The organism is Alteromonas sp. G4i35, assembly GCF_054960375.1.
The window spans coordinates 1-57,671 of the sequence record NZ_JBHNZD010000026.1 but is presented as its reverse complement, the minus strand read 5'-3'; the positions used below and the strand labels follow the sequence as shown (position 1 = coordinate 57,671).

The following is a 57,671-nucleotide window of genomic DNA, read 5'->3' as shown; positions in this document are numbered from 1 at the left end:
ACTCAGTGGGCAATTATCTACGCGGACTGGTATAACAGCGTTAATGATAACTGGGTATTTGAAAAATGACGGACAAGCGCCAATTTCAACGGGTGTCACTGAATGTAAATGGCACACTAGCACACAATGACATTAGTATTGATGTGGTAGTCAGCGACGTATCGCTTCAAGGCATTAAACTTCAAGCTACCGAAACGGCGTTGTCACACTTACCCTTCGACAGTCACGACCCTTACACTGCTACCTTCCAAGCAAATGAAGACAGTCCTGTAATAACCCTTTCTATATCGCAGTTGTATCGTCATGCCGACAGTAGAAAAGAACGGGTTTCATTGGGCTGTAAAGTTGAGCGAATGGATGTAGACAGCATTAGCGCTCTTCGCCGTTTAATTACCTTAAACAGCGACGACGCCAGTATTGAAGAGAAAGACCTGAATGCATTAGTTAATGCGGTTTATCAGACGCCACATTAACCTCTAAAAAACGCATTTCACTCGTTTAATGCAGGAAAGGCCCATTTAATAGGCCTTTCAATTTAACAGGCACTGTCAACACTTTGCGTAAATGTTGAGCCTTTCGCATTACTCAAGCGCGTCTAACGCCTCAGATAAGCGCGCTACCGGTACCACTTTCATACCATTAATGGCTTGCTTAGGCGCATTGGCTTTTGGCACGATCGCCCGCTTAAAACCATGTTTCGCTGCTTCGATAATGCGTTCCGTTCCGTTAGGAACCGGGCGAATCTCGCCGGCTAGCCCGACTTCGCCGAATACAATTAAATCTCTGGGCAGCGAGCGATTTCTAAAGCTTGAAATCATGGCCAATAATAAGGCTAAGTCTGCACTGGTCTCTGATACTCTTACACCACCTACCACGTTGACAAAAACGTCTTGATCGTTCATTTGCACATTGCCATGGCGATGCAAAACCGCGAGCAGCATAGACAAACGGTTCTGATCCAACCCTACAGCGATTCGCCTTGGGTTCGACATCTGCGAATAGTCTACCAACGCCTGTATTTCTACAAGTAACGGGCGGGTGCCCTCCCAAATAACCATAACGCTAGACCCTGGCGTTTCATTGTCACCTCGACTTAAGAATATGGCCGATGGGTTGCTTACTTCTTTAAGGCCTTTTTCTGTCATGGCAAACACGCCGAGCTCATTTACCGCACCAAAGCGGTTTTTATGACTTCGAAGCGTACGGTAGCGACCATCACTTTCTCCTTCCAGCATCATAGAGCTGTCGATACAGTGCTCAAGAACTTTCGGACCCGCCAAGTTACCGTCTTTCGTTACATGGCCAACAATGAACATGGCAATATGATTTTGCTTGGCAAAGCGCGTTAAATAGGCCGCGCTTTCTCGTACTTGCGACACACTGCCTGGCGCAGACTGAACGTCTGACACGTGCATCACCTGAATAGAGTCGATAACCATAATTTTAGGCTTTTTCGTAAGGGCTAAATCGCAGATAGTTTCCACGTTTGTTTCGGCTAACATCATCAGCTTATCGTCAGGTAGATTTAAGCGCTTTGCTCGCATGGCGACTTGCTGAAGCGACTCTTCCCCCGTGACATAAAGCGCGGTTTCACTTTTTGCCATCTGGCACATTACTTGAAGTAGAAGCGTACTCTTGCCTGCACCTGGCGAGCCACCAATTAACATAGCTGCCCCAGGGACTATTCCGCCCCCTAACACTCTATCTAGCTCTTTAAATGTTGACGAGAAACGCGGTAGTGATTCGAGATCTATTGCATTTAACGTCTCAATTTTGGCAGCGGTTTGCCCTGCATAGCCTGACGTGGTTTGGCGTGCGACACTTTTGGCACTTGCAACCACAAACTCACTTATCGTATTCCACGCTTTACACTCCGAACATTGACCTTGCCAGCGAGGGAACTCTGCACCGCAGTCAGAACACACATAAGCAGTTTTACGTTTTGCCATATTCCAGTTTTATCCATTGCTTAAAAAGAGTATTCTAACACTTAACAACGGTGAAATAAGCACAAACCTAAGGTCAGTTCTCCTCCAGTAAAACGGTACAAAAGTATAACGACTTTACGGGTTAATGAGTTTTGCTGATTTGCCGATAACAACTAAAATAATGATACTAAACAACAAAGTTGCGCATTCATGAGTCAAGATTTAAAGCAATATGCTGATATTATTGAACAGCTAAAGCCCATGGTTAATGAGCCTGAGTTTAACCAGGTATTGCTTCAAACTGCATCTGATGTGCCGAAAGAAAAGCGCTTCCTCATCAAAATGGAAGTGAAACGCCTAGCCAAACCCTGTATGCGCACCATAGACTTGCGTGGTCATGTTGACGGAAAGTGCAATAAATATGTACACGAAGGACGTAGCCATTACATGGATGACGTCGCTGTTGACAAGTTTGAAGAGCAGTTGAGGGTATTTGGCCGATATACTTACGGTGTTTACGAAGCGGTACAAAACACCGAAAACAACTTTCGCTTAATGCGCGAAAAAGAACTCGCACAAGAACGCGCTGATAAAGAAAATCCTGAACTCAAAAAGCGCTCAGCAGTATTGGAGCAGTTTAAAGTTCCTACCGTAAACTTGCTTGATTACAGACAGCGCAACGCTGAACGCATGAACTTCGCTGTGGCGGTAGAATTATTCAATAGCGCCAATCAATCAATGCGCGGTTTGAGTGTTGATATATCTCTTGAAGGCTTGCAGGTAAAACTCTCTAAAGACGCGTTTTTCAAAAAAGGAGAAACGCTGTTTATATTCTTTAGGGGCTTAGAGAATGAATTTGCCATGGACAAAAAGAATGGCATTGCATATAAGCTCGTAAAGATAATAACTAAAAACGATGTTAACTATCTTGCCTTGCAGCGCGATAAAGAAAAGCCAAGCCCCGCATTCGACAAATTCTTAGAAAGCTTTATACACGGCAATAAACGCCGATATAAAGTTAATATGAGCAATACGATTGAGGCGATTACCAGTAAAATTTGTGAGCAGTACTTTTCGCCGCGTAGCCCCACGTTGCCGGTGTATATAGACGTCATTAATAAAACGCTGGTTCCCCGGTTTGCTATGGTTAACGAAGTGAACCGCGAAACCGTACAGTATTGGCAAGACGAAGACGATAACTGTCGATTAAACTTCTTACTCACCCAGGAAAGGCTTATGCGCTTATTGCAGAAGTCAGAAGAAGTAAGAGAGATTTTCGTATTTAGTTTTACTCATTTGCAGAACGACAAGGTCTACTTTTACTCAGCGTCTTACGAGGAACTCTTGCAAAAAGACGTACTAACCCGAGTATTTTTAGGGTTTGGCTCTAAAAAAGCGAGTTGGCGGGTATTTAAAATAACCTTAACAGAGGTTGACCCTGAGCAAGCCCATATCCCGCTTTCCATTCCGGATTCTGTCGGTAATAAAGTTAAAAAACTGAACACTCCGCCATCGGCTCGACTAATGTCAAAGCTGAAAAACCTGCGATTCTTGGCACACGTAACCGATATAACCTCAGTAACAGGGCAAGAGACCTACAACGAATTTAAGTTTAATCGAGAAAACCTCTCTCATCTGCGAAATTTTGGGCATCCGCGCAATCGCGCTCCTTCGAATGTTCAGGTTGTCAGGTTTAAATATGAAGAGCAACGCATTGAAAGTCGCTATCAGCTGAGAACCCAAATTGAAGCTCGCTTCAATAATGAAGAACTGGTGCACAAAGGGATCAGCGAAGATATTTCGGTGCATGGACTTGGACTTCGTATAGAGTTGAGCAAAGAATATAAAGGTAATTTAGAGGGCAAAGTAGAAGTCGCCTTCCCTCGTCTGCAAGAAATTGCCAGTTCCTTTGATGTCATGCATTTGCAATACGAAATCATTTATCACAACGTCGACAAGAACATTCTTCATTTAAAAACTATGCCGGGCGACGAAGGCAAAAGTGCTAGAAACTTCTTTGAAGAACTGATTAAAAAGAACAAAGGCAGCCTTAAAGTAGAGAACGACGAAGAAGAAGTACCAGGCATGGGACAGGCGCTTCGTTGTATTAATGCGCGAAACGCTACTTCCCTATCCTTCTTAATGAGTAAGGAAGGTGTTCGCTACACTCCACAGGCTTGTATTGTCGGAAAGCAGGACGAACGCATAACCACGCTAACCACTCAATACGCCGAACGTGGGCAAGTGAATTTAGAGTTTCTCTTTAGAGACAGAAAACAAGATATACCTTTTGTACAAAGTGGCATTAAGGCCGTTAAGCTTGAAAATATGCCGTTGCGACAGGAATTATTTATCTCATTCGATGCATCACAAAAAGAGCCGCGAATGGCGATCATTCCTCGCTATTCCGATAAATTCGAAAATAACGAGCAGCGCCGAGCGTTTATTAGAGAAGCTATGGTTCGCGGCCAGTTCGTAGCTATTCATGTCATGCTAACCACAACCGGCAAGCCAGACATGAGCATGCTGCAAACGGAAATCAATTACGTCACCATGTACGCCATGCACCGGGCCCGTGAGCTTGAGAAGAAAATGTGGAGTATTGCAGCGTGCTCTCACCTAGTCGATGTCACAGATGAAGTACTTATAAGATACGGCTTTACAGTGGAAGACATCACGGCAAATAAAACGTTAAAAAGTGCGGTTCAACCTAAAGCTATTGCGCGCAACGCGTAGTGAAATAGCAAAGCCTATCAATTTAAATGAGCCCGTAGGTTAAGACCCATCACGGGAGGATTTTAATCACAAGATTTTGGAAACTTGTGGCTGGTGAAAGGTAACCGATAAAGTGTGAAGCGCTAGTTTTATTGCCCCAAAACTAACGCTTGTATTACAGACTCTCGCTAACTACTTGTCTAGAAAATACAGAAGGCTATGTAAACTGCCAATGCGGATTGCCACATCCGCCTTTTCATTAACCAGTGGCTTACCGTGACACGCCACGCCTAGCGCTGATTCAGCCATCATTACCAAATCGTTAGCTCCATCACCCATAGCAACGGTTTGTTTGGCTGAAATTTGCCACTTCTCGGCAAGGGCGTTTACGGTTCGCGCCTTAACGTCTGCATTGACAATTTCACCCTCTACTTTTCCAGTCAGCTGCTCGTTTTTCACCGCAAGCGTGTTAGAAATGGCAAAATCGAGTCCAAGCCTTGCTTTTAGGTGGTCAGCGAAAAAGGTGAATCCACCTGAGGCGATCGCTAATTTCCAATTATGCTGTTTCAAGTGAGTAAGCAAGGCTTGAATGCCGGGCATGATAGGTATGCTGTCACGAATTTGATTAAGGTGACTAACTGGCACGCCTTCCAAGCAGGCCACTCTATGCGTTAAGCTATCATTAAACGCAATTTCTCCACGCATTGCTTTAGCGGTAACTTCTGCCACCTGCTCACCAACACCCGCCAATTTAGCTATTTCATCGATACATTCAATCGCGATGACAGTGCTATCCATGTCCATGACCAGTAGTCCTGGCTCAGACAATGAGGGGCGAGAGCCCTGCAAACCAACATCAACATTATATGCCTTGGATACGTCGCCCAGCAGTGGCTTAATCTGCTCAAGTTCAGTGTTTTGCAAAGCACCTCTAATTTCTATTACATCATCCCCCATTTGCTTGTGTAAATGATGGAAAGCAGCGCTAGAGGGAGTAAACACATCGTTGAGTTTAATTAAAACGCTGTGCAGTAGATAAGGTGTTACAGCTTGACCAATAACGGTTAACGTATGTGAATACGCACTGTCGTTGTGACTATTGCTAACTACATGAGACAAAAAAGAAGCTAAATGGATATCGTCATTATCGATATTATTAAGAAGAGTGTCTTTCATAACGCACACAGAAACTGCGGTGATTGGCAAATGGTGCTCTAATGCTAACCAATTAGGCTAACTAATAAAATATCTCCTTTTAAATTATTTCGAATTATCCTACTGTTAGGCAACCCTCGTGACTTTATGGAAAAGCGAATTGGTAGACGGGCTAAGCAAAGCAGCTTCACAAACAAAGAATAACTCGCATTCGTTGTACACAGTTCTAAAGCGATTGTTCCACACAATAGTAGTGAGTGCGGTGTTTGCTTTGATAGTGGTATTGCTTCTGTTATTCCAACAATACCAAAACGACTGGCTTACCGTTCAAACTCGCTTCTCTGGTGAGAGCATAGCAAGGCAATATGCAAAACTGCTACAACCTGCCTTTATCGCTGACGCACTTTCGAATCAGGAAACTGAGAACAATGTAGATTCCGCGCTATCTGATACTCTCACTCAACGGGAGTATATTGAAAGTGTCGCCTCTATTTTGGTCGACGAGCCACACATTCTTGCCTTGTCTGTGTTTGATAAGGACGGGAGGTATATTGCTCCTTTGCCTCAAATTGCCAGTGTGGTGTCGATGAGTCAGTCGCAAAGTGTAACGCCGCTAACCTATGTTGGCGTTATCACTGACGATAATGAAAATTTACTAGGTTATGTGAATATTCACATGAACACGCAGGCTGTCCTCGAGAGTCCACTGACATTGCGTTACCAGCTTGCTCTTATTGCGTGTATTCTCGTCTTTTTAGCGCTCATGCTAGGTATTTACCTAACCCGGGCCTTTTATAAATCTCGTCCATGGTTTATTCAGGTAATCGAATCAAAAAGAAATAAAGAGAAGCGCTAGATAGCTAATTTGGAAGTCTATGCTTCACTTCCAGCATCAATATTAAATAGTCGAGTGTAGTTCGCTGTGGTGGTGGACACTATTTCTTTATGTGACATGCCATAGCGGTCGCTTATAACATCAACGACATCTGATAAATAACGAGGTTCGTTTGCCTCTCCTTGTCTACCGCACATGGGCATATCAGGGGCATCCGTTTCTAAAAGCAATTTATCAAAATGGTGTTCTAACAAAAACCCAAGGGTGTTTCGTGTTTTTTGAGCACGTTCATAGGTAATCGTACCGCCTATACCTAGGTAAAACCCTCTCTCAATATACCCTTTGGCCGCTTCAATACTTCCTGAAAAAGCATGCACAACGCCTATACCTTGGTATTTGGTTTGCTTCAATGCTTCAACTAGCAAGTGATGACTTTTTCTGTGATGTAAAATTACTGGTAACGATACTTTATCGGCAAGTTTCAAATGGTTATGTAGCGCTTCCTTTTGAAGCGCGAATGGCACGCTTATATGCCCATCGAAACCTGTTTCCCCCAAGGCTTTTACCGAAGGGTGCAACTTAGCCGTAGCGTCTTCAAGTTGACGAAGACTCTCCTTGAGTGTTTGCTCTGGCTTTTCAAGCTCGCTGCCAGTCAAAAAATAAGGGTGAAGCCCAAGCGCAGTATCTATAGATAAAAGACTTTCGTAGCGTTCACTGAGCGCTTGTAACGCCTGCCAAGATTCGGGATTAATGCTAGGCGCCATGATGCGGGTAAGCCCTGCTGCTTTGGCACTCTCTAACGCTACTCGAAGATCTTTCTTTTGTGCAAGTAAGTCGAGATGGCAATGACTATCAATCACGGCTTAGATGCCTCCTTGTTACCTATCTCGCCGCACGCTATCTACAAGCTCAATAGTTAAGCGGGCTCACATTCTAGAGAAGTACTTTAGCGGGAACGAAAGGTGAACTTATTCCCTACGGCATAAGGCGCTGTGTTACCCACCCGCCATCTTCAGTTTTGTTGTATTCAAAGCGGTCATGTAGCCTATCTTCTCCACCTTGCCAAAACTCAATTTGATGAGGCACGATCCTGAAACCGCCCCAAAAGTCCGGCACGGGAAGCTCTTTGTTAGCAAACTTATCTTTTAATTGCTTAAACTGGGTCAGTAGTAGCTCCCTGCTGCCAATAGGTTTGCTTTGTTTTGACGCGTACGCTGCTAGCTGACTGTCTTTCGGTCGCGAAAAGAAATAAGCAGCATTCTCAGAAACAGAAAGCTTTTCAACGCTGCCACATACGCGAACCTGACGCTCCATAAAAAACCAGGGAAAGTGGCACGACACTTTAGGGTTTACCGCTAACTCTTGTGCCTTACGGCTGCCTAAGTTTGTGAAAAACACAAAGCCCTTTTCACTGACATCTTTTAACAAAACGATACGCTGAGAGGGTTGGCCGCTGGCATCGACGGTGGCAACCGTCATTGCAGTAGGATCAGGAATTCCGGCGTCTATGGCGTCTTTTAACCATTTATCGAACATGATAAATGGACTTGAAGTAATATCTGACTCACTCAAACTGCCCTTTGAGTACTGCCTGCGCATATCTGAAATTGCCATATACCGCTCCTAAAAAGAAGTTGTTGTGCCTGCTAGAGGTGTTGAAACCGAGCAAATAAACCACCGTGTAAATGCCCACATAAGCGCATCTAACTGAGGTAGTTGTCCACAAGCCATCAGCTACACCACTTGGCGAAAATGCTGACTCACTATCTTTGCTAATATAACGTGCTAATATAACGCCAGTTACAGCTAACTAGCGTTATAAAGATAATATTAGCGTGAACTAGAAGTTACTGTCGTCACCGTAACCTAGAGAGCGCAGAGCACGTTCATCGTCTGCCCAGCCTTGTTTCACTTTCACCCAAAGTTCTAGAAATACTTTGTTGTCGAACAAGTTTTCCATATCTTTACGCGCTTGCTCACCAATGGTTTTCAAATGCTTTCCGCCTTTGCCGATGATCATGCGTTTTTGGGTTTCACGCTCTACCAAAATCAGACCGCTGATACGATAAACACCATTGTCTGCCATTTTGAATTGCTCAATTTCCACAGTAGTAGAGTAAGGCAGTTCATCGCCGGTAAAGCGCATAAGCTTTTCGCGAATGATTTCAGCAGCCATAAAGCGGCTTGAGCGGTCAGTAATGTAATCTTCCGGGAAGAAAAACTCACTTTTAGGTAGCGACTTGGCCACTAACTCTCTAATTTCGTCAACCATTCGGCCCTGTTTAGCACTGATAGGGATCATGTGCTCAAACGGGTGCTTTTCGCCAAGCTTTTTAAGGTGAACCATAAAGTTTTCTTTATCTTCAACCTTATCCATCTTGTTTACGATGAGATAGCAAGGAAGGTTTGCTTGTTTAACCTTACTTAATACCATTTCATCTTCGGCGTTGAATCGATCGCCTTCAACAACGAAAAGCACAAGACCAACCTCAGCCAAAGAGCTTGATGCCGCGCGGTTCATGTAGCGATTAATCGCGCGCTTTTCGTCTTGGTGAAGCCCAGGGGTATCAACGTAAATCGCTTGATAATTACCGTCGGTGTCTATACCAAGAATACGGTGGCGAGTAGTTTGCGGCTTACGCGACGTAATACTTACTTTTTGACCTAGCAAGCGATTGAGCAAGGTCGATTTACCCACATTAGGGCGACCTACTATGGCAACTAGACCACAGCGAGTTTGAATATCGGGCATTTCAGGCAAATTCGATTCATCATGCGTTGTCATCAAGCTTCTCCAATGTTAAACGAGCAGCTTCTTGTTCTGCTTTTCGGCGGCTATTGCCAGATGCCACTACGGCTTCTGGTAAGCTTTCTACCTTGCAGCTAACTTCAAATGTTTGTGCGTGATCTTTCCCTGAAATAGACAACACCTCATAGGTTGGCAGCGCTTGTTTACGACCTTGTAAAAACTCTTGAAGACGAGTTTTGCTGTCTTTAGGGTGGGCATTAGGGTCTAGTTTGTTTATGCGGGTTTCCCATAAACGGTCTATAACACCGCGTACCTCATCCATACCGGAATCGAGGTAAATAGCCCCTAAAATAGCTTCAACTGCATCGGCTAAAATCGAACTTCTACGATGACCACCGCTTTTGAGCTCACCGGGCCCTAAGTTAAGTAGTTCACCCACACTGGCTTCCTTTGCAAGTTCTGCCAGTGTGTCTCCTTTAACCAAAGTAGAGCGCATTCGTGTGAGTTTGCCTTCTGGCACAGTTGGGAATCGCTTAAACAGCGTTTCCCCAACAATCATGCCTAAAATAGCGTCACCTAAAAATTCTAGTCGCTCATTGTGCTGTTTAGCCGCACTGCGATGAGTAAGTGCTTGTTCCAATAAAGCTTCATTGGTAAATGTGTAGCCTATCGCCTTGTACAGACGACGATATTTATCAATTCCCTGCATTAATGAATGCCACCTGCTCGCTCAAATCGAACACCTGTTGGTACCCAAGTTGGAAGGAAGTCTGACGGACTGCGCTCAAATTCAAATGAAATCCAAATCGCCACCGCTTTTCCAACCAAGTTTGCATCTGGCACAAAACCCCAAAAACGGCTGTCGCGGCTGTTGTCACGGTTATCGCCTAGCACGAAATACTGACCTTCTGGCACAATCCACTCATTGCTGCGCGTTCCAGGCTGGGTATAAAAATTAACCGGCGATATCTCGCGTACTGGGTGGCGCAAAATGTCGTGCTCTACTGTGCCTAAATCTTCGGTGTAACGCATAAGCTGCGCCATGTCCTGTACGAACTCACCACGCTCTTGGAACGTAAGCGGTACGGCTTTCAATTTAGGACAGTTGTTGCCAGTCTCACACTTCGGTTTGATATAAACCTGTTTGTTTTGATAAACCACAGTATCGCCCGGTAAACCGATCACGCGCTTAATGTAGTCTATTGAAGGCTCTTCAGGGTACTTGAAAACCACCACATCACCACGCTCTGGAACGCCAGTTTCAATAAGCTTACTTCTGAAAACCGGGTCTTTCACGCCATAGGCAAACTTTTCAACCAAAATGAAGTCACCCACTAACAGAGTGGGCATCATTGAGCCTGAAGGAATTTGAAATGGTTCATATAAAAACGAACGCAATACCAATACGAAAGCAATAACAGGAAAAATCTGTTGCGAAGTATCAACAAGGTACGGCAGTTGAGGATCTTCTCCATAGCCCGCTCCTTCTGCGGTTGCCGCAGCCTGTAAACGTGCTTTTCGCTTTGGTGCAAACACTAGGCTATCCACTAGCCAGATTAATCCTGTTATTAAGGTGAGCGCCACCAAAATCAAGGAGAAGTAATTCGCCATTATTTGCCCACCTTCAATACTGCAAGGAACGCATCTTGTGGCAATTCAACATTACCCACTTGCTTCATTCGCTTTTTACCTTCTTTCTGCTTTTGAAGTAGTTTCTTCTTACGGCTTACGTCACCGCCGTAACACTTCGCGATTACGTTTTTACGTAGCTGTTTAACTGTACTTCTTGCAACAATATGGTTACCGATAGCCGCCTGAATAGCGATATCGAACATTTGTCGTGGAATAAGCTCGCGAAGCTTTTCGACCAGCTCACGACCACGGCCTTGAGAGTTTTCTCTGTGCGTAATTACTGCTAACGCGTCTACACGTTCACCGTTAATTAGAATATCAACACGCACCATGTCTGAGGCCTGGAAACGCTTAAAGTTGTAATCAAGCGATGCAAAACCACGGCTCGTAGATTTCAAACGGTCAAAGAAATCGAGCACCACTTCTGCCATTGGCAGCTCATAAGTTACCGCCACTTGCTTACCGTGGTATGTCATGTTGGTTTGCATACCGCGCTTTTCAACGCAAAGTGTAATTACGTTGCCTAGATACTCTTGTGGCACAAGAATATTGGCTTCAACCATAGGCTCACGAATTTCCGCAATATCGTTTACCGGAGGTAGCTTAGCTGGGCTATCTACGGTAAGGGTTTCGCCCTTGGTCGTTTCTACTTCGTAAATTACCGTTGGCGCAGTGGTGATAAGACCCAAGTCATATTCACGCTCTAAACGCTCTTGAATGATTTCCATGTGCAGCATGCCAAGGAAACCAATACGGAATCCAAAACCTAGCGCGGCAGAGCTTTCTGGCTCATAGAATAGTGAAGCGTCGTTCAGGCTTAATTTCGCCAGAGCGTCACGAAAGTCTTCGTAGTCATCAGAGCTTATTGGGAAAATACCGGCATAAACCTGAGGTTTAACCTTTTTAAAGCCCGGTAGCATTGCGTCAGCAGGCTCACGTGCCAAGGTAATGGTGTCGCCCACAGGCGCGCCTTGGATATCTTTAATCCCTGCAATGATAAAGCCTACTTCACCGGCTCTTAATGTGCCTGTATCGAGTGGCTTAGGCGTAAATACACCAATTTTGTCAACCTGATGCGTTTGACCGTTTGACATAATTTGAATTTTGTCTTTCTTGGTCAACTGGCCTTCGACAATACGTACCAGTGAAACAACGCCTTGATAGTTGTCAAACCAAGAATCGATAATCAACGCCTTAAGTGGCGCTTCGCGGTCACCTTCTGGCGGCGGAATTTTATTTACAATAACTTCAAGTACATCTTCAATACCGATACCGGTTTTTGCTGAGCAGCGCACAGCGTCCAGTGCATCGATACCAACAATATCTTCAATTTCTTCTGCAACGCGGTCTGGCTCAGCCTGAGGCAGGTCGATTTTATTTAGTACAGGCACCACTTCCATATCCATCTCGATGGCGGTATAGCAGTTTGCCAATGTCTGTGCTTCTACGCCCTGACCTGCATCAACAACCAAAAGCGCACCTTCACAGGCAGCAAGAGAACGAGATACTTCATAGGTAAAGTCAACGTGTCCGGGAGTGTCGATGAAGTTAAGCTGATAAGTTTCACCGTCGCGCGCTTCGTAGTTCAGCGTTACGCTTTGCGCTTTGATAGTAATACCGCGCTCTTTTTCCAGGTCCATTGAGTCGAGAACCTGTTCAGCCATTTCACGGTCTGTTAGCCCTCCACAATGCTGGATTAGACGGTCTGACAGCGTAGACTTACCGTGGTCGATGTGGGCGATAATACTGAAGTTACGAATGTGCGATTGTTGCATAATGCTGGAAATTACCTGCAGAAAAATTCATTAAACAAAAAATGCTGCTTGCCTTGCTTAAAGGGTTATACGCAGCGCGTGCGGATTTTACCCATTTCTTGCGCGAAAAGCGAATTGGCGTGGTGGAAAATTTATTACTTTCAAGAAACATAACGAATGGAAGTGGCAACCTGACGTGACTTCCTCGGCCTATCTCAAAACTTGGCTACATTGATGAGCGTGAGTTAACACTATAATCTCGTATAAATTGGCCTCGTATAAAACGGCCTCGTATGGAGCAGTCCTGTATTAAACCATTGAGCAGCGTAAAGCCCTTCAAAAAATCAATGTTCTACTGCACTGTGCTCTTGTTGACCCAATAGGACAGGTTGATATTTCGTACGTTCTACACGACGCAACTTGTAAGCAATTAGCTTATAGGTAAAGAAGGTTGCTAACCCACTTGGCAGCATGGCCCATAACTCGTGAGTAAATCCGTTACTACTAAGTAATGATATCGACACCGAATATGCCCCGATAAACGCTATAAGCGGTAGCAAATACAACCAAGCCGATGCACTTAAAATACCTGCTTCCGGTATGCCTACAGTCACTTCTTGGCCAACCCGCACAGGCATGGGAGTACGCAGCGTCAACTGCTGCGTTTTCGGTGCAAGCGCACGAGAAATAACGCCGGTACCACAATCACTTTGTGCTTGGCATGCGTTACAGGTCGATTTAATCGCTGCTTCTACGGTGACCGTATCACCATTAACGGCAACTACGGTGGCGGTTTCTCTAATCATTGTTACTCAATTGCGCGGTTATTCACTTACACTACTGACAGGGCGTAAAGACGTAGCGATAGCGTTAGCGGTTTGCAAAGGTATTTCCCCCACCACTGTCACCTGGGCCTTGCCGTCTGTTAACGTTAAGAACGTACTCACTTCATTGCGCAGCGCCAGCGTTTCACCTAACGCATCTTCCGCAGGCTGAACGTACACAGATACGTCAACCAATCCATCTGAAAAGAGTTTATATTCTACAATTTGCCCTGTTAAGGCCAATCGTCTTGTATCTTGCTTTATTTCTCGCATGCCAGCCGGCAAATAGGTGACATCCCATTTGTGTGCACGATTTGGCGTGTTGCTCAGCGCCATGGGCGCGGGTAACGACGCAGAATTAATTCGTGAGAAATAATCTGCAGGCTCTGGCGATATCGCAAAGGCCGTGACCTGAATCTGCTCTAATAGCGCCCCTTGCAAATCAAGCATGTTCAGTTTGAGCAACATACCAGACGACTCATCCAGCCACAGTTGATAACCAAATCGCGTGTTATCTCGGCTGACTATTCGAATTTGTTGCGCTGAACGTCCTGCCACCCGCGCTCTTCCCACAGCGACGAACTCATAGGCTTCGGCAAGCTGTTCAGGATGATACAATAATACACTTGGTATTGGGCCGTTGATATGCTTTGAACGCAAGCTATAGGGTTGTACATCTGGCTCAAATACACTCACCACATCGTTCACACGAATAAGCTCGCGGCCTGGTCCATTTTGAAGATTTAACTGCTCTAATTCAGAGCCATCTTCCATAATCCCGTGGCGCCATAAATATGGAACGGTTTCCTTTCCTGCAATAGTTTGCACAAAAGACACTTGGAAATTGGCATTGGTTATAATGTTTTGAAGTTCAGCTAACCACTGGTTGGCCGATTGAGGCTCTCGTGTGCGAGAAGCAGATGTATTTTGCTCGCTTCGACTTTTTTCAAGTTGCTCTTGAATCACGTCGTCTCGCACTGCTTCTTTTTGATCAGCTTCATCTAGTCGGCCAGCTCTCGTGTTTGATTCTGAGTTAGCGTCTAATTCAACGTCGCCATCATTCACGTTTTGGACTGGAGCAATAGGAGCTTTCGTTTCTTCGCTCAGCGAAGTAGTTTGGGCAATAGTGGGCTGAATAGCCGCGCCCGAAATGAAAAAAAGTGCAAGGATAGAACTACAGCGCATTTTTTCCCGCCTTAAAACAAACATACCAGCAGTATATGCTGGTATGATTAAAATATGAAACGTATGTCAGTCGCAATTTACTTGCGAAAGCACATTCCAACTAATGTTGACTGGCTGCGATAACTTATGGGCGCTCTGGTCCACTTGTTTCGCTTTCACCCTCGTCCTCTTGCGCTTGCTTAAGCTTTATTTGCTGCTCATGATCAGCAATCAATGCATTAATTTTGCGCTTTTTCTCAAGCATTTCATTCATGTCGTTACGTGGTAACGTTCTGGTTTGTTCCAAACTCACTGGAGACAATCCACCTTGAGGAGCAATCGTTGGCGCTGTCATAAATGGCTCGGTAGGCGCTTCCTGATTAGTGTATTGAACACCAAAGATAACTGCCACTGCCACCGACGCGGCTACTGCAAACTGGCCTGACTGCTTCGCAAAAGGAACAACATTGCCAATCAATGGTATCGACTGCCAGCGCGAGCGTTTAGGTGCGACTATAGCTGGCTCGTTTTCAAGCGCAGCTGCTACGCTTGCGGTGATGTCCAACTGTGGAGCAACACTTGCTTCTTTTCGCATTGCACCGCGATACACATGGTAACGTTGCCATTTGGCCTGAAGCGCTTCATCTTGCTTAATCGCATCGATGATGTCATTGCCTTCTATCTCACCATCCATGAATGCGGACAATTTTTCTTGCTGTTGCGTCATATATTCATTTCCAGATCAAAGTGATCGTTAACTACCCTAACACAGCTGTTAGTCATCGTGGAAAAAAGAAAGTTCATCTTTTTTTGATTTTATTTCTTTTTAATTTTCTAACAACGGTTGAATAACTTTATCAATCGCCTCGCGAGCCCTAAAAATACGGGATCTCACCGTACCCACAGGACACGACATTACGTTCGCGATTTCTTCATAGCTCAACCCTTCAATTTCACGCAGCGTTATCGCCATACGTAAATCGTCCGGCAGCTTCTCAACTACCTTAAACAGGGTTTCTTCAATTTCCTCAGATAACAGGCTTCGCTCGGGTGTAGATTGCTCTTTTAATGCATCACTACCCTCGTAGAAATCTGCTTCGTCAGCATCGACATCGCTTGCAGGCGGCTTGCGACCTTGAGATACAAGATAGTTCTTGGCACTGTTTACCGCAATGCGATAAAGCCAAGTATAAAATGCACTGTCGCCACGAAAATTAGGTAAGGCACGGTATGCTTTGATAAACGCTTCTTGCGTTACATCAGCAACGTCACCGGTATTTTTCACATAGCGAGAAACGAGATGCATCACTTTATGTTGATAACGAGTTACCAACAAGTTGAACGCATTTTTATCGCCACGCTGTACTTTTTCGACCAGTTGTTGGTCGGTTATCTGCTCGCTCATTCGAGCCATTACTCCCTACTTCAACTACACAATAGCTCTAACAAGCATGTGTATAGACGCGTTCTTTTTACAAAAGTTCTGTAAAAGCATTAAATATTTTAAAAAATGCTTAGGCCAGGGGGCAAGAATGATTGTGTTTTGCTACTCATCCTTTAGACTTGCCGAACCTTTGCTCGTTTGAATTGATATAAAAATACATGAAATCTGTATCGTCTTCACTAACTTCCACATCAAATGCAATAGAACACCGTTGTGACGTATTGATTATTGGGAGTGGCGCGGCAGGATTGAGCTTAGCGCTTAAGCTTGCCGACCATTGTCAGGTTATTGTACTTAGTAAAAGTGACCGCAATGAAGGCTCTACCCGCTATGCACAAGGTGGTATTGCCGCAGTATTCGATGAACAAGACTCCATAGACGCACACGTAAAAGACACGCTTGCTGCAGGTGCTGGGCTTTGCGAAGAGCCAGCCGTAAGATTTACTGCAGAACGAGCAAAGGCGTCACTTGAGTGGCTTATCAGTTACGGTGTACCGTTTGATACAGAAAAAAGTGAATCTGGTGAGGAGCGCTTTCACCTTACCCGTGAGGGCGGACACAGCCACCGGCGAATTCTTCACGCTGCAGATGCTACAGGCGAAGCGCTTCAAATTACATTAAACGACGCGGTATCGACCCATCCAAACATTCACATATTTGAGCGCTATAACGCCATTGATCTCATTCCTTCAAAGGAAGAAAAGAACAGCGTGGTGGGTGCTTATGTCTGGAATAGACAACAAGAGCACGTTGAAGTAATTCGCGCCCCTTTCGTTGCGCTAGCGACTGGCGGTGGTAGCAAGGTATACCAGTATACATCGAACCCCGATGTGTCGAGCGGTGACGGCATTGCCATGGCATGGCGAGCGGGTTGTCGCGTGGCCAATATGGAATTCAATCAATTTCATCCGACTTGCTTATTCCACCCGCAGGCACGTAACTTTTTGATTACAGAAGCGCTGCGCGGCGAAGGCGCAAACCTCTGCCACGCCGACGGTACCCGCTTTATGCACAAATTTGATGAGCGTGGCGATCTTGCGCCGCGCGACGTAGTCGCTCGCGCAATCGACTATGAAATGAAGCGATTGGGCGCTGACTGCATGTATCTGGATATCAGTCATAAGCCTGCTGACTTTATCGTTAAGCACTTCCCTAATATATATCGAAAGTGCCGCTCGCTTGGTATCGATATAACCCGTGAACCTATCCCAGTTGTGCCCGCTGCGCACTACAGCTGTGGCGGAGTGATGACCGACTTTAATGCCAAAACCGACTTGAATAATGTATACGCAATCGGTGAAGTGGCCTACACAGGTCTGCATGGCGCCAACCGCATGGCATCTAACTCTTTACTTGAGTGTGTGGTTTTTGCCAGCGCTGCAGCGGAAGATATTATTAAAAATCTTCCCAGTGCAGACTGTGAAGAGTCTATTGCGCCTTGGGATGAGAGCCAAGTGTCTAACTCTGACGAAGAAGTCATCATTCAACATAACTGGCACGAACTTAGGCTGTTTATGTGGGATTACGTAGGTATTGTACGCACTGATAAGCGCCTTGAACGGGCCATGCGCCGCATTAAGCTATTAGAGCAAGAGATTACTGAGTATTACTCACACTTCAGGGTAAGTAACAACCTGCTAGAGCTTCGAAACCTTGTTACGGTTGCAGAACTCATTGTGCGATGCGCGATGGAGCGAAAGGAAAGCAGAGGGTTACACTTTAATTTGGACTACCCTGAACAGTTAGACAACCCCGTTCCTACAATACTTATTCCCAGAAAACAGCTGTCAGGCGCCGACGTTGGCTCGCTAATTACTCAAGACAGCTTCGCCGATGCCGACTAGTGCATAAAGTAAGATTTGTATCAGTCTAAAGAAGGCGCTAATGTTAATGCGCCTTCTTTAATAACTGGACAATACATTCACACAGCATCATTTAGCGCTCAATAAAACACGTCAAACAAAAAGAGAGCATCACAGCATGCTCTCTTTTCACCGTCCACAGTATTATACCAGTCTGTTCCCTTTCAAGTTCAGACGCTTTACTAGGAAACTTGCCAGCGCCTTCTGAGTGAGCAATGATCTATGCAGATTGGTATTAACTTTAGGTTATCTCCCGCTTATCTTTTGCTAATCTGCACCTGATTAAACATTAATTCAGGCCTGATTAAACACTAAACTAGCCGATAAGTGCACAAGGCTGTCATTACTATCGGTAACGTCTATTAGCACACTATTATCTGTTTTACAGTGTTGTTGAATATGAATGTCACAGGGCAAAAACACGGGTTTTCTAAAGCGGCAATTTACTTCTTTTACGCTCATAGATTGTCTGAAGTCTTGATGACTTACAAACGCCGACACAGCGCGTGACAATGTCCACATGCCGTGCGCTATAGGCTGTTTAAACCCAAATGCTTTGGCAGATATTGCAGACAAGTGGATTGGGTTATAATCGCCAGAAAGCTTTGCATAGCGGCGACCTGTATTAGCCGAAGCACTAATTTCGCCAATGAGCGCCCTATTCTCTAATTCACAATCGTCATGTAAGTCATTTTTTGCACCAAGTGGAGCTACATGAACGGCTTTCACCTTCACTAAGTAACTACTTATCGCCCTGTAAACCAGGTTCCCTGCCTGCAGCGCCTCTAACATTACATCTACTTCCCAACCTCGGTTATGCGGTCTCACATCGTGAAAGCGCACGCGACATTCAAAGGGTTCGCTTAAATCGCAATGGTCTATTACCGATACTTTGTTAGCGGCGTGGATAAGGCCAAGCAATGGAAATGGGCTTTGTTTGTCCAGCAAACACTGCATTTGCAATGGTAAGGAAAGCATCTGCAAATAAAGTGGATGGACATGCTCATTTGCCGGCCAGTCAACTTCCTGACAAAAAGAAGCGTAGTGCACATTGTCGACATTGAGCGTTTTGGTATAGATGCGCTGAGGCAACGTAGGCGGTTTAAACTGCATAAGCTGCCTGGCGTCAACGCGTTTAAATAACGCTTTGGTATACTCACGAAACATCTTTTTAATTCCTTTAAGGCGTTGCTTTTCGGGCCAAGATAATGGCTCTAGCCAACCGGCGATAGTCTGCTTCGCAGCACTCACCTTTTAAGATCCAAGCGAGATGGCTATGATCTTTTTCAAACCATCTGCGTTTTTGGCGCAGCACATTGATACACAGCCCCCAAGTAAAGAGCTGGGAAGAATGATGAATGTTCATTGATGTGCCGTCGACCTGAGCATCAACTAACAAGCTACCTTTTGGCATGCTTTGCAAATCCAGTGGGAGCGTGCTGTCGTCAACAACCCGGATAATACCATCGCTGGTCAAAGAGAGAGCGTATTGAGTAGCAGAAATTTTGTTACTAAACGCGTCATAAAGACGCCAGAAAATAACTAACGTGGTTGCAACAGCAACAAGCGCTATCAATTTTGAGAAGCTCAGCCAAGACCACAAGTATTGAGGAAGGCTGCACAATGCTGCGAAAAGACAAACAGCAACGCATACTTCCCCAAATAACCTTCTAAACCTATTGTGCGTAATGCAAATTCTATACTTTGACACGGTTGACGATAGTCGCCACCATGGCGGCTAGTTCAGGGTCTTCGCACTTTTGGTGTCCCATGATCCATGCAAACAAATCAGGGTCATCACTGGTAAGTAAACGTTCAAATGTTTCTTGATCTTCATAACTTAAAGAATCGAAGGCTTCTTCCACGAAAGGAAGTAAAAGTACGTCTAATTCTAGCATGCCTCTGCGACACGCCCACTTTAATCGCGCTAATCTTTTTGGTTCAAACATATGTCTTTCATACCGTTTTTTATTCGTTAACAATAATACCATGCCCTATGCGTGGGGATCACTGCTCTTTTGGTCAGATAGGCAAACTAAATAGAACTTAATCTGCGCACATTCCCATGTATTGCCCTTGAATATTGATGGTTTTACCATACCTTGAGTACATACAGCGAATTTTACAGTGGTGAATATGACATCTATCGCATCATTACAAAGTCTTCCAAGTGAATTTGTGGTCGAGCTTTCAAATGCCATGATAATTTCTTTGGAAGGAGAACAGGCCGACAGTTACCTGCAAGGGCAAATTACGGTCAACATTAATAAGCTAACCGAGAATACTGCCAGGCATTTCGCCCATTGTGATAATAAAGGCAAAACGTGGTCTACCGGGTACGTAACTCGCCACCAAAACAAATTATTGTTGGTTACCAATGAAGATGCGGGTAGTCATTCATTAGCACAGCTTAATAAGTATGGTGTGTTCTCTAAGGTTGATATTCTCGACGACACACAAACATACAGCGCTTATTTTATTTCGCTTGATGCAGTGAAAACTAACGAAGTAAGGGCAGCGTTAAGCCAGCTTTTCTCCGAAAACGAAGTGGAACGCCTTCTTGAGAGCGATACTCCTGACAATGGTTCTCTTGAAAAGGTCGAGAGCGAACACGGCGTCGCCTATTTTGCCAATACTAGCTGCAAAGGAATTATTGTTCTTTTAGATGATAATGGCACAAAGCAAATAAATTCGTTAATAGAGGCGCAAACCCTTTCTTGCTATCCCCAAACCGTGTTTGACGCTATACAAATTCAAAGCGTACACGCTTTAGTGCAAGGCGACGCAGTGGCGGAATACGTGCCCCAGATGATTAATGTGCAGGCGCTCAACGGTATCGACTTTGATAAAGGCTGCTATATGGGGCAAGAGGTGGTTGCGCGAACCCGCTTTCTGGGTAAAAACAAACGCGCCGCCTACAGCTTTAAGCTTGAAGGTAACGTAAATATTAAACCTGGCGATGCATTAGAAAAGCAGTTGGGCGAAAATTGGCGTATAGCGGGCAAAATACTCAATGTTGCATCGCTTGATAATGAAACCTGGTTTATCGCAGTGCTCAACAACGATACCACCAGCGAAGATTTACACAGATTGGCTGATAATAACGCCATTACCTGTTACCCTAATACTTTGCCGTACAGTATTGAGCAGAAAGCTAGCAATATTGTGAAAAAACGTCGATAAGCAGTTTTTACTGCATTACATTTATTGCCCTTTATTAAAGGGCCAAGATAGGATTTGTTATGACAATTACTTCTGACAGCGTTGTAACGCTACACTACACCGTATCTACCGAAGACGGCACAACGCTAGACTCTTCAGAAGGGAAATCGCCACTAGTAGTACTACTAGGCCGTCGCTTCTTAATTGAAGGACTAGAAGATGCACTTATTGGTAAATCGAAGGAAGATAGCTTCAACGTTTCAGTAAACCCTGAAAAAGCATACGGTGAACGTGCTGACGAACTTGTACAAACTGTACCACGCTCAATGTTTGACGGTATGGATGTTGAAGTGGGTATGTCTTTCCGCGCAACTACGCCACAAGGTGAGCAATCGGTCATTATCATTGAAACAACTGACGAAGAGGTTGTTGTTGACGGTAACCACCCTCTTGCCGGTATTCCGCTAACTTTTGACGTGACTGTTGTTGACGTACGAGAAGCAACGAAAGAAGAGCTTGAGCACGGTCATGTGCACAGTGAAGGCGGTTGTGGTCACGACCACTAAGTCACGTTGCTATTAAGCTTTAATAAATACTTAATATATTAAAAAAGGAGCCATTGGCTCCTTTTTTTAATAAACACCATTTAATTAAATCGCGTCTTCGTTTTGTTCACCGGTACGAATTCGTACGGCGGTCTCAACGTTGTAAACGAAGATTTTCCCGTCGCCAATTTTGCCTGTCTTAGCTGACGTTTGAATAGCTTCAACCGCTTGCTCAACGCGGTCATCGTCCAATACAAGCTCAATTTTGATCTTGGGTAGGAAGTCAACTTGGTACTCAGCACCGCGATAAAGTTCAGTATGGCCTTTTTGACGACCAAACCCTTTCACTTCTGACACTGTCATCCCTGCGATACCGACTTCAGCTAGCGCTTCCCTAACATCGTCCATTTTGAACGGTTTAATGATAGCTTCAATTTTTTTCATGACTACAACTCATCGTAAATTGTTGGAATTGGCACACGTTTATGCTGTGTACGCTCATAAATATAGAGCAATTTCTCTTCCACTTCCGCAGAAACTGGCTTTCCTTCCAAAAAGTCATCAATTTGGTCGTAAGACATGCCCAATGCTTGCTCATCGGCTTTTTGCGGAGACAGGCTTTCCAAGTCAGCAGTTGGCACTTTAGTGATGACGTTATGTGGTGCACCCAAATGGGCTGCCACTGCACGTACTTGGCGCTTACTGAGACCAAACAACGGCGCAAGGTCACATGCACCATCACCATACTTGGTATAAAACCCTGTAATATTTTCAGCCGAATGATCGGTACCCAAAACGAGGCCATCAACCATCCCAGCAATTTCATACTGGATAACCATACGGGTACGTGCTTTAACATTTCCTTTCACAAAGTCTTGTTTCGCTTCATTGTCGGGAAGAAGGTTAGCACTGGCAAGCGCTTGTGAAGTAGACGCATGAATAGCATCTGCGCCAGGTTTTACATTCACTGCAAGAGAATGAGAGGGCTGGATAAAGTCGATAGATTTCTGTGCATCGTCTTCATCGGCTTGGGTATCATAAGGTAAACGAACCGCGATAAATTGGTATTTTTCGTGGTGCTCATCGTTTAATTCATTTACTGCTAATTGAGCTAACCGACCCAATGTGCATGAATCAATGCCGCCACTAATACCCAGTACCAGCGAATTTAAACCAGAAGTAAGTAACTGCTTTTTTATGAACGAGACTCGACGTGCGACTTCGTACTCTACGTCAATTTCAGGCAGCACTTTCATTTCATCAATAACTGCTTGTTTTTGCATCATTATATCCACGTATTTTTGGGGCGTCCTGGAACTTGATTCTACGACAATCTGACCGCAGATGTTAGTGGTATCCGCGCATCTATTTGGATTTACTCTTCTGGTATTGCAGTTGTGCAGCACTTAAGGTCAGCAATTTATTTATTATTAAGTTGAGATTCAAGCACAGCAGAACGACAAGCCATTAAACGTAAGGCGTATGGCCAAATATGCGGTTGCGCGGTAAAACATACCTTTGCCAACTCAAATTAGTTTACCCTAAAATATGAGTAAGTAGCGTAAAATTATGGCGCTACAACATTACATTGGAGAAAGGCGGCGCAAAAGCAAACCCGCCTGTTTCTCTTTATAGCAACGCGTGGAATCGAATACCGTTTATGACAAACACTAGGCTTACAGCACGACTATCCATAATGTCGAGACAGCAAGGATTAACCCTTCTAGAAATGCTTGTTGCCGTCGCTATTCTTGCCATTATTCTCACCACAGTTGCGCCTGGCATTCAAAATATCGTAATCAAAAATAGAATTACCTCTGACTTAAACAATTTAAGTGCAGTGGTTCAACGCGCTCGCTTTTCTGCGGTAGACGAACAAACCAACGTAGTGCTGTGCCCTACGCAAAACTATACAGCCTGCACGTCGAGTTGGCGCAATGCAAAAATGGTGTTTATAGATGCAAATGGAAACGGCGGCCGGGATAACAATGAGGTCTTAATTGTAGCAAGCGATCCACTTAGTAATGCCAATACCATCTCCGGAATAACCGGCAGCCTTATCTTCGACGAGCAAGGCGGAATAGACCGCGCCGCAACCATCACCTTATGTCCCAATAACAACGATGCAAACTATGCATCAGCACTTTTATTATCGCTTTACGGAAGAATATCTGTTGCCGTAGACAGTGATGACAACGGCAAAAAAGAAGACTTAGAAGGTAATGAGTTAAGCTGTAGCTAACCGTTCACTTTTCGTATCGTTAAGTTTCGAGCATTTTCTTACCAACATTCTGTGGGCGTCAGTGCGTCTTCACGTATTTTTATTACTCTACAGCTGTCCGTAGATGCTCTGGACGTCAGTGTAGCACTAATTTCATACATTCCCGTGTCGCTGATGGTTTGTGAGATGCGTACGCTGGCTATTCCAGAGGGTGGCAACGCATCGTGCGTTACGTACTCGCCTGTGAGTAGCCAACTTCGCGACTGAATTGCTTGGGCAGAAAGAAGGTACGCTTTGACCTTGTTGAGCTGACTTAGTTGTTTGCTAGCGGTAATTGCCGACGTAGTCGCAACGCACAATATGCCTGCTATAGCCGTTGCAACCAGTATTTCTACAAGCGAAAACCCTTCAGTCAGATGATGTTGTATGTACGCTTTATAATTCCCTTCCATGGTACAGCTATCTCTCTAATTGAATTTCAGTACATTGAGATTACCAATATGAATTAAGCAGGGTAACTGGACTTACGCATGGCTTTTCACGCATACACATCCAACAACAAGCTAAGCATTCCACAACGGAGATTGAATGGGTTTACGCTTTTAGAAATGCTAGTTGTACTGGCAGTAATCAGTCTCCTATCGTTAATTGCTATTCCTTCATTTGATGCATGGAATGAGCGAAATGCCTTTAAACATGCTGCCACCGGAATAGCCTCACTCGCAAAACAGGCGAGAATGAAAGCACTAATAAACAAAAAGAACATGTTCCTGATTGCGCAAATTGAACACGATAGCTGTGTACTCGTGAGCGAGGAAGACTCGTGCTCTTGCGCCACCCGCCCAAGCTGTGCCTTGACTGAGTCGAGTTTCTTGTCACTGCCTTCGCGGTGGAATACAGAATTGAGCACAACCAATAATGAGGACAAGATTGTCGCGTTCAATAAAAACGGTACCCTCAATTTTGCGAGTAATACGACGCTAACGCTTTCAAGCCAGCGCTTCAGGGCAAAGTTAGTTATTAATACATTGGGGCGAATAAAGCTATGTAGCGTTCAGTCTATTTCTGGAATAGCGCCATGCTAAAACATGTAATGCGTCGTGGCGCAATCAAGCCGTATTGTGGATATAGTCTCACCGAACTACTGGTGGCCTGTGGCTTGGCAAGTATAGTGATTTCAGCCGTTGCAACTCAAGCGGCGCGGTCGCACATTGCACACTCATCAATTCAACACGCTACCAGCGTAGAAGACGACATACGTGCGCTACAAAGTACAATTACACAACACCTAAGCAAAGCGGGTTTTGTTTACTCCCCTAACACCCTATCACCTTTCGGTGCGACCACAATCGAAAATACGGTATCCGAAGTAACCACTGGCCACCGCGCAAATGAACCTGAAAATAGCTGTGTTACCTTTTCTTATGATAAGAACAAGGACGGCGTGGTATCGCAGGCTCAGGGGGAGTTTTTTGGATACCGATTGCACGACAATGCCATCGAGTACCGAGTAGCGGGACATTCCTGTATACAAAGCGGTTGGTACGACTTAACCGATACGCAAACTACCGTTGCCACCAAATTCACGGTTAACCGAAGGCACAGCAGTAGCTGGGGAAGTGCCTATGAAATTGAAATAGAGTTGCACAGTAAAGTTGATCCTACCGTCAAAAGCGCCAGGACGTTCATAGTAGAGGCTGTCAATGCCTACTATTAATACCGAAATGCAGTGGCCTCAAAGAGGCAACAGAAAAACTGAGTTCAAAACAAGCAATGTAGGGATTGTACCTACACGCCCTACTGCACCGCTTCGTTTTCAGCAAGGCATCGCCGTGTTGGGAATTGTGGCCATATTATTAAGCGCTATTACCTTCTCAGCTATAAGTACATCACAGCAGGTTCAACAATTTTATACGATTGAAAAGACAAAGCGGGATACCGAGAAGGCGCATGTTACACACATGCAGCAAGTCAAAGAAATCGCCACGTTGTTACGAAGTCATTCGGCCTCGCAAACGTTGAATAGGATAGACACATCCAATGCAACGATACTTATTGAGCAGACCGATTTAGTTGGTGAAGAACAGCAGTCTTTACAACACTTTGACGTGCGGGTTTCCCAAGACGAAAGTAATACGATTTTTACAGCTAAATTTCTGCGCTATCCGTCACTGTTAAGGCTACCTACTTCAACTCAACAATTATCATGGGACAATCAGCTTACCGAATGGCTTTTTAATCGAAGCATAGAGCACCTGAGTGCGACGTATTTTCCTCAAAGCGTTGCCAAACAGGATTGTGTGGACCTTCCGCCTGCCAGTATTTTCTGGATAGAGGGAGATTGCCAATTGGATAACGAAGATATTGCACACTCAGACGAAAACCAGCCTTTATTGCTACTTATAGTGGATGGCGACCTTTCACTTCACGCCGATACGCAATTCCATGGTTTGATAGTTATGCTTTCCACCACGCCATATACGCACACTTTGCATGTTTCGCCTGAGGCATCTATAAAAGGCGCTTACGTTTCCAACCACCCCTTGAACACGAGTCTTGATGGGTCATTAACACCGTCCACCACGGTGCTAAAAAACCTTCAATCGCACACTACACTCGCTAAAATTATCCCTATCCCCGGTTCATGGTATAGGAATAACTCAACAAACGATTGAGCTGAATATTAGGTAAACGAAAAACCAGAAATAAAGGATCCTCAAAGATGCCTAAATTGAAAAATACAGGAAGTATTTTAATTGAAGTGTTGCTGGCACTGCTTATTTTAACAAGCACTACCACCTATCTACTTGCCACTCGCATTGACTCTAGGCTTCTCTTTCAAGTGACTTTGGATGAAAACGCTGAGCACAATGGCTCATTGAATTCGGTTCGACTCGCCCTGGTTAACGACCCGGTTGACCAACGTTGGGATGACATCGCAATATTTGGTGAACCGTCATTACTGGTAATTTCCGCCCAATAGCACATCAACGCTACGTTTTTTTAAGGCGTCAAAACGACCTGTGGCATTAATCGGTTTACGAATATCTACCAGTATTAATAATTAACATGACCAGCAATATTCATCGGACTCAAGGGATCCATTGTTATTTTTATCCCAACCCTTTCTCCCATCACTGAAGTAAAACAACGTGCCATCTGATGCTTGACCTGTACCGCTGACTGGCGTTGCCCTCAACTCATAAGCTGTTGCGCTGGCCGCTTGTATAGTTAAATTATAACGGCGATTTGCTTGGGGCTCAGAAGACGGAGAATAAGTAGAAAAAACGGCTGGCGCGCCGGTGTTTGCGCCACCACTTGCCGCACCTTCATAACTGAAAGAACCACTGTGATGACGTTCCATTGCAGATGCGAACCCCAACAAGTCAGCCTGCCCTGTGCCGCGGTATCCATCGGCAATAACACCTTGGTAAGAAGGGTATGCAATGGCGGCAATAATGCCCACTATCGCCACAACTATCATCAGCTCAATTAATGAAAATCCGCTCTCTGTTTTTTTATGCTTCACAATTATTCCCTCTCTGTTTCTGAGTGCCAACTACCACGCTGAATTCGCTCGAATCTTCCGTAAATATTTTCAGCTAAACACTCAAATGCGTTAGTACATGCCTCGTCGTTGCCATCTTCATCAACGTCAATCACTGCTGAGACACATTCAGTACCCAAGCAAACCACTGGGCTCACAATATCTTCTATAAGAATTTTGGTCTCTGGTGCGATGCCAGTTTGTTTTAATTCTGCTGAACGGTCAGCGTCGTTAACTTCTCCGTCATTATTTACATCTGTGACGGCGTTGCCATTAAACATACTGACTAAATAAGCGCGACTATTACCCGTGGGCGGAGCACATGCACTGGTACTACTCACCGCCGGAACATAGGTCGTAAAGAACACCTTGTAATCGATAATTAGCGGAGAAGACAGTACCTTTTCACCGTTAGTGGTTAAATTCAAATACCACCCAGCCTTGTTAGCAAAGTCCTGTGAAGCCAACTCGCGCTCCCCCTCGTCACTACTATTTAAGGCATGACTCGTGGCGTTGTACATTCCACTCTCATAAACCGTTTGCATAAATGTGTAATTCCCATTTACATCACGGTTAAATACGCCGCTGTCTTTAAGCATATAAAAGTTGTCTTCAACTACGGTATCTAGCGGAGATGCACGCCATCCACTGCCAAGGGCTATGCCATAATACAACTCATCGCCTAGCGCTATCTCTGTTACGTCTGGCCCATAGTAGAAATGTCGGTTGGTTTCTGCTGTGTCGCCACCGAAGTCGGCAATGCGCGCGCCTTTTATAAAATTCGTACCTGAATTTCCATTATAGATGTCTAACCTGAATAACTGGCCGCCCATATCGGCCACATACATATGGTCCGCAAACCCATCGTTATCCCTATCAATAACTGAAATTCGCCCTGGAACGCTGTATGTCATATTCGTTAAGTTTAAATCCGCATCTTCATTACTTGCATGCCACAAAAGGCTGCCAGTATCAGCGTCGAACATAAACACAGCATTGCCAACGACATCATTTGCTCGAATAGCACGATCATCTTGTGCGTCATCGTAGCCACCGCCAACAATCATGACATTTTTAACTTGTCCGCCCATGTTCACTTTAGTGATTGTTGGTCTCGACCACGTCTGGCCCAACTTTGCCAGCGTCCCCGCCCCGCCTTCAATTTTGAATTTCAGCGTGGGTGAGGTCTTTTGCGTCACATCAAAGACATAATAGTTACGTCCCCCCCTGCGCATACCAACATAAAGGTACTTGTTGTCTCCAACTGTTCTTAGAATCATGTCACCATCTAAGCCATATTTGTGCTCTAGCGATGATGTGTCTTTATAAAAATGATGTAGATTCTGCAGCAATGTTTTAGGCATGATGGCAAAGTTCTCTTCGCCTGTTGAAGTGTCGAATGAATGCAACATTCCTTGGTTGGTGGCGACAAAAATGGCCGAGTCGTCAGTACCGTAGTTAACAATTATAGGCTGAGAGTGAATGGGATCGCCCATTTGAGAGCGATAGTCAGTTGTACTTCCATCGCCGTTACTGTCTTTTACGTCCACGCCTCGAGTCCACTTTAAGATGGCATCTCTTAGTGCATTCGCGTCAGTTTCATCCTGAATGGCAAGATCAGCATTCGTTATATTCGTATTGTTTTCGTGTAATTCATTGGCACTTCTTACAATGCTACCCGTATCATTGAACACGTATATATTTCGGTTCCCGCCCAAGCGACTGGCTGCTCCACCTTCACTCACCTCGCTACCGTCAGCAAGGGTTGACCAATAGCTGTGTGCATTTTCAGCGAAGAATCCCGTAACGCTATCCACTGCATTTAGGCTGTTTTTGTCGAGAATTTCATCACCACTTAAGCGGTAACGTTTAAGGTTCCCTGGCCAAATCGCCCCTTCGCTCGGCTTAAACAATGCGAAGTATAATTCATCCCTATGCGTTAGACGGTTGAGTTGGTTAACCGCCACACCAGGCGAAACAAAGGTTGCATTAATATCTTTTACAGAACGCAAAATAGTATTAAACGCCTCGAGCAAATCCGTACTGTTATCTGCCTGATAGAAACCACCACCACTTTGCAAAGCAAGCTGATTAAGGAAGTTGTTGGCGTTATTGTTCGCCGCAAACCCGATGGTGTGCGTAATAACCCTTGGGCCTATTACTGACGTTGACGCTTCACTGATATTTCTCACTAAATCTAGGCCGCACTTCTCACCGCTACTTCCGGTACAGCTTTTACCAAGTAACGTCTGAATTTTCGAAACACTGTGGTTGTTGTTCGCTTCGCCGTCGGACAACAAAACAATGTGATTGTTTGTTTGGCACTGTAGGTCAGACACCGGTGAAATGTAACTTGCCGGTGTTGGGATCTGCTCAGTGATACAGTCGCTGTCTGACAAGTTGTCTTCCGAGCAGCCCGAAGGCAAAATTGAATCTGCACCTATATAAGAGCTTCTGTGGCTCACACGAGTACTTCTTCGCACAGAGCTGCTAACGTCACTTTCCCCACGTTTTCGCCCATAATCTACGTCTCTACCTCCATAATAGTTAGCGGCTTCCAACAATGTGTCTACTATAGGTGTTAGACCGTTGGCGCTTAGCTCATCTATTTTGCTGATCAAATGTTCACGGACCGTTGCTGAAGCGCCAGGTGTCGCCGAGCCGTTAAACTTCACAATAAGCTTCGGTGCTTTAGATGGCGAGTTGTTATACGTATGCGCACCGCGGTACGACACAAAATCATCAAGAACAAAGGCCATATCGTTACCTGACCGCCACCCTGAACGATCCACAATTTGCTTAACAATGTCGCTCACGTCAGGCGTACGGTAGGTATAATTGTTGTAAAAATCAGGCATGGACCAAGTAATACCCGATGTTTTAGGCAAATTTCGTAAGCGGTTACGACGGTCTGGATGAAAATCAGACGCATCATCATCAGCTACGCCCCTAATACGCATACTCGGGTTACCATAGGTCACCGTACTGTAAGCAGTAAACTCAAGATACGCTTCTGTTACTACAGCCCCTTGAGGAATGTTCACATTGCGAAATCGAACGCCTATGTAATCATTGTAAGATGGGTGGAAGGTCAATTCACTACCTGTATTCGGGTAGCCGTTTACGTTTTCTTCCAAGTTATCTCGTGAACTGGCTACTTGATAAATTGCTTCGCCTTGAACACAGCCCGTAGCGGTAGAGTCATCATAAGTTACCACCAACTGTGGCGCACCACTTTGGCCTACGTCACTGGCTCTTACCTCACGAGAGCTTGCTGAATCGGTGCTAGAGCCTTCTATTAAAATATTAAGGTTCTTGCCGCCACACCATGCCGATAAATCGACGACTTCTTGAATGACTGCACTTATGTCAGGTGTGGTTATCACCTCGCCTGAGGCGGGAAAGCTATTGTCGGTTGCCCACTCAACGTTAGCCGCGGTCTTCGTTCGCGCACTCAAATTGTTCGAAGACGAAGCAAAGGCTGTACTTGATGCCGATGCTTCAGCTGATATAACAAGGGATGTACCCGCCACATTGAATTTTTCTGAAGTAAACCTAATACTGGCATTAACGATTGTCGCGCCTTGAGGTATGTTTAACTCGGTAAAACGCAGACCAGAGGTTACGGTTTGGGTACCGCTGCTTAATACAAGGTCATTGCTGTCAGTGGTAACGCTACCGTCTATTTCATGTGCGTCGTGATCGTCGTCGTTGGTTGAAATGATAATTTCAGGTCTTACCGCTTCATCTATATTGCGAACCGGATAGAGGATTGGGCCACCGTAATCCGAAAAACGCATCAAACCTGCGTTAATATTGGTCGCCGAACCGAGCGCTTCTTTTAGTGCATTCTGTACGCGCAACATTCGAGTTTGGCTGGTGTTATCGTACGATCCCATACTTCCCGATGAGTCCATGATAAACAGCACATTCGGGTTATAGGTTACGGCGTTATTTGCGTTGCCTAGGTAAATATCAAGGTCGTCACCAAACGCAGAGAAACCGATACAGCTAAATAGTGTAATTGAGGCAAGGTAAGTCGAGAGTTTCTTCATATTAATACCTATTGAGACGCAGGGCCAAATACAGAGGCAGCCAAGCTGTTCGCCACAACAGAAGATTTACCCGCCACTTTCCCACATCCTCTGATAATGAATACATGGCAATTGACGTTGCTTCCACCAATCACGTTACTCGAGCCTCGACAAGCCTGCTCTCTGATAAACGCAGTGCGCGACCAACTCTTTGACGAGGCCTCACTTTGATACGTGCCATCCACCACATGTCTGTCACCAACAGCAAGGCCGCCTTCAGTCATGTATCTGTCAGTCCACTCCCCGTCATCGAAACAGCTCATTGAATCTGCTTCAGGGTCAAACACGTTACCCTGCCGAGCTTCCGAGAGCGGGTCTGTCTTATTCGGGTCGGTAAGGAGGGTTTCATCTTCAGATTCAAAGAAAACGCCCGCGATCGCTGCTTCAGCAGCATCAAAAGCCAAACCACTTTGCTGCATAGACACTGCCATTTTAGACTGAGACAAGCTACTGGTTACCGCGCTTACCCCTAAAACAGTGATTGAAAGCAACACAAGAAGTGCGAATACCATCACTAAGCCTTGTTGTTTCATCGCGAACTCCTGACAAAATTTTTCATATTTCGAAGTGCCAACGTTTTTGAGAACACTTGATAATAATGGGCCGTGTCCATCGTTTTAGATGCCTCGTTTAACAGCGCATATTTCTGAGACTGTGTTTGTCTCACTTCATTTTGATAGCTTTTAAGCATTAGCGCCCAGCGCAGTGACACAACTTGTTGATTAAGCGCCCTTAAATCTTCAATTTCATCTGCGGTTACATACGAAACAGCTTGCCCTTGAGAATTGGTAATGCTGCTTGAAACGCCGAACTGCACTTGGAAACTTTCGACGTTATCGAGCAATGTTACGGTAAGGGGCGACACTGTCTGCACCTTTAGGCCACGAAGTACCCGACCATCATATCCCGTGCACTTAAGTGTACTGCCGCTTACAAAGTAGTGATTAACAACGTGAAACTCGAGACCGCCATAGCCGTGCTGGTTTCCAGTACAATCTTCGTCACTTAGTAGGCTCACAACCAGCTTATCACTGCCGCCACTAGAGGTTTGTATACTGCCTAGTGTCGCGTTGGTTGTGAAATCCCCTGCTACAGCGATGGGGTGATTTTCCACATAGGCCGCTTCGGCAACGATATCAACGGATGTATCCACATCCGCGACTATTTGATCATAACGGCCGACTTCATAGAATTCTGCAGAGAGGCGAGCCATGATAAAGCGGCCTGACTCTTGTACTTGAGCCACGGCCTGATTGAGCTTATTCGTCACGCTACTACTGACGAGCACTTGAATAATCGCGCCTGATATCACTAACCCAAGCGTTAACGTAATCATTAACTCGACAAGGGAGAAACCCTGCTGTGGGCGGTGGCGACGTGCATTCATAATGTAATGTCCTTAAACACACATGCGTTACTGTCACCTTCAGATTCGTTACATCGCGCATTAAGGGTATAGGTCTGATTTCCCGAAGAAGCGACAGGCCACGTCAACAACACTTCTACACGAGAACCTGCACTACAGCTGTAAATATCTGCCGTATTGTTGTCGTCACACGATACCGACACTTTAGTTTGAGGATTGGTTTGTACCGCTGAGCACGATAGCGCCCAACCATCGTACTCAGCCATCTGTGCTTCAGTACAGGCCTGGCCTTCGCAATTTGGGATCCCTGCCGGCCTTGCCAGACAATAGCAGTGATAAGGATGAGACGAGCCAGAACAACTTAACGTGGCAAAATTATAGGTATCGCTAGAGAAGTACGCATTGTTGACTACCATGCCGTCTCCCACTGTTGCTGGGCGAGCGGCGGCTCTCAATCGTTCTGCAACTTGTGCTGCCACCATTTCGGCCTGAGTTCGGCTTATTGCGTCTTTATTGGCAAAAGAGCCCGTAAACTGGAGCGCAGCAACACCCAGTAAGCCCACAGCTAATATAAATAAGGTGATTAAGATCTCTATAAGACCTGCACCGCGTTGTGCGCGAATATGACTTCCCTTCACTCGCTTCATTATCACCTTTTCAGCAATCATCTTTTTTTGCCATATACCTAACATTCAAATTGGTGTTATCACCAATGTAGTATAGTAAGACAAAAGCGTATAACACTGGGTATCAATGGTTATTAAAACGTATAATTTTCTGTGACCTGTTCTAGCAAGCAAGTACAAGGCAGACTGTTCAACCATTTTATCTTTAAAGTAACCGGCTCTAAATGGTAAGCGTGCTATAACACCGCTTTACAATGTACGTTTACGGCATAAAAGGTGCTACCTTAAAGCCGAACCGTGTAGCCTGTTCATGTTAAAATACCCAGTTCTAAAGGTATTATTATCCATTCGCAACTTGTTGAAGTTCCAGTAGACAAAAGCATAAAAAAACACCGCAACTAAGTGCGGTGTTTTTTTATTTTGATAGTGCGGATAAATTAAACGACCTGTTTAACACGCAGCTCTTTAGGTACAGCAAATTCCACATTCTCTTCGCGTCCAGCACGCTCAGAAGCTGAAACAGCACCCCACGCTTTGAGCTTATTTACCACACCTTGCACTAACACTTCCGGTGCAGACGCGCCTGCAGTAACGCCTATATGCTCTACACCTTCTAGCCATTCCTCTTGAATGCAATTAGCGTCAGCAATCAAATACGCTTTTGCGCCAATTTTTTCAGCCAACTCGCGAAGACGATTCGAGTTTGAGCTATTCTGTGCACCAACAACCAGTAATACCTGACAATCTTGGGCTAGGTCGCGCACCGCGTCTTGGCGATTCTGCGTGGCATAGCAAATGTCGTCTTTTCTCGGACCATTAATTTTGGGGAACTTAGCGCGAAGTGCGTCAATAACATCGGCGGTATCATCAACAGACAGCGTAGTTTGGCTGCAATAATAAAGGTTGGTCGGATCTTTAACTTCAAGCGTTCCCACATCAGCTTCAGATTCAACTAAATAAATACCGCCATCTTCGTTGCTGTACTGACCCATGGTGCCCTCTACTTCAGGGTGACCAGCATGACCAATCAAGATACATTCAGTGCCCGTTTTGCTAGCGCGGGTAACTTCCATATGTACTTTCGTCACTAAGGGGCACGTGGCATCAAAGACCTTTAAACCGCGATTTTCCGCTTCTTTTCTTACCGCTTGCGATACGCCATGGGCAGAAAATATTACTATGCTGTCGTCTGGTACTTCGTGAAGCTCATCAACAAATAGCGCACCACGCTCACGTAGCCCATCTACCACAAATTTATTGTGTACCACTTCGTGGCGTACATAAATGGGCGGCTCGAACATTTCAAGCGCGCGTTCAACGATGGTGATAGCTCTATCAACGCCCGCGCAGAAGCCACGAGGGTTAGCTAAATGAATTTGCATAACTAGTTTCCACCTTGTGCTGACACGCCAGGTTTAACATCAATAATTTCAACGTCAAAGATAACCGTTTGCCCTGCTAGCGGGTGATTGAAGTCTACCGTAACAGAGTCTCCAGCAGCACTTCGAATAATCCCCGGAATCTCTGAACCGTCAGGCTGAGCAAACGCTAAAATCATGCCTTCCTCAACCTGCAAATCTGCACCAAAGCGGCTTCTATCCATATAGTGAATATTATTCGGATCAGACTGGCCGAATGCATCTTCAGGGCCTAATTTAAATGACTTTTTGTCACCTTTTTTAAGCCCAAGTAAACACGCTTCAAAATTCGGCGTAAGGCTACCGTCACCCATCACCATTTTGGCAGGTTTGTTATTTACACGAGTACTGTCAGCGGCAGAGCCATCTTCTAGCTTTAAATCAAAGTGAAGAATAACTTCGTTATCAGCACCAATTATCAATGAGTCTGTCATAACCTTTCCGAATACTACTTAATGGTTTCGCTATTGTCAGCGGCACTGGCTCGCGCGTCTGCACCATTTCCTTCACTTTTTTTGTCGCCATTTTTAAACATGTCGATAATAAGTAAAGCCGCGCCGATAAATATTGCGCTGTCAGCAATGTTAAACGCTGGCCAGTGGTAATTGTTTACGTAAAAATCTAAAAAGTCGATGACATAACCATGGACTAAACGGTCGTAAACGTTACCTAGTGCACCACCTAGAATAAAGGCAAACGCAACGGGCAGCATTTTTTGCGAACGGGGTGACTGCTTCAGCCACCACAAAATCACTACACTTACCACGACAGCAATGGCAGTGAAGAACCAGCGCTGCCAGCCACCTGCATTTTCTAAAAAGCTAAATGCGGCGCCGTAATTGTGTACGTAAGTAAAGTTAAAAAATGGCAATACCTGTATCGACTGATACAAGGACATACTGTCGATAACCGTGTACTTACTCCATTGGTCGAGGATAAACGCAATTGCGCTTATCCACAAAAAACGCAAGCCTGTTTCGCGAAAAAGCTTAAGCATAGTGGCGCTCTTCTCCATCACCGTCAATGTTTGTCACACAGCGACCACAAAGCTCTTCGTGGCCTTCATGTGAGCCTACATCTTCACGGTGATGCCAGCAGCGAACACACTTTTCACCGCTTGCTTTATCAACGCTCAACCATAAACCTTCAACGTCTGTGGCTTTCGCATCAGACGGTGCACTGTCAACTTTCGTTAGCGTAACGCCTGATGTAATAAGTACGAAGCGTAGCTCGTCTTCAAGCTTTGCCAGTACGTTGTACAATGACTCGGTAGCATAAAGCGAAATACTCGCTTCTAGTGAGCCACCTAGCTCGCCATCTTTACGCGCCTGTTCCATGGCCTGGTTTGCGGCATCTTTTACGCTTAGCACTTGATGCCATAGGGCATCGTTAAACGTATCGCTTTGCGTGAAGTTGTTAAAACCTTCGTACCAAGTTTCAGTAAATACAAACTCGCTGCGCTCACCTGGTAGCGTTTCCCAGATTTCTTGTGCAGTAAAACTGGTAATAGGCGCCATCCAGCGAACCAATGCTTCAATGATATGATACATGGCCGTTTGGCATGAACGACGGGCAAGGCCATCTGCTTTGGCGGTGTACTGGCGGTCTTTAATCACGTCTAAGTAGAATGAGCCCAGCTCGATTGAACAGAAGTGCGTAAGCTTCTGTGACACTACCAGCAGGTCGTAGTTGTCATACGCTTCGATAAGCTCTTCTTGAAGTGCCTTTGCACGAGCAACAATCCAGCGGTCGAGCGCGACCATATCTTCTTCTGCAACCGCATCTTCAACAGCGAAACCATTCAGGTTCGCAAGCAAGAAACGTGCGGTGTTACGTACGCGGCGATAGCCATCTGCAGCACGCTTTAAAATTTCATCCGATACCGCTATTTCACCGCGATAATCAGTAGATGCCACCCATAGACGAAGGATGTCTGCGCCTAATTTGTTAGTCACTTCCTGAGGTGCCACAACGTTACCTACCGACTTCGACATTTTTCTGCCGTGGGCATCTACCGTAAAGCCGTGTGTTAGCACTTCTTTATAAGGCGCGTGACCGTGCATGGCAGTTGATGACATAAGCGAAGACATAAACCAACCGCGATGCTGGTCAGAACCTTCAAGATATAAATCGGCAGAGGCCGGAATGTCATCGCGACGCTCGACAACGAAGTAATGCGTTACACCCGAGTCGAACCAAACGTCTAGGGTATCGGTCACTTTTTCATAGTTGTCTAATTCGCTACCAAGCAGGGCTGCATCGTCGAGATCCCACCACGCTTGAATGCCTTTAGCTTCAACTTCTTGTGCCACCTTTTCCATTAACGCCGCAGACTCTGGGTGGATTTCACCGGTAAGTTTGTGCACATACAAAGGAATAGGCACGCCCCACGTACGTTGACGAGAGATACACCAATCTGGACGGCCTTCAACCATTTTCTCAATGCGGTTTTGGCCCCAGTCCGGGATCCATTTGGTTTGCTTAATTTGTTCAAGTGATTCAGCGCGAAGGCCTTTTTTATCCATGCTTACAAACCACTGAGGCGTAGCGCGGAAGATGATTGGCGTTTTGTGGCGCCAGCAATGCGGGTAGCTGTGCTCGTATTTTACGTTTAGGACAAGGTTACCCTTCTCTTTTACCGTTTCGATAATTTCATCGTTGGCTTTAAATACAAACTGACCTGCAAACAGCGGTGTGTTTTCAAGGTACACGCCATTGTTGCCTACCGGATTGTACACTTCGATATCGTATTGCTTGCCCACGTTAAAGTCGTCAACACCATGAGCTGGGGCTGTGTGTACACAACCTGTACCAGATTCAGTCGTAACGTGGTCGCCTAGAATTAACGGAACTTCAAGGTCTAAGAATGGGTGATTAACTTTAAGCTTATCAAGCGCAGCACCAGTACAGGTTGCCACTTCACGGAAATCTTCAACGCCGTAACGGTTCATGCAGCTTTCAAGCAGGTCCTGCGCTACCACTAGCCATTCATTTGAAGGCTGAACTTCAACAATCGCATAGGTAAGCTCTGGGTGTAAGCTGATTGCACGGTTAGCTGGCAGTGTCCACGGTGTGGTAGTCCAAATAACTACACCTGCTTTGTGTGTGGTTAAATCATCGTCAGACACACCAAACGCTTCTGCAACAGCAGCCACATCAGCTACTGGGAACTTAACGTCGATAGCAGGCGATACTTTGTCTTTGTATTCAACTTCTGCTTCAGCAAGCGCCGAACCACAATCTGTACACCAGTGAACAGGTTTAAAGCCCTTTTCTAAGTGGCCAGAGTCTACAATTTTACTTAATGCACGAATGATGTCGGCTTCAGATTTGAAGTCCATGGTTTTGTATGGGTTATCCCATTCACCAAATACACCTAAACGTTTAAAGTCAGCCATTTGGCCGTCAATTTGCTTTTGTGCGTACTCGCGACACTTTTGACGAAATTCAGCCGCCGTAACTTTCTTACCAGGCTTACCTACTTTCTTTTCCACCATCAATTCAATCGGCAGACCGTGACAATCCCAACCAGGAACGTATGGAGAGTCAAAGTCAGAAAGGTTTTTCGACTTTACAATAATGTCTTTAAGAATTTTGTTAACCGCGTGACCAATGTGAATATCGCCATTCGCATAAGGAGGGCCATCGTGCAGAATAAATGGCTTTTTGCCTTTTTTCGCTTCACGAATTTTGCTGTATACCCCTTTTTCCTGCCAGTCTTTAAGCATTTTCGGCTCGCGCTGAGCAAGGTTACCGCGCATCGGGAACGCAGTTTCTGGAAGGTTCAGTGTGGCTTTGTAATCACTCATAAAATTGTATTATCCGGTTACCTTAATTTTCACCCAATGCACTTACACATTGTGAAGGCGATATTCATTTTGCGATGTTCAATTTCAACTGCTGAATATAAAAGATTCAACATAAAACAGTATGCCATCCTCACCACAGCGAGGGTGACTGAAAGTGTTTTAGCACAGTGACTTGCTTACACGTTTCACAATCAAGAGTTCACATTTTTAAAAGTCGAACTCAGTGAAACAAATACGCGCAAAAACTTTTCGTGACTTTATCACGTTTAACTATGCTAATAACAGACGCGCTTGTGCTGCATCTGCTTGAATTTGATCTTTCAACGCCTCAAAAGAATCAAATTTAATTTCATCTCTTATTTTTGCCATCGGAAACACCGTAATGGGCTTGCCGTAAAGGTCAGATGACAAATCAAAAATATGGACTTCTAACTGGTTTCTTACCCCGTTAACAGTAGGACGGGTACCAATGTTCGCAACGCCGTTATAGTGTTTACCATCTACGTCGACACGAACTGCGAACACGCCGTGAATTGGCGTTTTTTGGCGTTTTAGCATGACATTCGCGGTGGGAAAACCAATGGTGCGACCTTTTTTCTCGCCGTGAACCACCCTACCGTGAATAGCAAACGGGCGCCCTAGCATTTCGGTAGACAGACCAAAGTCGCTGTCAGCCAACGCTTCTCGCACCGCGGTAGAGCTTATTCGATGGGCATGCATGGTAAAACTGTGGGTGCTTACTACTTCGAAACCGTATTGGCGACCTGCCGCCTCAAGCATTTCGAAATCCCCTTTGCGGCCATTGCCAAAACGGAAATCGTCGCCAACAACAAGAAATTTAACACCCAGTTTGTCCACCAATAAATCGTGAACGAAGGTATCGGCACTTTGCTTAGCAAACTCCGCGTTAAATCGCACAGCAAGCAGTCTGTCGACACCTTGTTGGCGCAGCAACTCGTACTTTTCGCGAAGAGGGCTTATACGCGCTGGTGCTTTATCAGGCATAAAGACTTCTTCAGGCTGAGGTTCGAACACCATTACGGTGGCAGGAAGTGATAGCGATTTCGCTTTTTCAAGCACGTTAGCCAACACAGCTTGATGACCACGGTGTACGCCGTCGAACTTGCCAATAGTGAGCACACACCCTTTATGGTGCGGTTTTACATTGTTTAGCCCGCGGATAAATTCCACTGTTAGCCACTACCTTTTAACTGCTAGAAAATCAAAGCTCGCGATTATAGCCGACCGCGAGCACAATACCAAGCACACGGGCCATTCTGGCTCCATGCGCTATTTCGCATCTATTGAATACTAATCGCCGCCGCTTCTGAAATGCCTGGGTCGCATGCCCAGCACCACCATGGTGGTCACAAACAATATAACCGACAGCGAAATGGTTATTCCTACCTCTAACATTTGGGCGGAAAGAGACAATTCAAAGAAAGCTAAGCCTTGATCGCGATAATAAATAAGCCCGCCCATGGCAGCACTTGCAATAACCACACGGGCAATAAACAAAACCGATGTGCGGCTTAACGCAAATACACCTTGTTTATGCAGCGTAATATAAAGCAAAGCGGCGTTAAGCGTAGCTGACATACTGGTAGCGACAGCAAGCCCTACATAACCAAACGGAATCGCTAAAATAAGGTTAAACACCATGTTTGCGACCATACACCAAATACCAAATTTCACTGGCGTCTTGGTGTCTTGGCGGGAATAAAACCCTGGTGCAAGAATTTTTACCAGCATAAAGCTGAGCAAGCCAAACGAGTACGCGGTAAGCGAGTAAGACGCCATAATGGCGGTTTCTGCAGTAAACGCGCCCCGCTGAAAAATAACGGTCAAAATAGGCCTTGCCATCACGCCAAGCCCCACTGCAGCAGGTATGCCTAATAAACACACCATGCGAAACGCCCAATCGATATTCGCAGCAAACGCTTTGGGGTTATTACTAACGTGGTTTCGGGATAGCGTAGGTAAAATGACTGTTGCGATGGCAATACCAAACAACCCTAGGGGAAATTCAAGCAGCCTGTCTGAATAGTATAACCAGCTAATAGAACCGGTAACTAAAAAGCTGGCGATGAAGGTATCAAACAACAAATTGATTTGCCCTACTGACACACCGAATAAGGCTGGGATCATCAGAGTGCGTACTTTTACCACGTTTTCGTCATGCCAGCCCCACTTTGGCTTTACCAAGAGCCCTGCCCTGAACAAAAACGGTAGTTGAAACAAGAACTGTACAATACCGCCGATAAACACACCCCACGCTAGCGCGTATGCGGGTTGATTAAGCGTAGGTGCTAAGTATATTGCGCATGCAATAATGCATACGTTAAGTAAAACGGGGGTGAAGGCAGCAACCGCAAACTTATTGAGCGTATTGAGTATCGCCCCTGCCAACCCAGTCAGAGAGATAAACGCCAAATAAGGAAAGGTAATTTTTAACATGGTCGACGCGAGCACAAACTTATCTCCGGCCTCGTCCCCTTCGAGCCACGCCACAAACCAGCCTGTACCAAATAAAGCCGCCAAAACAGGAGATGCTATTACCCCTATAATAGAAACTACAAAAACAATAGCGCCTAATGTACCGCTGACTTTTGCAACGAACTCTCTAAGCTGCTTTTTATCGTCGTTCTCGTGGACTTCGGTTAATACCGGAATAAACGCTTGTGCAAATGCACCTTCAGCGAATAGACGACGAAGAAAATTAGGAATTTTGTTAGCAAAGAAAAATACATCAGCGGCTGCTCCATCGCCCATAAGCTTGGCAACAACAACATCACGTACCAAGCCTAATACTCGCGAGACCAAGGTCATAATACTGACGATAAGACCAGATTTTATTAACTTCCGTGACACGTCACACTTCCAATAAGAGGTAAAGAATAGGCTGAATAGCATCAGCCATTTGAAAGATAGTCAAAGGCGTCTGCTAACCGCAAAGCGGCAACGCTAGGTTGCAAGCGAGCCATAATAACTAAAGGCTATCGCAGGCGAAACGATTTCTTCAAAATAGTTGTGCATCTTTAACAACTTTCTTGTTATAATCCGCGCCCGGTATGGGGTGCTGTCGTTTATGCATGTCTATCGCTAAAATGTCTTGAAAGAATATCACTACGAATCTCTTTCAAAAAATGTCGCAGAGAAATGTCGCAAAGAATGTGCAACGTGTTGAGCATACTTTGTGTTCAATAGCTTGCGCGTTTTAACGCGGAACGATTTAAGTTTTAAATCGTTTGACATTTGGGCGTTTGGTAGGCACAATCCGCACCCTCGTTTTTGACATGAATTTATTTTGGGAGTTACACCTTGGCTAACATTAAGTCTGCTAAGAAGCGTGCAATCCAAGCCGAAAAGCGTCGTCAGCACAACGCTAGCCGTCGTTCAATGACTCGTACAAGCATCAAGAAAGTTATCGCTGCAATTGCAAGCGGTGACAAAGAAGCGGCACAAGCTGCACTTACTGCTGCTACTCCAGTACTTGACAGAATGGCTACTAAAGGCTTGATTCACAAGAACAAAGCTGCTCGTCATAAGAGCCGTCTAGCTGCACAAATCAAAGCACTAGGTTAATCTTTACGATTAGTAGTTAAAAAAGCGCCCTTCGGCGCTTTTTTTGTATCTGTAATCGACGCTAACTAGCATGGGTTACTGATTCCAAATTTAGACTTAAAGGCATAAAGCCCACCACTAGGCGAGCTTTGTCACTAGATAAAAAGTCTTTGCGGTGTGTTCCTCCCCCAGCTATCCACTTATCAGCTCATCTTCCTTATTGAGCTTGCCGGTGCAATACGCATGATCCAGTGAAGGATGGCCCACGGCCAGCTTGGCACAAACGCATTCGCTTTTTCTTTATTGATTGCATTGACCATCGCGCGACAGCCCACATCGGTATCAACAATAAACGGTACTTTTTCCACCTTTTCGTTTATTTCGCTGCGAATAAAACCGGGGTGAATACAGGTGACGTTAATTGGCGTATTCATTACATCCATTCGAATGCCTTCAGTCATAGATGTAAGGCCCGCTTTCGTTGCCGCGTATACTGTCATGGCGCGTCTAAACCCGCGCACCGCGCTTATAGATGAAATCGTCACAAGATGACCACTATTTTGTGCCCTAAAGATAGCCATTGCCGCTTCACATTGTGCTAGCGCCGACACAAAGTTAGTCACCGCCGTTTGCTTGTTAGCGTGGAAATACCCAGTGCCAATAGACGCGCCCTTGCCCATGCCTGCGTTCACAATGACTCTATCAAGGGTTCCCATGTCGGCTTTGAATGCGTCGAATACTTCAAAAACCGTATCGTGATCATTGACATCCAGCGAGCGAATATACACGTCAATGTTTGGGTTAATTGAATGCAATTCGTCTTTCAATTTTTCTAAATTCTCAAAGCGTCTTGCGCATAGGGCTAGGTTACAACCCTGTTTGGCAAACTCAATCGCCATTCCCTTGCCTAGGCCTGAACTCGCGCCTGTGATCAGAATATTGCGTCTTGTTGTCATTATCGTTTTCCTGATGCTTTTATGGCCTTATTACAACGCCACATTAAGTAATGAATGAAGATCCAAAAGTTTTTAAACGCTGGATTATTGGTTTGCTTGTGGTGGTATCGATAGTAAATTTGCTGGGCAATACCGGCTAAACGGAAAAGCCCGTATACCTCGTAAAAGGTAAAATCATCTACATCTATTTCCATCTCTTTGCAGTAGTACGCAACCACCTGCTTTCGAGTTAGCATACCGGGTAAGTGAGTAGGCTGGCGGCGTGTTGATTGAGCCAAAAAGTCATCATCCGCTTGTACCCAATACGCCAAGGTATTACCCAAATCCATAAGCGGGTCGCCCAAGGTCGCCAGTTCCCAGTCCAACACACCGATAATTTGCGTATAGTTATCTGGCTTTAACACCACGTTGTCGAATCGGAAGTCATTGTGGGTAATACAAATGCGTTCATTAGCGGGCATGTGGTTTTCTAGCCAGCGCATTATTTTTTTACCCGAGGGGACATTCCAGGTTTTTGCTTTACTATAGCGTTCGCTCCACCCGCTTATTTGGCGTTCTATGTAGCCAGCACCTTTACCTAAGTGCTCAAGCCCCGCTTTCTTATAATCCACTTTATGAAGCTCGATTAAGCTATCAAGTACATTAGTGCAGAGCTGTTTGGTTTGCTGCTCAGACGTGTTTAAGCCTTTGGGTAAGTTCTTACGTGGTATCACGCCGGTAAACTTCTCCATTACGTAAAACTCTGTGCCCATAACGCTCTCGTCTTCACAAAGTCCAAGCATCTCTGGCACATAGCGATAAACAGGCTTTAACGCATGCTGTAATCGAAACTCCCGCCCCATATCGTGAGCACCTTTAGCTTTAGTACCTGCTGGTGCCCGACGCAAAATTAACGACGTTTTTTCGCTCTGGTTTTGTTTACTGCCTTGATAGTCCAAGCAGTACGTCCAATTAGAAGCGCCCCCAGAATACTGGGTGACTTGAGGCAAGCTATCGCTACTTTGTATCATGGCCTTCAATGATGGACTGGAAGCACTAATATTTTCCTTAAGCCAATTGTGTACAGCGCTGACGTCTAGCTCTTCGCCTGCACGCACGCTGTCGGCTTTATCTACGACCTGTTGTTGCATATCTCAATCTTCTTGTAATTCTGTTTCAAAGGGCCTATTCAAAGTGCTAACTCACAATCTTTGGCTAGAAGATACTTCTGTTTGTGCCTGTACAAGAGCAGCTCGACAATTATCTTCAGATAGCTTGGCGACAAACACAGGTGAGCGCGTTTCCGTTTTACCTAATTTTGCTTTAAATTTGCTTTTCCATTGCACGCTTCATCATCTTCGTTTGATTGAGCATATTTTTGATATAACGCTGGGTTGGCAGCAGCTTCTTTAACAGGAAAGCGCGTTTACCCAGTTTATGGGTAAGAATAAGAAACTGCTTTTTATCGACTTGCTGAAATATGGACTCAGCCACGTCTTCTTTCGTCATGTCTGCTTTGGCAAAGAACTTATTGAGCATTTTGTGCGACGCTGGGTTGCTGCTTCGCATCGACTCATCTAAATTCGTTTTGAAGAAGCTTGGACAAACTACACTAACGTCAATATTGTCAGGTGCTAATTCCAACTTCATGGTTTCAGAAAACGACACGACTGCAGCTTTAACCGCGTTATAACTTCCCATATAAGGAATAGGCGTTAGCCCCGCTTGAGATGCAATATTAATGAAATAGCCACCGCCTTGCTCTCGCATTAACGGTAAGAGGGCACGACTGACTCTCACCATGCCTAACACATTAATATCAAACACCCACTGCCACTGCTCAATGCTCTCATCTAAAAGGCTGCCACCAGAAGCAACACCCGCATTGTTAAACACAGTGTCAACACCGCCCCAGCGAGTTTCCAAGGTGTTCGCTAACGTTTGAACATCATTTTCAGAGGTTATATCGCAATGGATGTAAAACGCATTGGCACCTTGGGCGGATAGCGTATTTACTGTTTCATCGCCTCTTTCTTGGTTAATATCGGCAATGCAAATATCTAACCCCTCGTCTTTGCCTGCCCACTTTTCCGCCCACTTAAGGGCAATGGCCTGACCTAAGCCGGTAGCGCCACCGGTAATCAATACGCGCATGATGTGTTTCCTAACTGTTCTTGTTTCATTATTCTTGTATCGGCGTTTATGTTTAGTTGCGCTTTATTGTGTTAAGCGCTAATCAGTACTTCACTATTCTCTCTAATTGACCGCCTTATCAATCCAATCAAACTGATTCCGTCTTTTGCAGTGACACTGATGGCTGTTCGTTACGCATTTTTCGTTTTGCCCACAGGGCCAATAGTGCGGGCCCGATGTACATTGCTACGCCATATACACCAGGTGCAATCGCGTAATCAGGTGCATCTAAAAAGGTAATACATATCAGCATTGCAAGCGCCGCGTTTTGCACGCCTATTTCAATGGCCAGCGTGAGCGAGTCTTTAAATGCTAGGTTTGAAAGCTTAGCAAGCCCGAGCCCTAACAATACCGATGATAAATTTAACGTTAAGCAAACCAAAAACGCGCTTTCAAAGGACGCGGCTAAATTGTTTCTTTCTGAAACCAGCACGCCCACAATCATAAGCAACATGAAGTACATAGAAAACTGCCGAAAGAAACTTTCAGTTTTAGTAGCAAACCTGCTGTTAAAGCGACGAATGGTCATGCCTAAAATGACCGGTACAATTGATATACCAACCAGCCCTATCACTGTTTGAATAATAGAAAAGTCTGGCGCGTTTTCTTTTACAAAGTAATCAAGAGCAAATTGAATGATAAAGGGCGTTGAGAAAACGCAAGCGATGGTAGAAATAGCGGTTAAGCTTACTGAAAGGGCCAGATTTGCTTTTGCGATGTGGCTGATTAAATTACTGGTCGTGCCGCCTGGGCATGCCGCTAAAACCATGACACCAACCGCAATATAATCGGGTAGACCAAAAACAAAGCACAGTCCTAGCGCCAACATAGGCAGCAATATAATTTGCCCTATAAAACCCGTTATTACTGCTTTAGGTGCTTTAAGTAGTCGGGCAAAGTCTGCAAGGGTTAGCGTTAGCCCCATACCAAACATAACAAATGCCAACGCTAGAGGTAACAACACCTCGGTAAGTACAGATGCCTGCATGCACACGCCCCTTACAAAAGAAGCCTCTATTAAAGAAACCTTTTATTAACATTTAAGCCAGTGTACTCTGTTTAATAATAAATAAAAATGATGCCTTATTATGGAAACCCATAAATAATATGCATGGAAAATTAGACCTAAATTTGTTTGTTGTGCTGCGAGCGGTCTACGATCAGGGCAGCATTACGAAAGCCGCCAACGCACTGCATATTACTCAGCCTGCGGTGAGTCACGCCTTAGGTCGTCTACGAGAGAAATTTGATGATCCGCTGTTTATTCGTCATGGACGACAAGTCGTGCCTACCCCGTTTTGCCAAGGCATTATTGCATCGGTTGTGAAATCAATCGAAACCCTTGAAAGTACGTTAAAAGGTAAAGTGGGGTTTGATATAAGTGATAAACCCCGTCAGGTGAACCTTGGCTTGAGAGATGTTTTAGAATCTATATTTTTTCCCGTGCTTATTCCTGAGCTTGTTAAACATACTCCCAATATCACGGTGAATAGCAGACAGGTTACCTGGCCCGAGCTTGCTCCCGCGTTAGGCGCTAAAGAGCTTGATATCGTAATTGACGCATTAGTTCCCACCAGCCGTGACATTCGTTCACAGTTTATCTGCGAAGAAACGTTTGTCGTGGTATGCGCGCCTAGCAATAGCTACGTAGAAAACCCGAGTATCAAGAGCTACTCACTTGCACAGCATGCGCTTGTATCTTTAAAAGACTCTAAATTGGATACGGTTGATCTAGCCCTTGCTCAGCACAATTTACATCGCAACATCGCATTGCAGTGTGAACACTACTTTGCCGCCGTTAACGTAGTTAGCCAATGCGATCTTTTGCTGACCATGCCAACGCGATTCGCCCAACAATTCAGTAATAAATTCGATATCGAAATTCTGCCCCTTCCATTTGACGTCCCCCCACTCCCCGTACACATGTACTGGCACAAACACGCCGATGAAGACTTAGTGAATGTATGGATGCGAGATAGGCTTTTAGACGTGGCGAGTAAGTTGGGGTTATAGCGCGTATTTGTGTTGCTGTAACACAATGGTCAAGCAAGCGTCACGGTAGTGTCAATTTGCAAACCTATAGTGACGATCCAAGGCATCGCTTTGGGAAACCGCTATGAAAAAGACACACTATCGAACACTTTGGCTTTCAGATATCCATTTGGGTAATCGCGACTGCAAAGCTGAATACTTACTTTCCTTTCTGGATAGCATAACCGTAGACACCCTCTATTTGGTGGGTGATATTGTTGATATGTGGCAAATGTCCAAACAATTTCGCTGGCCACAGGCGCACAATCAAGTCATGCACAAATTCATGCAAATGAGCCAAGACGGCCCCCGTGTGGTGTACCTGCCCGGAAACCACGATGAGCCAATTCAGTCTTATTCTGGTATGGCTTTCGGTGATATAGAAATAGAGCGAGAGTTGGTTCACACCACCGCACAAGGGAAGCGTTATTTAGTCTTACATGGCGATCAGTTCGATGGCGATGTGACTATGGGCAAATTCCATGCGTGGATTGGCGATAAAGGTTACGACCTTTTGCTTTTTCTAAATAGAGAGTTTAATCGCCTACGCGCGTGGCGCAAGCGAGAATACTGGTCACTTGCGGGCTATATTAAAAAACACATCAAGGGAGCGAATGAAGCCATCGCCCGTTATCGAGAAGCATGCTGCAGGCGCGCCGATGAAATGGGGCTCGACGGTGTTGTGTGTGGCCACATTCATCACCCTGAAAGCAGCCTAGAAAACGGTATTCACTACATTAATGATGGGGACTGGATAGAAAACTGCAGTGCACTGTCAGAAGACGTGAACGGTAACTTATCTCTTATTCATTACCTTGATTCATTAGAGTCAGCCACCGTAACACCAATTACAACCAAAACCTCTCGCTCAGAAGCAGCATAGCTGGCATTACACAAATGGGGCTGTAACGGCCCCTGACTTTTGCTATTCACCAAGCAACAGGTGAATTCCAACCCCATCCATCAAGGTTAGGGCCTGCTGACCTGTGCCCCACATCATAGGTTAACAGGTCATAGTTACAACTTTTTAACACTGTCAAATAACTGCCATGAAACTGTGTGAAAAGCGTCACATTGCCCTGCTATTGTTCGCCAAAACCGGAAGAGAAACAGGTTCTATGTTTACTGTAAACGACGTACTGAACAAGCATTACCCTCAAGTAGCAAATAACCCCATTCTATTTAAGTCGCTGTCTTTCGTATTAAGGCACCTTCTTCACGAACGTGAAATTACCGAATTTGGTGAAACCTATCCGCATTACGAAGATATCGATTTCGTAGAGCAAGTGCTGGAATATTTTAATATCAGCTACTCCACGCGCGATGTAGAAAAAGAACGCATTCCAAGTGAAGGCAGAGTGGTGATTATTGCTAACCATCCGATTGGCTCACTCGACGCACTTGCGCTTATAAAGCTGGTTAGTGAAGTACGTCACGACTTAAAAGTGGTCGCCAATGAAATGCTTATGGCCATTGAACCGCTTCACGATATGCTGTTACCTGTAAACAATATGCAGGGAGGCACACCAAAACAGCATTTATCGGCAATTCAAAAACACCTTAACAGCGACGGCGCCATACTGATTTTTCCTGCCGGTGAAGTTTCTCGATTACGCCCACAAGGTGTTCGCGACACCAGATGGCACACGGGTTTTTTACGCATTGCAAAGCAAGCAAAAGCACCGATATTGCCGGTTTATATAGACGCGAAAAATAGCCCGCTTTTTTACGGCGTGTCCATGGTGTACAAGCCATTAGCCACCGCGCTGCTCGTTAAAGAGATGTTCAAACAGCGTAAGAAGCATTTACCTATGCGCATTGGCGAACTTATTCCATTTGAAGCGTACCAGCAAACCAATATACCGTTAAAAGAGCAGGTAAAGCTGTTTAAGCGCCACTTGTATCGCATTGGCAGTAACAAGAAAGGCGTATTTGAAACCCAGGCTTCTATTGCCATGCCAGAAGACAGAAAAGAACTGGCCCGCGCTATGCGAGACTGCGAACATTTAGGTGAAACTGGCGACGGAAAATCTATTTACCTATACCAACACAAAAGCTGTTCACCGATTATGCGAGAGATTGGCCGCCTGCGCGAAGTGGCGTTTCGAGCCGTGGGCGAAGGTACCAACAAGCGTAGAGACATCGATCAATACGACTCCCACTATTATCACCTTGTACTTTGGGATGACAACGATTTAGAAATTGTGGGCGCCTACCGCTTTGGCGATGCTGAGCTTTTGACAGCGCCAAACCACCCTACCGGGCTCTACTCTGCGACCTTATTTAATTACGGTAAGGACAACGATAAACTCTTCAAAGAAGGCTTAGAGCTAGGGCGAAGCTTTGTCCAGCCTCGCTATTGGGGAAAGCGTAGTTTAGATTATTTGTGGTTTGGTATCGGGGCATTTTTAAGCCGCTACCCAAAGTATCGCTATCTGTTTGGTGCGGTGTCACTCAGTAATGCCTACCCTGAACCCGCTAAAGATTTATTGGTACAATTCTATTCCACGTACTTCCCTGCCAAGTTTGGCGAAGCGACCTGCAAGCGACCTTATCAAATGGCGAACGACGCGTTACATCAATTTACAGGTAACGATTACAAAGCAGAATTTACGCAGCTAAAGCATTTACTGGCTAACATGGGCGTAAACGTACCAACGCTGTATAAGCAGTATTCTGAAGTGGCTAAAGACGGCGGGGTGGCATTTTTAGGCTTTAATGTCGACCCAGATTTTAACGACTGTATCGACGGACTGGTGGTGGTTGATATGCAAACACTTACTGAGAAAAAGCGCAAACGCTATCTAACCGATATTCAGCTTAAAGCCACAGCCTAAGCGAAGAGGGAGCTTCTGACAAACGCTCCCTTTCTCATTCTACGGCCTTCCGCTTTACTGAAAATTTCAGAAGTCGCTATCGCTCGCCAACATACTTAAGAATGTCGGTATAAATATCTTCAAGAGTGAGCAAATCAGACACATGAATGTGTTCGTTTATTTGGTGAATGGTGGTGTTTGGCACACCCACTTCAACCACTTGTGTGTGCTCACTAGCAAAAAAACGCCCGTCAGAAGTACCACCAGATGTACTGATAACAGGGTAACGCCCTGTAGCGCCCTTTATCGCTTTTTCTACGCAGGCAATTAAGCAGTGCTCCGCGTTACTGTTAGGCTTGCTCAAGTAAGCTTCACAGGGTCTTGAAAAGCTAACTTCGGCTTCTGTATCAATACTATTGATAATACTGCGCAGCAATACCGATAAACTGTTTTGATTAAACTGCCACGAATATCTGACATTAAACTCTATACGAACAGCACTAGGCACTATGTTATCAGTGAAGCTTCCCGTGTCCATATGTGTTATTTGAAGCGAAGTACCAGGGAAATCATCACTCCCCTCGTCAAATGGGTACTGTGTTAGCGCATTAATCACGTTACTCGCTTTGTGGATAGCATTTACCGCTGTCTTTGGATAAGCCACGTGACCTTGCTTTCCTGCAATATGGATAGTGCCGGAAAGTGAGCCTCTGCGTCCAATCTTAATCGTATCGCCGGTTGATGCAGATGCAGAAGGTTCACCTACTAGGCACATATCAAGCTGGACATTTTTAGATGCCAAATACTCAGCTATCCATTTAGAGCCCCACTCCGCCTCCCCTTCTTCATCACTGGTGATTAGCCACCAGAAAGAGACCTTTTCCTTATCTAACGAGGCAATGGTTCGCTCTGTTGCCGCTAGCATGGCTGCGATGCCTGTTTTCATATCGGCAGCACCACGTCCATATAATTTATTTTTGCTAATTACGGGACTAAAAGGCGGTGACTTCCACTTATCAAGAGGACCTGGGGGCACAACATCAGTATGGCCGCTAAATGCAAAGTGATTCGGGCCCTGCCCCCACCTCGCGATGAGGTTGCTCACTCCATTAATTGTGTATTTCTCACAAAAGAAACCGAGTTTTTCGAGCTTGTATATCAGGTAACTTTGGCAACCAGCGTCCTGCGGGGTAATCGACGCTCTTGCCATAAGCACTTCGGCAAAATAAATACTGCGAGCTGGCGCTATGGAAGGTAAAGGCTGAATTGACATGCATAAGAAACCTTTATGAAACGTGAGTCTATTACACAAATGTAAAGTGACACGGCAATAACAGATTTACGACAATGCCATGACAGCCGACAAAGTAACCTGAAGCTAAAAATAATAAAGGGTGATAACAAGGAAGGCGACAATGGGTGAGTTGGCGACTAGGACTGGCTCGTTAAGATTTGTCTAAATCAACGCGCGTTGTTATAACTAGAACATAACTTAAAGAAAGGCATTACTGTGTTAAAAATCATTGTTTTAATACCCCTTATTTTGTCACTACTCTGGTTTGGCTATTTACAAGCCAACAAATACACTCTGGAGCAAGGCAAGCAAGGGTTTCTGTACATATTCGTGTTATCTGGTGTTATTGCGGCATTTTATACACTGATGCTGTTCTTAACGAACTAACGCACTTCAAATAAATAGCCAATCACTGTGTTGTAAAAAAAAGCCAGCATCTATGAAAGAGGCTGGCTTTTTAGTATTTACCGGTGTCACTGTTAGTCGCAGCGACAGCTTTTACGCAGCAGTGCTTATAGCGTCTGTGAGATAGTCACTTCTGCATTTGCGCGAAGCGCATCAATATATTGTTGATAAACGCGCTGGCCTTGTACCTGAGCAAGGCGCTGCTTCAGGCTTTCACCCAACTCATTCTCAAGCTCTGGTGCTGCGTTAACGTTTTCAAGCATAACAACAGCAACGTCACCGTTTACCGCTGTTGCAACATCAACTTTATCTTCGCCTTCAAGGGCAAGAGAGAAAAGCGTGTCAACGAGTGCACGTGCAAGTGTACCGCCCGCTCTCGGAACAGCAGCTGCTGTCTCCCAAGACACAGACTTTTCCGCAAGCTCGCTTTCAACGCTTTCTCCAGCACGCACTTTTTGTGCGATATCAAACGCCCAAGCTTCTGCAGCTTCTTTTGACTTTTCAGCCTTAACAGAGGCTTCGATGCCTTCGCGTACTTCTTCAAGAGATTGAGTACGCTGAGGCTGATGCTCAATAACACGCGCAACAACAACGGTTTCGTCGTCTAGTTCTATAATATCGCTATTAAGCCCTTCATCAATAAGTTCAGAAGAGAAAGCAACGTCTAGTAAACCAGGGAAGCTTAGATCAGCGGGTGCGGTGTTGCGACTAAATACCACTGACTCTAGCACAGGCAAATCAACCGCGTTCGCTGCATCTTCTAGCGTATCAGGTACTTCAAACGCAATTTCAGCTAACGTATTTTGAAGCTCAAAGTACTTTTCCATAGCCGCGTCATAAAGAAGCGTATCGCGAATCTCACCCGCTACTTCATCGAAAGATTTAACTTGTGCTTCTTTTAAGTCTGTTAACTTGATGATGTGAAAACCAAACTCGGTTTCAACTACGTCGGATACATCGCCAACATTTTGTAAAGCAAAAGCTGCTTCATCAAACGCTGGGTCCATCATTTCTGGTGTAATGAAGTCTAAGTCACCACCGTTTTCGGCAGAGAATGTGTCATCAGAGTTTGCTTCTGCAAGAGCCGCAAAATCTGCACCGTTGTCGAGTTCTGCTTTTAATGATTCTGCTTTTGCTTTCGCTGCATCGGCATCATCGCCCGCTTCGATAAGAATATGAGAAACACGGCGCTCTTCTTCTTTGCCGTAGCTTCCCAGGTTATTTTCGTAGTACGTGCGAACCGCTTCTTCATCAACCGAAACGCGATCTTTCAAGTCATCGACACTTAACTTAACGTAAGCAAGTTTAACCTGCTCGTCAGTATCGAAAGAGGCGATGTTGTTATTATAAAAAGCTTCAACATCCGCATCTGTCACTTCAATTGAGCCGGCAAATTCATCAGAGCTCACTAGCACGTATTTCGCATCACGAGTTTGGCGCTGTAGCGCATTCGCTTGCTGTACTTCACCGTCCAACGCAAATGAAGAATTCGTTAGCGCTGCAGCCAACTGGTTTTGTGTCATTTGAACGCGCAGATAATCACGGAAATCGGCTACTTGAAAACCGTTTTGACGAAGAATGGCTTGGAAACGTTCGTTATCGAACTGACCACCAAACTGGAATTCAGGCATTTGTGTTATGGTTTCGCGAATTTGTTTATCACTTACGCGCAATCCCATGTCCGTCGCTTGTTGCTGAATTAATTTTTCAGCAATAAGTCTGTCCAGTACATTTCTTCTGAAATCTGCGAGGTATTGCTCACTAGAGAAAAGCTGTGCGATGCTGTCGCCGTATTGTGACTCCATTTGTGCACGCTGATTCTGATATGCACGCTCTAGTTCTTGTGCCGAAATTTCTTCGCCATTAACAGTAGCTACTGCAGTAGTACCTGATGATGTTAGGTAGCTACCTACACCTGCGAATACGAAACTTAAAACGATAAGCGCGATAATCGCCATCGCCCATGGGCCTTGAGAACCTTCTCTGATTCTTTCTAGCATGATTGTTCTTCAACTCCGTTGCTTACTACAGTTACCTCAAACCATCACAAATCCGTGAGTGCGAGATAAAATAAGCGCTGATTATAACCCAATGCTGCCGAATATAAACGACCAAAACACACTATTTGTACTGTCTTTCGTTAAGTTCGAACGTTGCGAGGACATGTATAAAACTCATCAAGCCTCGTAGGGTTATTTCTACTCTTAAAATATTGGGGTCAGAGTCATTACTCTGACCCCAATATTGAATTCTTTGTTTTAGAAATAAAAAAGGCGATGGACTAGCCATCGCCTTTTTCTATAATTTTTGTGCTTAGTTACAAGCGTCTTTCAGTGCTTTACCAGCTTTGAAAGATGGAACTTTCGCTGCTGAAATCTGAATAGTCTCACCAGTTTGTGGGTTACGGCCACTGCGAGCTGAACGTTCGCGAACTGAGAAAGTACCAAAGCCTACTAGTGCAACTTGGTCGCCGTCTTTAAGCGCAGCAGTTACTGAGTCAGTGAATGCGTCAAGAGCGCGGCCAGCAGCTGCTTTAGAAATGTCTGCACCAGCAGCGATTTGGTCGATAAGTTGAGACTTGTTCACAATTATGATCCCCTTCGATTGTTATTATACTGTTTGTCCAAAACGATTTTGCTTGAACGTTATAGCAAGCTTGATTGTTAACATCAAGCTTCAGTCACAAATAATTAACTTTATTAATGAATCGCTGCAATCCCTTTTGTGGCAAGGCTTCAAGCGAATACCACTTAAAGGTAACACAACTTTTGCGACTTGAAAGCCCTATTTTTAAAAAAATCAGCTTTTCTTTCGCTCAATGCACATTTTTTGTTCAATTATTGCAATTTTATAGAAATAAAACGGCTACACGCCTTTAAAAACAAAGGATTGTAGCCAATCGATTAAGTTACTTTTTAACCACCTTGAAGCTTTCTACAGGTTCCTGCAGTGCAATATCAAGGACTTCATCAATCCACTTAACCGGATGGATAGATAAATCTTTCTTCACATTATCTGGAATTTCTTCCAAATCACGTTCGTTATCCTTTGGAATAACTACTGTTTTAATGCCGCCGCGATGCGCTGCTAGAAGCTTTTCTTTAAGCCCACCAATAGCGAGTACTTCGCCGCGCAGGGTGATTTCGCCGGTCATTGCCACGTCACACTTTACAGGATTACCCGTTAGTGAAGAAACTAGCGCGGTACACATCGCTATACCTGCACTAGGACCATCTTTCGGCGTAGCACCTTCAGGCACATGCACGTGAATATCACGTTTTTCATAGAAGTCATCGTTTATACGAAGCTTTTCAGCACGACTTCTTACCACTGTCATAGCAGCCTTAATCGACTCCTGCATGACATCGCCCAAAGAGCCTGTCGACGTCATTTTACCCTTACCAGGAACCGACGTGGTTTCAATGGTCAGTAAGTCACCACCTACTTGCGTCCAAGCAAGTCCTGTAACTTGGCCAATTTGATTGTCTTTATCGGCTTTACCGTAGTCAAAGCGTTGAACGCCAAGATAATCTTTAAGGTTATCCTGCGTTACGACTACTTTATCTTTGCTCTTCTTAAGTAAGATGTCTTTAACCGCTTTACGACATACCTTAGACACTTCACGCTCTAGGCTTCGCACGCCCGCTTCACGGGTATAATAACGAATCATACCAATCACGGCAGAATCGGTAATTTCCAATTCTTTCGCTTTCAGACCATTGCGTTCCATTTGCTTGCCAATTAAATGGTTCTTCGCAATGTTGAGTTTTTCATCTTCTGTGTAGCCAGATAGACGAATCACTTCCATACGGTCAAGTAATGGGCCTGGAATATTCATGCTGTTAGAGGTGGCTACGAACATAACGTCTGACAGGTCGTAGTCGACTTCCAGATAGTGATCACTAAAGCTGTTGTTTTGTTCTGGGTCTAGCACTTCAAGAAGCGCCGAAGCTGGGTCACCACGCATGTCTGATGACATCTTATCGATTTCATCTAACAGGAACAGTGGGTTTTTAACTCCAACTTTCGCCATCTTTTGCACTAGCTTACCTGGCAGTGAACCAATGTAAGTACGGCGGTGACCACGGATTTCTGCTTCGTCACGCACGCCACCTAGCGCCATACGCACATATTTGCGGCCTGTCGCTTTAGCAATAGATTGGCCTAACGAGGTTTTACCTACACCAGGAGGACCAACAAGACAAAGTATCGGGCCTTTTAGCTTTTTAACACGCTGCTGAACGGCCAAATACTCTAGAATTCGCTCTTTCACCTTCTCAAGACCGTAGTGGTCTTCATTGAGCACGCTCTCTGCGCGAGAAAGGTCTTTCTTGACCGGCGAGCGCTTATTCCAAGGTACGTTAGTTAGCCATTCAATGTAGCTTCGAAGCACGGTAGCTTCTGCAGACATTGGTGACATCATCTTAAGCTTTTGAAGTTCAGCTTTCGCCTTATCTTCTGCCTCTTTTGGCATTTTAGCGTCAGCTATTTTTTTAGACAGTGCTTCAAATTCATCAGGCGCGTCATCTAGCTCACCTAACTCTTTCTGAATAGCCTTCATCTGCTCATTCAAATAGTACTCGCGCTGGCTCTTTTCCATTTGCTTTTTAACGCGGGTACGAATTTTCTTTTCGACCTGCAGCAAATCAATTTCGCCTTCCATCAGCGCCATGAGGTATTCAAGACGCTCATTGACGCCCTGCATCTCCAGCACTTTTTGCTTTTCAGTAAGCTTAAGAGGCATGTGAGCAGCCATGGTGTCAGCTAAACGAGCCGCATCTTCAATGCCATTTAGTGATGTCAGTACTTCTGGTGGAATTTTTTTGTTTAGCTTTACGTAGCCTTCAAACTGAGAAACCGCAGAGCGAATAAGCACTTCTTGTTCGCTCTCATCAATCTCTTCATCAGTTAGTTTGTCTACATTAGCAACAAAGAACGGCTCTGATTGCTTATAGCTTTCAATTTCACCGCGTACACTACCTTCTACCAGCACTTTAACCGTACCGTCGGGTAGCTTTAGAAGTTGTAGGATAGTAGCAATAGTACCGACGGTATAGATGTCGTCCGCTTCAGGCTCATCTACGCCAGCGTCTTTTTGTGCTACTAGAAAAATTTGTTTGTCATTATCCATTGCCGCTTCTAGACAACGAATTGATTTCTCACGCCCAACAAATAGGGGTATGACCATATGCGGGTAAACAACCACGTCCCGCAAGGCAAGCACAGGAATTTCAATGCGATTTTCACGCTCAACTGTCATACTTGTTCTCAATTAGTTTGAAATGTCATTTTTATATGGGGATGCAAGAGCAAAGTTCAATCGAAACTTATTAAAGTGCGTTAATTCCTTAACCTTACCTTCCCTGCTCTAGGGCCTGTTGACCTTAGTATAACCATTATCGATTTTGCCTCGAATGGCAATACTAAACGCAAAAATCTAGTAGAAAGGATAGCGAGATTTGCTTTAACCGCTCAAAAATCACCCACCTTCAAGGTATACCCTTTGGTTAAACGTAGATCAGATTAGACAACGAAGTCTGAAACTTTGGCTGTTAAAAACAAAAAAAGGCCCTGAAGGGCCTT

The 57,671-nt window shown here is 45.0% G+C and carries 52 protein-coding genes; 15 read left to right on the top strand and 37 right to left on the bottom strand.

The genetic code is table 11. From position 1 onward, the window contains the following. Positions 1–65 precede the first annotated feature (65 nt). Positions 66–473 carry a PilZ domain-containing protein gene (locus tag ACFI6L_RS16470; RefSeq protein ID WP_462574431.1) on the top strand — a complete coding sequence of 136 codons (408 nt, stop codon included), beginning with the start codon at positions 66–68 and terminating at the stop codon, positions 471–473. A 108-nt stretch (positions 474–581) separates the two neighbouring features. Here ACFI6L_RS16470 and radA read toward each other — a convergent pair whose 3' ends face one another. Beyond that, entirely contained in the window at positions 582–1,949 is a 1,368-nt protein-coding gene (gene radA, locus ACFI6L_RS16465; RefSeq protein ID WP_014950096.1) for a DNA repair protein RadA, read from the bottom strand. 189 nt (positions 1,950–2,138) lie between these two features. On the opposite strand from radA, the gene ACFI6L_RS16460 reads away from it, so the two are divergent. Continuing rightward, on the top strand, positions 2,139–4,664 hold the full coding sequence (locus tag ACFI6L_RS16460) for a PilZ domain-containing protein (RefSeq protein ID WP_462574430.1): 2,526 nt from the start codon (positions 2,139–2,141) through the stop codon (positions 4,662–4,664). Positions 4,665–4,835: 171 nt separating this feature from the next. Here ACFI6L_RS16460 and serB read toward each other — a convergent pair whose 3' ends face one another. Continuing rightward, positions 4,836–5,819 carry a phosphoserine phosphatase SerB gene (gene serB / locus ACFI6L_RS16455; protein ID WP_039231744.1) on the bottom strand — a complete coding sequence of 328 codons (984 nt, stop codon included), beginning with the start codon at positions 5,817–5,819 and terminating at the stop codon, positions 4,836–4,838. Positions 5,820–5,937: 118 nt separating this feature from the next. On the opposite strand from serB, the gene ACFI6L_RS16450 reads away from it, so the two are divergent. After that, entirely contained in the window at positions 5,938–6,654 is a 717-nt protein-coding gene (locus ACFI6L_RS16450; RefSeq protein WP_462574429.1) for a hypothetical protein, read from the top strand. A 17-nt stretch (positions 6,655–6,671) separates the two neighbouring features. Here the strand turns inward: ACFI6L_RS16450 and ACFI6L_RS16445 are convergent, their stop codons facing one another. The 10 genes from ACFI6L_RS16445 to rpoE form a co-directional block, all read right to left on the bottom strand. After that, on the bottom strand, positions 6,672–7,493 hold the full coding sequence (locus ACFI6L_RS16445; RefSeq protein ID WP_039228276.1) for a TatD family hydrolase: 822 nt from the start codon (positions 7,491–7,493) through the stop codon (positions 6,672–6,674). A 115-nt stretch (positions 7,494–7,608) separates the two neighbouring features. Then, positions 7,609–8,247 (bottom strand): pyridoxamine 5'-phosphate oxidase, encoded by a 639-nt coding sequence (gene pdxH / locus ACFI6L_RS16440; RefSeq protein ID WP_283626536.1) that lies wholly within the window; start codon positions 8,245–8,247, stop codon positions 7,609–7,611. Positions 8,248–8,473: 226 nt separating this feature from the next. After that, a complete protein-coding gene (gene era / locus ACFI6L_RS16435) occupies positions 8,474–9,385 on the bottom strand; it encodes a GTPase Era (RefSeq protein WP_348669215.1) in 912 nt (303 codons plus the stop codon). Positions 9,386–9,404: 19 nt separating this feature from the next. Further along, positions 9,405–10,091, bottom strand: coding sequence for a ribonuclease III (gene rnc, locus ACFI6L_RS16430; protein WP_101565228.1), 687 nt, complete (start codon positions 10,089–10,091; stop codon positions 9,405–9,407). Beyond that, positions 10,091–10,993, bottom strand: coding sequence for a signal peptidase I (gene lepB, locus ACFI6L_RS16425; protein WP_014950104.1), 903 nt, complete (start codon positions 10,991–10,993; stop codon positions 10,091–10,093). Before lepB ends, rnc begins: the two co-directional genes overlap by 1 nt. Next, positions 10,993–12,789 carry a translation elongation factor 4 gene (gene lepA, locus ACFI6L_RS16420; RefSeq protein WP_101565230.1) on the bottom strand — a complete coding sequence of 599 codons (1,797 nt, stop codon included), beginning with the start codon at positions 12,787–12,789 and terminating at the stop codon, positions 10,993–10,995. The genes lepB and lepA overlap by 1 nt, the downstream gene beginning before the upstream one ends. A gap of 323 nt (positions 12,790–13,112) precedes the next feature. After that, the gene (locus ACFI6L_RS16415) at positions 13,113–13,574 is read right to left on the bottom strand and encodes a SoxR reducing system RseC family protein (protein WP_101565232.1); all 462 of its coding nucleotides are present in this window, start codon (positions 13,572–13,574) and stop codon (positions 13,113–13,115) included. Between the two features lie 18 nt (positions 13,575–13,592). Then, the gene (locus ACFI6L_RS16410; protein ID WP_462556893.1) at positions 13,593–14,777 is read right to left on the bottom strand and encodes a MucB/RseB C-terminal domain-containing protein; all 1,185 of its coding nucleotides are present in this window, start codon (positions 14,775–14,777) and stop codon (positions 13,593–13,595) included. Between the two features lie 124 nt (positions 14,778–14,901). Continuing rightward, the gene (locus tag ACFI6L_RS16405) at positions 14,902–15,483 is read right to left on the bottom strand and encodes a sigma-E factor negative regulatory protein (RefSeq protein WP_014976995.1); all 582 of its coding nucleotides are present in this window, start codon (positions 15,481–15,483) and stop codon (positions 14,902–14,904) included. 99 nt (positions 15,484–15,582) lie between these two features. Continuing rightward, positions 15,583–16,161, bottom strand: a complete 579-nt coding sequence (gene rpoE / locus ACFI6L_RS16400) for an RNA polymerase sigma factor RpoE (RefSeq protein ID WP_012518957.1) — start codon at positions 16,159–16,161, stop codon at positions 15,583–15,585. Between the two features lie 197 nt (positions 16,162–16,358). Between rpoE and nadB the strand changes: the two genes are divergently transcribed. Continuing rightward, on the top strand, positions 16,359–18,044 hold the full coding sequence (nadB, locus tag ACFI6L_RS16395) for an L-aspartate oxidase (protein ID WP_014976996.1): 1,686 nt from the start codon (positions 16,359–16,361) through the stop codon (positions 18,042–18,044). A 312-nt stretch (positions 18,045–18,356) separates the two neighbouring features. Here the strand turns inward: nadB and ACFI6L_RS16390 are convergent, their stop codons facing one another. The 3 genes from ACFI6L_RS16390 to ACFI6L_RS16380 all read right to left on the bottom strand — a co-directional run bounded on the left by ACFI6L_RS16390 (position 18,357) and on the right by ACFI6L_RS16380 (position 20,011). Next, complete coding sequence (locus ACFI6L_RS16390) at positions 18,357–19,229, bottom strand: MaoC family dehydratase (protein ID WP_039228294.1); 873 nt, start codon at positions 19,227–19,229, stop codon at positions 18,357–18,359. A 13-nt stretch (positions 19,230–19,242) separates the two neighbouring features. Continuing rightward, positions 19,243–19,638, bottom strand: coding sequence for a hypothetical protein (locus ACFI6L_RS16385; protein ID WP_014950111.1), 396 nt, complete (start codon positions 19,636–19,638; stop codon positions 19,243–19,245). Positions 19,639–19,759: 121 nt separating this feature from the next. Continuing rightward, a complete protein-coding gene (locus tag ACFI6L_RS16380) occupies positions 19,760–20,011 on the bottom strand; it encodes an FAD assembly factor SdhE (RefSeq protein ID WP_014950112.1) in 252 nt (83 codons plus the stop codon). 187 nt (positions 20,012–20,198) lie between these two features. Here ACFI6L_RS16380 and ygfZ point away from each other — a divergent pair, with 187 nt between their 5' ends. Beyond that, positions 20,199–21,245 (top strand): CAF17-like 4Fe-4S cluster assembly/insertion protein YgfZ, encoded by a 1,047-nt coding sequence (gene ygfZ, locus ACFI6L_RS16375; RefSeq protein WP_462556888.1) that lies wholly within the window; start codon positions 20,199–20,201, stop codon positions 21,243–21,245. A 59-nt stretch (positions 21,246–21,304) separates the two neighbouring features. Next, positions 21,305–21,790 (top strand): FKBP-type peptidyl-prolyl cis-trans isomerase, encoded by a 486-nt coding sequence (locus ACFI6L_RS16370; RefSeq protein WP_014950114.1) that lies wholly within the window; start codon positions 21,305–21,307, stop codon positions 21,788–21,790. An 84-nt stretch (positions 21,791–21,874) separates the two neighbouring features. Here ACFI6L_RS16370 and ACFI6L_RS16365 read toward each other — a convergent pair whose 3' ends face one another. Further along, on the bottom strand, positions 21,875–22,213 hold the full coding sequence (locus tag ACFI6L_RS16365) for a P-II family nitrogen regulator (protein ID WP_014950115.1): 339 nt from the start codon (positions 22,211–22,213) through the stop codon (positions 21,875–21,877). 2 nt (positions 22,214–22,215) lie between these two features. Then, the gene (gene nadE / locus ACFI6L_RS16360; RefSeq protein WP_462556927.1) at positions 22,216–23,052 is read right to left on the bottom strand and encodes an ammonia-dependent NAD(+) synthetase; all 837 of its coding nucleotides are present in this window, start codon (positions 23,050–23,052) and stop codon (positions 22,216–22,218) included. 413 nt (positions 23,053–23,465) lie between these two features. On the opposite strand from nadE, the gene ACFI6L_RS16355 reads away from it, so the two are divergent. Further along, entirely contained in the window at positions 23,466–24,011 is a 546-nt protein-coding gene (locus tag ACFI6L_RS16355) for a GspH/FimT family pseudopilin (protein ID WP_039228301.1), read from the top strand. Positions 24,012–24,049: 38 nt separating this feature from the next. Here ACFI6L_RS16355 and ACFI6L_RS16350 read toward each other — a convergent pair whose 3' ends face one another. Next, the gene (locus tag ACFI6L_RS16350) at positions 24,050–24,442 is read right to left on the bottom strand and encodes a type IV pilin protein (RefSeq protein WP_014977002.1); all 393 of its coding nucleotides are present in this window, start codon (positions 24,440–24,442) and stop codon (positions 24,050–24,052) included. Between the two features lie 78 nt (positions 24,443–24,520). Here ACFI6L_RS16350 and ACFI6L_RS16345 point away from each other — a divergent pair, with 78 nt between their 5' ends. The 4 genes from ACFI6L_RS16345 to ACFI6L_RS16330 are packed head-to-tail and all read left to right on the top strand — an operon-like array spanning position 24,521 to position 26,973. After that, a complete protein-coding gene (locus ACFI6L_RS16345) occupies positions 24,521–25,075 on the top strand; it encodes a prepilin-type N-terminal cleavage/methylation domain-containing protein (RefSeq protein WP_462574428.1) in 555 nt (184 codons plus the stop codon). Further along, positions 25,069–25,707, top strand: a complete 639-nt coding sequence (locus ACFI6L_RS16340) for a potassium:proton antiporter (RefSeq protein ID WP_462574427.1) — start codon at positions 25,069–25,071, stop codon at positions 25,705–25,707. The genes ACFI6L_RS16345 and ACFI6L_RS16340 overlap by 7 nt, the downstream gene beginning before the upstream one ends. Continuing rightward, a complete protein-coding gene (locus ACFI6L_RS16335) occupies positions 25,694–26,665 on the top strand; it encodes a hypothetical protein (protein ID WP_462574426.1) in 972 nt (323 codons plus the stop codon). Before ACFI6L_RS16340 ends, ACFI6L_RS16335 begins: the two co-directional genes overlap by 14 nt. Positions 26,666–26,712: 47 nt before the next feature. Next, entirely contained in the window at positions 26,713–26,973 is a 261-nt protein-coding gene (locus tag ACFI6L_RS16330; RefSeq protein WP_061486156.1) for a hypothetical protein, read from the top strand. 81 nt (positions 26,974–27,054) lie between these two features. On the opposite strand, the gene ACFI6L_RS16325 is transcribed toward ACFI6L_RS16330, so the two are convergent. The 11 genes from ACFI6L_RS16325 to murJ all read right to left on the bottom strand — a co-directional run bounded on the left by ACFI6L_RS16325 (position 27,055) and on the right by murJ (position 41,721). Beyond that, complete coding sequence (locus ACFI6L_RS16325; protein WP_014950123.1) at positions 27,055–27,519, bottom strand: type IV pilin protein; 465 nt, start codon at positions 27,517–27,519, stop codon at positions 27,055–27,057. Positions 27,520–27,521: 2 nt separating this feature from the next. Then, on the bottom strand, positions 27,522–31,592 hold the full coding sequence (locus ACFI6L_RS16320) for a PilC/PilY family type IV pilus protein (RefSeq protein ID WP_462556881.1): 4,071 nt from the start codon (positions 31,590–31,592) through the stop codon (positions 27,522–27,524). 8 nt (positions 31,593–31,600) lie between these two features. Beyond that, positions 31,601–32,164, bottom strand: coding sequence for a PilX N-terminal domain-containing pilus assembly protein (locus tag ACFI6L_RS16315; RefSeq protein WP_014950125.1), 564 nt, complete (start codon positions 32,162–32,164; stop codon positions 31,601–31,603). Further along, positions 32,161–33,018: a PilW family protein gene (locus ACFI6L_RS16310; RefSeq protein ID WP_462556878.1), complete on the bottom strand. Its 858-nt coding sequence runs from the start codon at positions 33,016–33,018 to the stop codon at positions 32,161–32,163. Before ACFI6L_RS16310 ends, ACFI6L_RS16315 begins: the two co-directional genes overlap by 4 nt. After that, a complete protein-coding gene (locus ACFI6L_RS16305; protein WP_080590400.1) occupies positions 33,015–33,665 on the bottom strand; it encodes a PilV family protein in 651 nt (216 codons plus the stop codon). Before ACFI6L_RS16305 ends, ACFI6L_RS16310 begins: the two co-directional genes overlap by 4 nt. 395 nt (positions 33,666–34,060) lie before the next feature. Next, positions 34,061–35,005 carry a 4-hydroxy-3-methylbut-2-enyl diphosphate reductase gene (ispH, locus tag ACFI6L_RS16300; RefSeq protein ID WP_423088373.1) on the bottom strand — a complete coding sequence of 315 codons (945 nt, stop codon included), beginning with the start codon at positions 35,003–35,005 and terminating at the stop codon, positions 34,061–34,063. Between the two features lie 2 nt (positions 35,006–35,007). Beyond that, complete coding sequence (fkpB, locus tag ACFI6L_RS16295) at positions 35,008–35,475, bottom strand: FKBP-type peptidyl-prolyl cis-trans isomerase (RefSeq protein WP_014950129.1); 468 nt, start codon at positions 35,473–35,475, stop codon at positions 35,008–35,010. A 14-nt stretch (positions 35,476–35,489) separates the two neighbouring features. Beyond that, positions 35,490–36,038 (bottom strand): signal peptidase II, encoded by a 549-nt coding sequence (gene lspA / locus ACFI6L_RS16290; protein ID WP_014977012.1) that lies wholly within the window; start codon positions 36,036–36,038, stop codon positions 35,490–35,492. Further along, positions 36,031–38,850, bottom strand: coding sequence for an isoleucine--tRNA ligase (gene ileS / locus ACFI6L_RS16285; protein WP_039228319.1), 2,820 nt, complete (start codon positions 38,848–38,850; stop codon positions 36,031–36,033). Before ileS ends, lspA begins: the two co-directional genes overlap by 8 nt. Positions 38,851–39,120: 270 nt before the next feature. Further along, positions 39,121–40,041, bottom strand: coding sequence for a bifunctional riboflavin kinase/FAD synthetase (ribF, locus tag ACFI6L_RS16280; RefSeq protein ID WP_014950132.1), 921 nt, complete (start codon positions 40,039–40,041; stop codon positions 39,121–39,123). 120 nt (positions 40,042–40,161) lie between these two features. Continuing rightward, entirely contained in the window at positions 40,162–41,721 is a 1,560-nt protein-coding gene (murJ, locus tag ACFI6L_RS16275; RefSeq protein ID WP_110289220.1) for a murein biosynthesis integral membrane protein MurJ, read from the bottom strand. A 450-nt stretch (positions 41,722–42,171) separates the two neighbouring features. Between murJ and rpsT the strand changes: the two genes are divergently transcribed. Beyond that, on the top strand, positions 42,172–42,435 hold the full coding sequence (gene rpsT, locus ACFI6L_RS16270) for a 30S ribosomal protein S20 (protein ID WP_014950134.1): 264 nt from the start codon (positions 42,172–42,174) through the stop codon (positions 42,433–42,435). A 182-nt stretch (positions 42,436–42,617) separates the two neighbouring features. Here rpsT and ACFI6L_RS16265 read toward each other — a convergent pair whose 3' ends face one another. The 4 genes from ACFI6L_RS16265 to ACFI6L_RS16250 form a co-directional block, all read right to left on the bottom strand. Then, positions 42,618–43,370: an SDR family oxidoreductase gene (locus ACFI6L_RS16265; protein WP_039228321.1), complete on the bottom strand. Its 753-nt coding sequence runs from the start codon at positions 43,368–43,370 to the stop codon at positions 42,618–42,620. Beyond that, positions 43,370–44,500, bottom strand: a complete 1,131-nt coding sequence (locus ACFI6L_RS16260) for a phosphotransferase family protein (protein WP_462574425.1) — start codon at positions 44,498–44,500, stop codon at positions 43,370–43,372. The genes ACFI6L_RS16265 and ACFI6L_RS16260 overlap by 1 nt, the downstream gene beginning before the upstream one ends. A gap of 172 nt (positions 44,501–44,672) precedes the next feature. Next, complete coding sequence (locus tag ACFI6L_RS16255; protein WP_101565254.1) at positions 44,673–45,503, bottom strand: SDR family oxidoreductase; 831 nt, start codon at positions 45,501–45,503, stop codon at positions 44,673–44,675. A gap of 127 nt (positions 45,504–45,630) precedes the next feature. Further along, entirely contained in the window at positions 45,631–46,530 is a 900-nt protein-coding gene (locus ACFI6L_RS16250; protein WP_110289223.1) for a bile acid:sodium symporter family protein, read from the bottom strand. 119 nt (positions 46,531–46,649) lie between these two features. Between ACFI6L_RS16250 and ACFI6L_RS16245 the strand changes: the two genes are divergently transcribed. From ACFI6L_RS16245 to olsF, 3 genes are all read left to right on the top strand, one after another. Beyond that, the gene (locus ACFI6L_RS16245) at positions 46,650–47,555 is read left to right on the top strand and encodes a LysR family transcriptional regulator (RefSeq protein ID WP_462574424.1); all 906 of its coding nucleotides are present in this window, start codon (positions 46,650–46,652) and stop codon (positions 47,553–47,555) included. A 103-nt stretch (positions 47,556–47,658) separates the two neighbouring features. Continuing rightward, complete coding sequence (locus ACFI6L_RS16240; RefSeq protein WP_462574423.1) at positions 47,659–48,456, top strand: UDP-2,3-diacylglucosamine diphosphatase; 798 nt, start codon at positions 47,659–47,661, stop codon at positions 48,454–48,456. A gap of 235 nt (positions 48,457–48,691) precedes the next feature. Next, positions 48,692–50,410, top strand: a complete 1,719-nt coding sequence (gene olsF, locus ACFI6L_RS16235) for a bifunctional ornithine lipid synthase OlsF (protein WP_239257988.1) — start codon at positions 48,692–48,694, stop codon at positions 50,408–50,410. A gap of 76 nt (positions 50,411–50,486) precedes the next feature. On the opposite strand, the gene dapE is transcribed toward olsF, so the two are convergent. From dapE to lon, 4 genes are all read right to left on the bottom strand, one after another. Continuing rightward, positions 50,487–51,662, bottom strand: coding sequence for a succinyl-diaminopimelate desuccinylase (dapE, locus tag ACFI6L_RS16230; protein ID WP_239300804.1), 1,176 nt, complete (start codon positions 51,660–51,662; stop codon positions 50,487–50,489). Positions 51,663–52,195: 533 nt separating this feature from the next. Further along, entirely contained in the window at positions 52,196–54,088 is a 1,893-nt protein-coding gene (locus ACFI6L_RS16225; protein ID WP_462574422.1) for a SurA N-terminal domain-containing protein, read from the bottom strand. A 313-nt stretch (positions 54,089–54,401) separates the two neighbouring features. Beyond that, positions 54,402–54,674, bottom strand: a complete 273-nt coding sequence (hupB, locus tag ACFI6L_RS16220; protein ID WP_012518978.1) for a nucleoid-associated protein HU-beta — start codon at positions 54,672–54,674, stop codon at positions 54,402–54,404. Positions 54,675–54,996: 322 nt separating this feature from the next. Further along, positions 54,997–57,348: an endopeptidase La gene (gene lon / locus ACFI6L_RS16215; protein ID WP_462574421.1), complete on the bottom strand. Its 2,352-nt coding sequence runs from the start codon at positions 57,346–57,348 to the stop codon at positions 54,997–54,999. Positions 57,349–57,671 lie beyond the last annotated feature (323 nt).

What these genes read in the sequence shown, in the direction of transcription:
- lepB (WP_014950104.1), bottom strand. Translation starts at nt 10,993, where the DNA reads ATGGCGAATTACTTCTCCTTGATTTTGGTGGCGCTCACCTTAATAACA.
- nadB (WP_014976996.1), top strand. Translation starts at nt 16,359, where the DNA reads ATGAAATCTGTATCGTCTTCACTAACTTCCACATCAAATGCAATAGAA.
- lspA (WP_014977012.1), bottom strand. Translation starts at nt 36,038, where the DNA reads ATGCTTAAGCTTTTTCGCGAAACAGGCTTGCGTTTTTTGTGGATAAGC.
- ACFI6L_RS16460 (WP_462574430.1), top strand. Translation starts at nt 2,139, where the DNA reads ATGAGTCAAGATTTAAAGCAATATGCTGATATTATTGAACAGCTAAAG.
- ispH (WP_423088373.1), bottom strand. Translation starts at nt 35,005, where the DNA reads ATGCAAATTCATTTAGCTAACCCTCGTGGCTTCTGCGCGGGCGTTGAT.
- dapE (WP_239300804.1), bottom strand. Translation starts at nt 51,662, where the DNA reads ATGTCAATTCAGCCTTTACCTTCCATAGCGCCAGCTCGCAGTATTTAT.
- ACFI6L_RS16330 (WP_061486156.1), top strand. Translation starts at nt 26,713, where the DNA reads ATGCCTAAATTGAAAAATACAGGAAGTATTTTAATTGAAGTGTTGCTG.
- lepA (WP_101565230.1), bottom strand. Translation starts at nt 12,789, where the DNA reads ATGCAACAATCGCACATTCGTAACTTCAGTATTATCGCCCACATCGAC.
- ACFI6L_RS16310 (WP_462556878.1), bottom strand. Translation starts at nt 33,018, where the DNA reads ATGAATGCACGTCGCCACCGCCCACAGCAGGGTTTCTCCCTTGTCGAG.
- ACFI6L_RS16340 (WP_462574427.1), top strand. Translation starts at nt 25,069, where the DNA reads ATGCTAAAACATGTAATGCGTCGTGGCGCAATCAAGCCGTATTGTGGA.
- olsF (WP_239257988.1), top strand. Translation starts at nt 48,692, where the DNA reads ATGTTTACTGTAAACGACGTACTGAACAAGCATTACCCTCAAGTAGCA.
- ygfZ (WP_462556888.1), top strand. Translation starts at nt 20,199, where the DNA reads ATGACATCTATCGCATCATTACAAAGTCTTCCAAGTGAATTTGTGGTC.
- pdxH (WP_283626536.1), bottom strand. Translation starts at nt 8,247, where the DNA reads ATGGCAATTTCAGATATGCGCAGGCAGTACTCAAAGGGCAGTTTGAGT.
- ACFI6L_RS16225 (WP_462574422.1), bottom strand. Translation starts at nt 54,088, where the DNA reads ATGCTAGAAAGAATCAGAGAAGGTTCTCAAGGCCCATGGGCGATGGCG.
- ACFI6L_RS16265 (WP_039228321.1), bottom strand. Translation starts at nt 43,370, where the DNA reads ATGACAACAAGACGCAATATTCTGATCACAGGCGCGAGTTCAGGCCTA.
- ACFI6L_RS16350 (WP_014977002.1), bottom strand. Translation starts at nt 24,442, where the DNA reads ATGGAAGGGAATTATAAAGCGTACATACAACATCATCTGACTGAAGGG.
- serB (WP_039231744.1), bottom strand. Translation starts at nt 5,819, where the DNA reads ATGAAAGACACTCTTCTTAATAATATCGATAATGACGATATCCATTTA.
- ACFI6L_RS16245 (WP_462574424.1), top strand. Translation starts at nt 46,650, where the DNA reads ATGCATGGAAAATTAGACCTAAATTTGTTTGTTGTGCTGCGAGCGGTC.
- ACFI6L_RS16415 (WP_101565232.1), bottom strand. Translation starts at nt 13,574, where the DNA reads ATGATTAGAGAAACCGCCACCGTAGTTGCCGTTAATGGTGATACGGTC.
- ACFI6L_RS16255 (WP_101565254.1), bottom strand. Translation starts at nt 45,503, where the DNA reads ATGCGCGTATTGATTACCGGTGGCGCTACCGGCTTAGGTCAGGCCATT.
- ACFI6L_RS16305 (WP_080590400.1), bottom strand. Translation starts at nt 33,665, where the DNA reads ATGATTGCTGAAAAGGTGATAATGAAGCGAGTGAAGGGAAGTCATATT.
- ACFI6L_RS16335 (WP_462574426.1), top strand. Translation starts at nt 25,694, where the DNA reads ATGCCTACTATTAATACCGAAATGCAGTGGCCTCAAAGAGGCAACAGA.
- ACFI6L_RS16405 (WP_014976995.1), bottom strand. Translation starts at nt 15,483, where the DNA reads ATGACGCAACAGCAAGAAAAATTGTCCGCATTCATGGATGGTGAGATA.
- ACFI6L_RS16355 (WP_039228301.1), top strand. Translation starts at nt 23,466, where the DNA reads ATGTCGAGACAGCAAGGATTAACCCTTCTAGAAATGCTTGTTGCCGTC.
- lon (WP_462574421.1), bottom strand. Translation starts at nt 57,348, where the DNA reads ATGACAGTTGAGCGTGAAAATCGCATTGAAATTCCTGTGCTTGCCTTG.
- fkpB (WP_014950129.1), bottom strand. Translation starts at nt 35,475, where the DNA reads ATGACAGACTCATTGATAATTGGTGCTGATAACGAAGTTATTCTTCAC.
- nadE (WP_462556927.1), bottom strand. Translation starts at nt 23,052, where the DNA reads ATGCAAAAACAAGCAGTTATTGATGAAATGAAAGTGCTGCCTGAAATT.
- ACFI6L_RS16250 (WP_110289223.1), bottom strand. Translation starts at nt 46,530, where the DNA reads ATGCAGGCATCTGTACTTACCGAGGTGTTGTTACCTCTAGCGTTGGCA.
- era (WP_348669215.1), bottom strand. Translation starts at nt 9,385, where the DNA reads ATGCCCGATATTCAAACTCGCTGTGGTCTAGTTGCCATAGTAGGTCGC.
- ACFI6L_RS16260 (WP_462574425.1), bottom strand. Translation starts at nt 44,500, where the DNA reads ATGCAACAACAGGTCGTAGATAAAGCCGACAGCGTGCGTGCAGGCGAA.
- ACFI6L_RS16390 (WP_039228294.1), bottom strand. Translation starts at nt 19,229, where the DNA reads ATGTTTCGTGAGTATACCAAAGCGTTATTTAAACGCGTTGACGCCAGG.
- ileS (WP_039228319.1), bottom strand. Translation starts at nt 38,850, where the DNA reads ATGAGTGATTACAAAGCCACACTGAACCTTCCAGAAACTGCGTTCCCG.
- ACFI6L_RS16370 (WP_014950114.1), top strand. Translation starts at nt 21,305, where the DNA reads ATGACAATTACTTCTGACAGCGTTGTAACGCTACACTACACCGTATCT.
- ACFI6L_RS16380 (WP_014950112.1), bottom strand. Translation starts at nt 20,011, where the DNA reads ATGTTTGAACCAAAAAGATTAGCGCGATTAAAGTGGGCGTGTCGCAGA.
- rnc (WP_101565228.1), bottom strand. Translation starts at nt 10,091, where the DNA reads ATGCAGGGAATTGATAAATATCGTCGTCTGTACAAGGCGATAGGCTAC.
- ACFI6L_RS16315 (WP_014950125.1), bottom strand. Translation starts at nt 32,164, where the DNA reads ATGAAACAACAAGGCTTAGTGATGGTATTCGCACTTCTTGTGTTGCTT.
- ACFI6L_RS16470 (WP_462574431.1), top strand. Translation starts at nt 66, where the DNA reads ATGACGGACAAGCGCCAATTTCAACGGGTGTCACTGAATGTAAATGGC.
- ACFI6L_RS16320 (WP_462556881.1), bottom strand. Translation starts at nt 31,592, where the DNA reads ATGAAGAAACTCTCGACTTACCTTGCCTCAATTACACTATTTAGCTGT.
- ACFI6L_RS16240 (WP_462574423.1), top strand. Translation starts at nt 47,659, where the DNA reads ATGAAAAAGACACACTATCGAACACTTTGGCTTTCAGATATCCATTTG.
- ACFI6L_RS16365 (WP_014950115.1), bottom strand. Translation starts at nt 22,213, where the DNA reads ATGAAAAAAATTGAAGCTATCATTAAACCGTTCAAAATGGACGATGTT.
- ACFI6L_RS16410 (WP_462556893.1), bottom strand. Translation starts at nt 14,777, where the DNA reads ATGCGCTGTAGTTCTATCCTTGCACTTTTTTTCATTTCGGGCGCGGCT.
- rpoE (WP_012518957.1), bottom strand. Translation starts at nt 16,161, where the DNA reads ATGAGCGAGCAGATAACCGACCAACAACTGGTCGAAAAAGTACAGCGT.
- radA (WP_014950096.1), bottom strand. Translation starts at nt 1,949, where the DNA reads ATGGCAAAACGTAAAACTGCTTATGTGTGTTCTGACTGCGGTGCAGAG.
- ACFI6L_RS16345 (WP_462574428.1), top strand. Translation starts at nt 24,521, where the DNA reads ATGGCTTTTCACGCATACACATCCAACAACAAGCTAAGCATTCCACAA.